Annotated in this window: 53 protein-coding genes; 30 read left to right on the forward strand and 23 right to left on the reverse strand. The window is 60.5% G+C overall.

From position 1 onward, the window contains the following. Positions 1-215: 215 nt before the first annotated feature. From BMY67_RS15940 to BMY67_RS15955, 4 genes are all read right to left on the reverse strand, one after another. Entirely contained in the window at positions 216-809 is a 594-nt protein-coding gene (locus BMY67_RS15940; protein ID WP_092773477.1) for a PH domain-containing protein, read from the reverse strand. 9 nt (positions 810-818) lie between these two features. Continuing rightward, complete coding sequence (selD, locus tag BMY67_RS15945; protein ID WP_092773479.1) at positions 819-1,865, reverse strand: selenide, water dikinase SelD; 1,047 nt, start codon at positions 1,863-1,865, stop codon at positions 819-821. 77 nt (positions 1,866-1,942) lie between these two features. Next, positions 1,943-2,980 carry a tRNA 2-selenouridine(34) synthase MnmH gene (gene mnmH, locus BMY67_RS15950; protein WP_092773481.1) on the reverse strand — a complete coding sequence of 346 codons (1,038 nt, stop codon included), beginning with the start codon at positions 2,978-2,980 and terminating at the stop codon, positions 1,943-1,945. A 242-nt stretch (positions 2,981-3,222) separates the two neighbouring features. Then, positions 3,223-3,945, reverse strand: coding sequence for a pyridoxine 5'-phosphate synthase (locus BMY67_RS15955; protein WP_092773483.1), 723 nt, complete (start codon positions 3,943-3,945; stop codon positions 3,223-3,225). A 145-nt stretch (positions 3,946-4,090) separates the two neighbouring features. Here BMY67_RS15955 and BMY67_RS15960 point away from each other — a divergent pair, with 145 nt between their 5' ends. The 14 genes from BMY67_RS15960 (at position 4,091) to BMY67_RS16025 (ending at position 17,857) form a co-directional block, all read left to right on the forward strand. Further along, on the forward strand, positions 4,091-4,555 hold the full coding sequence (locus tag BMY67_RS15960; RefSeq protein WP_092773485.1) for a GatB/YqeY domain-containing protein: 465 nt from the start codon (positions 4,091-4,093) through the stop codon (positions 4,553-4,555). A gap of 35 nt (positions 4,556-4,590) precedes the next feature. After that, complete coding sequence (locus BMY67_RS15965) at positions 4,591-5,112, forward strand: CvpA family protein (protein ID WP_092773487.1); 522 nt, start codon at positions 4,591-4,593, stop codon at positions 5,110-5,112. Positions 5,113-5,271: 159 nt separating this feature from the next. Continuing rightward, a complete protein-coding gene (locus BMY67_RS15970) occupies positions 5,272-5,886 on the forward strand; it encodes an anthranilate synthase component II (RefSeq protein ID WP_092773607.1) in 615 nt (204 codons plus the stop codon). A 5-nt stretch (positions 5,887-5,891) separates the two neighbouring features. Next, positions 5,892-6,668, forward strand: coding sequence for an alpha/beta fold hydrolase (locus tag BMY67_RS15975; protein ID WP_092773489.1), 777 nt, complete (start codon positions 5,892-5,894; stop codon positions 6,666-6,668). Positions 6,669-6,826: 158 nt separating this feature from the next. Further along, entirely contained in the window at positions 6,827-7,513 is a 687-nt protein-coding gene (locus tag BMY67_RS15980) for a CBS domain-containing protein (RefSeq protein ID WP_092773491.1), read from the forward strand. Positions 7,514-7,527: 14 nt separating this feature from the next. Next, positions 7,528-9,009 carry a POTRA domain-containing protein gene (locus BMY67_RS15985; RefSeq protein ID WP_177189872.1) on the forward strand — a complete coding sequence of 494 codons (1,482 nt, stop codon included), beginning with the start codon at positions 7,528-7,530 and terminating at the stop codon, positions 9,007-9,009. A 34-nt stretch (positions 9,010-9,043) separates the two neighbouring features. After that, positions 9,044-9,937: an NAD kinase gene (locus BMY67_RS15990; RefSeq protein ID WP_092773495.1), complete on the forward strand. Its 894-nt coding sequence runs from the start codon at positions 9,044-9,046 to the stop codon at positions 9,935-9,937. A 125-nt stretch (positions 9,938-10,062) separates the two neighbouring features. Beyond that, a complete protein-coding gene (locus BMY67_RS15995) occupies positions 10,063-10,953 on the forward strand; it encodes a DUF6089 family protein (protein ID WP_092773497.1) in 891 nt (296 codons plus the stop codon). Between the two features lie 44 nt (positions 10,954-10,997). Continuing rightward, the gene (gene porG / locus BMY67_RS16000; RefSeq protein ID WP_092773499.1) at positions 10,998-11,768 is read left to right on the forward strand and encodes a type IX secretion system protein PorG; all 771 of its coding nucleotides are present in this window, start codon (positions 10,998-11,000) and stop codon (positions 11,766-11,768) included. A gap of 156 nt (positions 11,769-11,924) precedes the next feature. After that, positions 11,925-12,671: an isoprenyl transferase gene (locus BMY67_RS16005; RefSeq protein WP_092773501.1), complete on the forward strand. Its 747-nt coding sequence runs from the start codon at positions 11,925-11,927 to the stop codon at positions 12,669-12,671. Between the two features lie 6 nt (positions 12,672-12,677). Then, positions 12,678-15,212, forward strand: coding sequence for an outer membrane protein assembly factor BamA (gene bamA, locus BMY67_RS16010; RefSeq protein ID WP_092773503.1), 2,535 nt, complete (start codon positions 12,678-12,680; stop codon positions 15,210-15,212). Between the two features lie 42 nt (positions 15,213-15,254). Continuing rightward, positions 15,255-15,941: an OmpH/Skp family outer membrane protein gene (locus BMY67_RS16015; RefSeq protein WP_092773505.1), complete on the forward strand. Its 687-nt coding sequence runs from the start codon at positions 15,255-15,257 to the stop codon at positions 15,939-15,941. Between the two features lie 37 nt (positions 15,942-15,978). After that, positions 15,979-16,611: an OmpH/Skp family outer membrane protein gene (locus tag BMY67_RS16020; RefSeq protein WP_092773507.1), complete on the forward strand. Its 633-nt coding sequence runs from the start codon at positions 15,979-15,981 to the stop codon at positions 16,609-16,611. A gap of 130 nt (positions 16,612-16,741) precedes the next feature. Beyond that, positions 16,742-17,857, forward strand: coding sequence for an RluA family pseudouridine synthase (locus BMY67_RS16025; RefSeq protein ID WP_092773509.1), 1,116 nt, complete (start codon positions 16,742-16,744; stop codon positions 17,855-17,857). Positions 17,858-17,954: 97 nt separating this feature from the next. Here BMY67_RS16025 and BMY67_RS16030 read toward each other — a convergent pair whose 3' ends face one another. The 9 genes from BMY67_RS16030 to mazG all read right to left on the reverse strand — a co-directional run bounded on the left by BMY67_RS16030 (position 17,955) and on the right by mazG (position 26,174). Next, positions 17,955-19,574 (reverse strand): tetratricopeptide repeat protein, encoded by a 1,620-nt coding sequence (locus BMY67_RS16030; RefSeq protein ID WP_092773511.1) that lies wholly within the window; start codon positions 19,572-19,574, stop codon positions 17,955-17,957. A gap of 34 nt (positions 19,575-19,608) precedes the next feature. Next, positions 19,609-20,565, reverse strand: coding sequence for a PstS family phosphate ABC transporter substrate-binding protein (locus BMY67_RS16035; RefSeq protein WP_092773513.1), 957 nt, complete (start codon positions 20,563-20,565; stop codon positions 19,609-19,611). Beyond that, on the reverse strand, positions 20,555-20,809 hold the full coding sequence (locus tag BMY67_RS16040; protein ID WP_092773515.1) for a hypothetical protein: 255 nt from the start codon (positions 20,807-20,809) through the stop codon (positions 20,555-20,557). The genes BMY67_RS16035 and BMY67_RS16040 overlap by 11 nt, the downstream gene beginning before the upstream one ends. A gap of 202 nt (positions 20,810-21,011) precedes the next feature. Beyond that, positions 21,012-21,848 (reverse strand): energy transducer TonB, encoded by an 837-nt coding sequence (locus BMY67_RS16045; RefSeq protein ID WP_092773517.1) that lies wholly within the window; start codon positions 21,846-21,848, stop codon positions 21,012-21,014. 248 nt (positions 21,849-22,096) lie between these two features. Then, positions 22,097-22,927: an energy transducer TonB gene (locus BMY67_RS16050; RefSeq protein WP_245745067.1), complete on the reverse strand. Its 831-nt coding sequence runs from the start codon at positions 22,925-22,927 to the stop codon at positions 22,097-22,099. Then, entirely contained in the window at positions 22,924-23,382 is a 459-nt protein-coding gene (locus tag BMY67_RS16055; RefSeq protein WP_317040352.1) for an ExbD/TolR family protein, read from the reverse strand. The genes BMY67_RS16050 and BMY67_RS16055 overlap by 4 nt, the downstream gene beginning before the upstream one ends. Before the next feature lie 77 nt (positions 23,383-23,459). After that, complete coding sequence (locus tag BMY67_RS16060; RefSeq protein ID WP_092773523.1) at positions 23,460-24,086, reverse strand: ExbD/TolR family protein; 627 nt, start codon at positions 24,084-24,086, stop codon at positions 23,460-23,462. Between the two features lie 70 nt (positions 24,087-24,156). After that, entirely contained in the window at positions 24,157-25,056 is a 900-nt protein-coding gene (locus BMY67_RS16065) for a MotA/TolQ/ExbB proton channel family protein (RefSeq protein WP_245745068.1), read from the reverse strand. A 287-nt stretch (positions 25,057-25,343) separates the two neighbouring features. Next, positions 25,344-26,174, reverse strand: a complete 831-nt coding sequence (mazG, locus tag BMY67_RS16070; protein WP_092773527.1) for a nucleoside triphosphate pyrophosphohydrolase — start codon at positions 26,172-26,174, stop codon at positions 25,344-25,346. 169 nt (positions 26,175-26,343) lie between these two features. Between mazG and glmM the strand changes: the two genes are divergently transcribed. After that, positions 26,344-27,732 (forward strand): phosphoglucosamine mutase, encoded by a 1,389-nt coding sequence (glmM, locus tag BMY67_RS16075; protein WP_092773529.1) that lies wholly within the window; start codon positions 26,344-26,346, stop codon positions 27,730-27,732. 210 nt (positions 27,733-27,942) lie between these two features. Continuing rightward, entirely contained in the window at positions 27,943-29,073 is a 1,131-nt protein-coding gene (locus tag BMY67_RS16080) for a cysteine desulfurase family protein (protein ID WP_092773531.1), read from the forward strand. A gap of 204 nt (positions 29,074-29,277) precedes the next feature. Here BMY67_RS16080 and BMY67_RS16085 read toward each other — a convergent pair whose 3' ends face one another. Both BMY67_RS16085 and BMY67_RS16090 read right to left on the reverse strand, forming a co-directional pair. Then, positions 29,278-30,498, reverse strand: coding sequence for a hypothetical protein (locus BMY67_RS16085; protein ID WP_092773533.1), 1,221 nt, complete (start codon positions 30,496-30,498; stop codon positions 29,278-29,280). Further along, on the reverse strand, positions 30,482-31,477 hold the full coding sequence (locus BMY67_RS16090) for a DUF2157 domain-containing protein (RefSeq protein ID WP_092773535.1): 996 nt from the start codon (positions 31,475-31,477) through the stop codon (positions 30,482-30,484). Before BMY67_RS16090 ends, BMY67_RS16085 begins: the two co-directional genes overlap by 17 nt. 128 nt (positions 31,478-31,605) lie before the next feature. Between BMY67_RS16090 and BMY67_RS16095 the strand changes: the two genes are divergently transcribed. Both BMY67_RS16095 and BMY67_RS16100 read left to right on the forward strand, forming a co-directional pair. Then, entirely contained in the window at positions 31,606-32,271 is a 666-nt protein-coding gene (locus BMY67_RS16095; RefSeq protein WP_092773537.1) for a hypothetical protein, read from the forward strand. 41 nt (positions 32,272-32,312) lie between these two features. Beyond that, a complete protein-coding gene (locus BMY67_RS16100) occupies positions 32,313-32,804 on the forward strand; it encodes a PRC-barrel domain-containing protein (protein WP_092773539.1) in 492 nt (163 codons plus the stop codon). A 161-nt stretch (positions 32,805-32,965) separates the two neighbouring features. On the opposite strand, the gene hemH is transcribed toward BMY67_RS16100, so the two are convergent. Continuing rightward, positions 32,966-34,003: a ferrochelatase gene (gene hemH, locus BMY67_RS16105; RefSeq protein WP_092773541.1), complete on the reverse strand. Its 1,038-nt coding sequence runs from the start codon at positions 34,001-34,003 to the stop codon at positions 32,966-32,968. Between the two features lie 213 nt (positions 34,004-34,216). Between hemH and era the strand changes: the two genes are divergently transcribed. The 4 genes from era (at position 34,217) to BMY67_RS16120 (ending at position 37,420) form a co-directional block, all read left to right on the forward strand. Further along, positions 34,217-35,116, forward strand: coding sequence for a GTPase Era (gene era / locus BMY67_RS16110; RefSeq protein WP_092773543.1), 900 nt, complete (start codon positions 34,217-34,219; stop codon positions 35,114-35,116). A gap of 59 nt (positions 35,117-35,175) precedes the next feature. Further along, a complete protein-coding gene (locus tag BMY67_RS19390) occupies positions 35,176-35,589 on the forward strand; it encodes a hypothetical protein (RefSeq protein ID WP_177189873.1) in 414 nt (137 codons plus the stop codon). 83 nt (positions 35,590-35,672) lie between these two features. Further along, on the forward strand, positions 35,673-36,995 hold the full coding sequence (gene der / locus BMY67_RS16115) for a ribosome biogenesis GTPase Der (protein ID WP_092773545.1): 1,323 nt from the start codon (positions 35,673-35,675) through the stop codon (positions 36,993-36,995). 173 nt (positions 36,996-37,168) lie between these two features. Beyond that, a complete protein-coding gene (locus tag BMY67_RS16120; protein WP_092773547.1) occupies positions 37,169-37,420 on the forward strand; it encodes a hypothetical protein in 252 nt (83 codons plus the stop codon). Positions 37,421-37,503: 83 nt separating this feature from the next. Here the strand turns inward: BMY67_RS16120 and BMY67_RS16125 are convergent, their stop codons facing one another. From BMY67_RS16125 to BMY67_RS16140, 4 genes are all read right to left on the reverse strand, one after another. Next, positions 37,504-38,070, reverse strand: coding sequence for a hypothetical protein (locus BMY67_RS16125; protein ID WP_092773549.1), 567 nt, complete (start codon positions 38,068-38,070; stop codon positions 37,504-37,506). Positions 38,071-38,331: 261 nt separating this feature from the next. Next, entirely contained in the window at positions 38,332-39,135 is an 804-nt protein-coding gene (murQ, locus tag BMY67_RS16130) for an N-acetylmuramic acid 6-phosphate etherase (protein ID WP_092773551.1), read from the reverse strand. Positions 39,136-39,281: 146 nt separating this feature from the next. Further along, complete coding sequence (locus tag BMY67_RS16135; RefSeq protein ID WP_092773553.1) at positions 39,282-39,572, reverse strand: cytochrome b5 domain-containing protein; 291 nt, start codon at positions 39,570-39,572, stop codon at positions 39,282-39,284. Positions 39,573-39,596: 24 nt separating this feature from the next. Further along, positions 39,597-40,805, reverse strand: a complete 1,209-nt coding sequence (locus BMY67_RS16140; RefSeq protein WP_092773555.1) for a formimidoylglutamase — start codon at positions 40,803-40,805, stop codon at positions 39,597-39,599. Between the two features lie 195 nt (positions 40,806-41,000). Between BMY67_RS16140 and BMY67_RS16145 the strand changes: the two genes are divergently transcribed. From BMY67_RS16145 to BMY67_RS16175, 7 genes are all read left to right on the forward strand, one after another. Then, positions 41,001-42,767 carry an AMP-dependent synthetase/ligase gene (locus tag BMY67_RS16145; RefSeq protein WP_092773557.1) on the forward strand — a complete coding sequence of 589 codons (1,767 nt, stop codon included), beginning with the start codon at positions 41,001-41,003 and terminating at the stop codon, positions 42,765-42,767. Positions 42,768-42,949: 182 nt separating this feature from the next. Continuing rightward, positions 42,950-43,432, forward strand: a complete 483-nt coding sequence (locus BMY67_RS16150; RefSeq protein WP_092773559.1) for a MarR family winged helix-turn-helix transcriptional regulator — start codon at positions 42,950-42,952, stop codon at positions 43,430-43,432. 144 nt (positions 43,433-43,576) lie between these two features. Continuing rightward, entirely contained in the window at positions 43,577-45,985 is a 2,409-nt protein-coding gene (locus BMY67_RS16155; RefSeq protein ID WP_092773561.1) for a 3-hydroxyacyl-CoA dehydrogenase/enoyl-CoA hydratase family protein, read from the forward strand. Positions 45,986-46,166: 181 nt separating this feature from the next. Then, complete coding sequence (locus tag BMY67_RS16160) at positions 46,167-47,345, forward strand: acetyl-CoA C-acyltransferase (protein WP_092773563.1); 1,179 nt, start codon at positions 46,167-46,169, stop codon at positions 47,343-47,345. A gap of 25 nt (positions 47,346-47,370) precedes the next feature. Next, positions 47,371-47,748 carry a 50S ribosome-binding protein YggL gene (locus BMY67_RS16165; protein WP_092773565.1) on the forward strand — a complete coding sequence of 126 codons (378 nt, stop codon included), beginning with the start codon at positions 47,371-47,373 and terminating at the stop codon, positions 47,746-47,748. Between the two features lie 178 nt (positions 47,749-47,926). Then, positions 47,927-49,714 carry an acyl-CoA dehydrogenase family protein gene (locus tag BMY67_RS16170; protein ID WP_092773567.1) on the forward strand — a complete coding sequence of 596 codons (1,788 nt, stop codon included), beginning with the start codon at positions 47,927-47,929 and terminating at the stop codon, positions 49,712-49,714. 210 nt (positions 49,715-49,924) lie between these two features. Further along, the gene (locus tag BMY67_RS16175; protein ID WP_092773569.1) at positions 49,925-51,349 is read left to right on the forward strand and encodes a Glu/Leu/Phe/Val family dehydrogenase; all 1,425 of its coding nucleotides are present in this window, start codon (positions 49,925-49,927) and stop codon (positions 51,347-51,349) included. Between the two features lie 155 nt (positions 51,350-51,504). On the opposite strand, the gene BMY67_RS16180 is transcribed toward BMY67_RS16175, so the two are convergent. Then, a complete protein-coding gene (locus BMY67_RS16180; RefSeq protein WP_177189874.1) occupies positions 51,505-52,953 on the reverse strand; it encodes a hypothetical protein in 1,449 nt (482 codons plus the stop codon). A 357-nt stretch (positions 52,954-53,310) separates the two neighbouring features. Here BMY67_RS16180 and BMY67_RS19070 point away from each other — a divergent pair, with 357 nt between their 5' ends. Further along, positions 53,311-53,541, forward strand: a complete 231-nt coding sequence (locus BMY67_RS19070; protein ID WP_143069865.1) for a hypothetical protein — start codon at positions 53,311-53,313, stop codon at positions 53,539-53,541. Between the two features lie 68 nt (positions 53,542-53,609). Here the strand turns inward: BMY67_RS19070 and recG are convergent, their stop codons facing one another. Both recG and gldD read right to left on the reverse strand, forming a co-directional pair. Continuing rightward, positions 53,610-55,706: an ATP-dependent DNA helicase RecG gene (recG, locus tag BMY67_RS16185; protein WP_092773573.1), complete on the reverse strand. Its 2,097-nt coding sequence runs from the start codon at positions 55,704-55,706 to the stop codon at positions 53,610-53,612. Between the two features lie 118 nt (positions 55,707-55,824). Then, a complete protein-coding gene (gene gldD, locus BMY67_RS16190) occupies positions 55,825-56,418 on the reverse strand; it encodes a gliding motility lipoprotein GldD (RefSeq protein WP_092773575.1) in 594 nt (197 codons plus the stop codon). Between the last annotated feature and the right edge of the window lie 78 nt (positions 56,419-56,496).

Raw genomic sequence — 56,496 nt, forward strand, 5'->3', positions numbered from 1 at the left:
GTATTGCTTACACTGGCGCAGTCCGGCCCGATTTCGGCCCCGATGGTTAAATGTACTCTTTTGCGGCTGCCAATCAACGCGCAGGCCGCCTGCTTACTTCTTTGCCGCTGCTAACGTAACAACCTGATGCCGGGTTAGCTGCCGGGCTGGCTAAGGCTGGCAAGGGTGCGCTTCAAGTGCCGGCTCCGCTGCGGCCGGCGCCGGTGGGGCCGGGTTCAGAGCCAGCAAATCCACACCTGGCGCCGCTCCAGCGGGGTGCTGCGCAGAAACTCGGTCAGTGGTTGCAGGTCTGTCAGCACCGAAGTGAGGGTGATAACCTGCCCGTCGCGCAGATGCAGCCGCAGGTAGTCGTAGGCGCTCCAGAAGGGGCGGCGTGAGCGGCAGGTAACCCGCTCGACGCGCAGCAGGTCGCGCTTCTCAAACGGAATCGGAGTGGCGCCCTCGTACACTTCCAGCTGGTTTTGCTTGGGCTCGAAAACCAGCGTGGTGTGCAGGTTGCGGGCCGCGTACTGCAGGTGCAGCAGCAGCGCCGGCCCCGCAAAACCCAGCACCACAGCCGCCATCACCAGCAGCAGCGCCCACTCGTGCGGGGCCAGGGCATCGGCGTAAAAGAAGGCCCCCAAAAACGGCAGCCCCACGCCCAGGCACAGCAGCGGCCAGAACAGCAGCCGCAGCTGCCGCCCGTAGTTGAGCCGGTACACGTAGCTTTTGCGGCTGAAAAGGCCCGTAACCAGCCGCAGCCCCAGCATCACGGCCGCCACCAAAGCAGCCGCCTCCAGCAGCGGCCGCAAAAAGGCGAGGAGTTTCATTAAGGAAATCTAGCGCACCAGAATCCAGGGCTCGTCGGCCCGGTGGGCCCGGAGCGTGCCGAAGGGCTCCAGTGCCAGCCCATGCTGCCCGAACACGGCGCGCACCGCCTCGCGGCCGGCCGGGTCGACGCACACGAGCAGGCCGCCCGAGGTCTGGGGGTCGCAAAGCCAGGCGCGCTGCTCGTCGGTTACCGCGCCGATTTTGTGGCCGTAGGAGTCCCAGTTGCGCACCGTGCCGCCCGGAATCGACTTCTGGGCGTAGTAGGCCGCGGCTTCCGGAATCAGGGGCACCTTGCTGAACTCAATTTCGGCCGTCAGGTTGCTGCCCTCGCATACTTCCGAAAGGTGGCCCAGCAGCCCGAAGCCCGTTACGTCGGTCATGGCCCGCACGGCTTCCAGCGGCCCCAGCTCGGCGCCAATCTTGTTGAGCTGCATCATGCTCTGGGGGGCCAGCTGCTCATCCTCGGGCCTGAGAATGCCTTTTTTCTGGGCTGTCGTCAGCATGCCTACGCCCAGCGGCTTGGTCAGGTACAGCTCGCAGCCGGCAGTGGCCGTGTCGTTTTGCTTGAGGTGCTGGATGTCGAGCAGGCCCGTAACGGCCAGCCCGAAAATAGGCTCCGGCGAGTCGATGCTGTGGCCGCCGGCCAGCGGAATGCCCGCCTCGGCGCAGATGCTGCGGCTGCCCTCAATTACGCGGCGGGCCACTTCGGGCGGGAGCTTGTCAATGGGCCAGCCCAGCACGGCAATGGCCATAATGGGCCGCCCGCCCATGGCGTACACGTCGGAAATGGCGTTGGCTGAGGCAATGCGCCCGAAATCGTAGGCATCATCCACAATCGGCATAAAGAAGTCGGTGGTGCTGATAACGGCCTGCCCGCCGCCGATGTCGTACACGGCCGCATCGTCGCGCGAGGCGTTGCCCACCAACAGCTTGTCGTGGGCGGGCTGGGGCAGGCTGGTGTGCAGAATCTGGTCGAGCACCTTGGGCGCGATTTTGCAGCCGCAGCCGGCGCCGTGGCTGTACTGGGTCAGGCGGATTTTATCGGTTTCAGTCATGTTGTATCGTTCAAATTAGGGTTCCCGCAGAGGTTCGCGGAGGTTTCCGCAGAGGCGCGCAGAGGTTGTTCTCTGCGTTAGGCCCGATGCTGCTCTGTAGAAAACGCAGCCTGCGCGGCCTCCAGCACCAGCCCGGCGTTTATCACCGGGTCGCAGGTGTCGGAGGGCACGCGCACGAAGGGGCGGCCGTCGAGGCCGTGCGAGTAGGTTTTATCGTAGTAATCCAGCACGAGGCTGACCATTTTCGCCATGTCGTTTTCGCCGATAGCCGACAGCGCTTCCTTGGTGGCCAGCCCGCCCAGGCGCTTGCGGATGCGCAGCACCGAGGCGGCCAGCGCGGCTGGGTCCTGGCGGCCGTACTCGTCGGCCAGCTTGGCTACCCGCACCTCGCGCGGAATCTCCAGCACCACCAGCGGGGCCGTGCGCAGCTGCTCGAACAGCCCGCCGGGCACCGCCACCCGCCCGATGCCGCGGCTTTCATCTTCGACCCAAAACGGGGCCTCGGTGGGCAGCGCGGCCAGCCGGGCCGTCAGCTCGTTCTCAAACTGCTCCTGGGTGGGCTGCTCGGGCTGGCCGATGCTGCCAAACGCCGAGCCTTTGTGGGCGGCCAGGCCTTCGAGGTCGAGCATGGGCTGGTTTTGGGCCGCCAGCGCGTGCAGCACGTCGGTTTTGCCCGAGCCCGTGAGGCCGCCCAGCACCCACATGGCGCGGGGTCGCTCGAACTCGGCCAGCGCCCAGCGGCGGTAGTCCTTGTAGCCCTTATCGAGCAGCTGCACCTGAAAGCCGGCCAGCTCCAGCAGCCACTGCACGGCGCCCGAGCGCATGCCGCCCCGCCAGCAATGCACGCGCACCTGCTTGTTGGGGGCCAGTTTGCCGGCCAGCTTCACCATCTGGCTCATGCGGGGGCCAAATAAATCGAGGCCCAGCAGCACGGCCTTGTCCTGGCTCTGCTGCTTATAGGTGGTGCCGATGCGGGCGCGCTCCTCATCGGTAAACAGCGGAAAGCTCACGGCCCCCGGAATGTGCCCCTGCGCGTACTCAACCGGCGCCCGTACATCCAGCACGGGCCCATTGGCATCGGTTTGCAGAAAATCGGACAGGGCAAGACGAGGCATTCTTTGGAGTTAAAAATTAAAAGTGAAAAAGTGAAAATGGAGCTGTTTCTAAAAGCGTCAATGATTGCGAAAACGTCATGCTGAGCTTGCCGAAGCATCTCTACCGCTTTGTTAAACGGCTACTACGAAGCAGTCGAGATGCTTCGGCAAGCTCAGCATGACGTTCTTATGACTTTGTAAACGGCTTCAATGGCTGTTCCAAAAAATCGACTGGCGTAGCGGCAGGAAACCAAGTCCCCTTTTTAATTTCTCACTTTTAATTGACGCAGATACAGTTGCACGGTGTTTTCGAGGCCCAGATACAGCGCGTCGCATACCAGCGCGTGGCCGATGCTTACTTCGGCCAGGCCGGGCAGGTTTTGGGCCATATAGGCCAGGTTGTCGAGGTCAAGGTCGTGGCCGGCGTTGAGGCCCAGGCCCAGCTGCTGGGCCAGCGCGGCCGCTTCGCGGTAGGGCAGGAGAGCGGCGGCGCGGTCGGCGTGGTAGAGGCGGGCGTAGTCTTCGGTGTAGAGCTCAATCCGGTCGGTGCCGGTCGTGGCAGCGGCGCGCACCAGTTCGGCTACGGGGTCGAGGAAGATGCTCACGCGGCAGCCCAGGCCTTTCAATTCGGCCACGATGCCGCGCAGGTAATCCTGGTGTTTCACGGTGTCCCAGCCGGCGTTGGAAGTAATGGCGTCGGGCGCGTCGGGCACCAGCGTTACCTGCTCGGGCCGCACCTCACGCACCAAGTCCAGGAAATCGGGCGTGGGGTTGCCCTCCACGTTCAGCTCGGTTTTCACCACGGCCTTCAGGTTGCGCACGTCTTGGTAGCGGATGTGGCGCTCGTCGGGACGCGGGTGCACCGTAATGCCTTCGGCCCCGAACCGCTCGATGTCGCGGGCGGCCTGCAGCAAATCGGGGCGGTTGTGGCCGCGGGCATTCCGCAGGGTGGCTATTTTATTTATGTTTACGCTGAGCTTCGTCATACCGGGGGCGGGCAGAGAATAAAAAGTACGGGCCGTAAAGATACGTAGCCCCAACAGCCCGACCGTGTTTTGGTTGAAACCGGGCCCCGCCGCGCTGCGTCCGGGATTAAGCCGTAATTTTACTTCTTCCTATTTCCCCTGAACTATGTCTCTGAAAGAAACCATCGACGCCGACATCAAAAAGGCCATGCTGGCCAAAGACAAGCTGCGCCTGACCACGCTGCGCAGCATCAAGTCGCAGATTATGCTGGCCGAAACGGCCGAGGGCCAGCACGGCGCCGCCCTCACCTCCGATGCCGAGATGAAGCTGCTCACCAAGCAGGCCAAGCAGCGCCGCGAAGCTGCCCAGACCTACAACGAGCAGTTCCGCTCCGACCTCGAAGAAGTGGAGCTCAACGAGCTGGCCATCATCGAGGAGTACCTGCCCAAGCAGCTCTCCGAAGCCGAGCTGACCGAAAAGCTCGTCCACATCATCCAGCGCGTGGGCGCCACCGGCCCCTCCGACCTGGGCAAGGTGATGGGCGTAGCCGCCCGCGAGCTGGCCGGTCTGGCCGACGGCCGGGCCATTTCCCAAACTGTCAGCCACCTGCTCAACAACACGAATTTCTAGCGACAGCCGGTTTCCAGTCAACCCAAACTCACCGAATGTCCACTTTCGACATCTTCCTGCTGATTCCGCTGGGGATTGGGGCCGTGCAGGGCTACCGGCGCGGGCTGGTGCTGGAAGTGGCCACGCTGCTGGCCCTGGTGCTGGGGGTGGTGGGCGGGCTGGCGTTGCTCAACGATGCCATTCCGCTGGTGCGGCATTACGTGGGCGAGGCATTTGGGCTGCTGCCGCTGGTGTCGTTCGTGCTGGTGTTTGCCGCCATCGGCTGGGGGGTGCATCTGCTTAGCGGCCTGCTCAAAACGGCCGTGCACCTCACCCCGCTGGGCTTCCTCGACAACCTGGGCGGGGCCATCGGCGGCATGCTCAAGTGGGTGCTGGGCCTGAGTCTGCTGCTCTACGGGGTGGAGGCGGCCGGTGTGCCGCTGATTTCGCCCGCGCTGGCCGCCGACTCGCAGGTACTGCCTTTCGTGCGCCAGGCCACGCCGGCGGCCCTGCAAATTGTGGGTTTCGTCATGCCCTTCGCCAGCACCCTGCTCACCCGCCTGCGGGAAGTGTTTTAGGGGTAGAGCGTAGAAGTTAGAAATCAGAAAGAACGTCATTCTGAGCAGGGCGAAGAATCTCGCGTGCAATACTGACCTCGCCTACAGAAGCTAGTTTGGCCCGCGAGATTCTTCGCGCTGCTCAGAATGACGTTCTTTCAGTGGCTACCAACCAAAAAAATGCGCCTGCTGCTGCTCGACAACTTCGATTCTTTCACCTATAACCTGCTCGATTACCTGCGGCAGTTGGGGTGCGAGGTGCTGGTGCGCCGCAACAACGTGCCGCTGGCCGAGCTGCGGGCTCTGGCCCCCGAGGCCGTGGTATTGTCGCCGGGGCCGGGCACGCCGGCCGCCGCGGGCAACCTGCTGGCCGTTATCGAAGAGTTTCACCGGCAGCTCCCGATGCTGGGCGTATGCCTGGGCCACCAGGCGCTGGGCCAGTTTTTTGGGGCCGAGGTGCTCCGTGGGGCCCGGCCCATGCACGGCAAGGTATCGGACATCACCTGGACGGTGCCCGACGTGCTCTGGGACGGGCTGCCGGCCCGCATGCCGGTTACGCGCTACCACTCGCTGGCCGTGCGCAGGCTGCCGCCGGAGCTGGAGGCGCTGGCTTTTACGGCCGACGACTGCGCCGAAATCATGGCCCTACGCCACCGTACGTTACCTTTGCACGGCGTACAGTTCCATCCCGAAGCCCTGCTCACCACCTACGGGCTGGAAATGCTCGGCAATTGGGTCAGGAGTTGTATCATTGCAACCGCCGCCCCGGCCCCGCCGGTCGGTTTATTTGGATAGCGAAGATGACGTTGCGGATTCAGGAGAAAAACGAGTTTCGGTACGTAGATGAAGGCACCGGCGAGGTGCTGCTGCTGCTGCACGGCCTGTTTGGGGCGCTCAGCAACTGGCACGAAGTTATTGCCGAGTTCAGCCCCCGCTACCGCGTCGTCATTCCCCTGCTGCCCATCTACGACATGCCCCTGCTTAAGGCCGGCGTGCCGGGCCTGGTGAGCTTTGTAGAGGAGTTTCTGGGCGAAATCGGCCTGCTGGAGCCCTGCACCCTGCTGGGCAACTCGCTGGGCGGCCACATTGCGCTGGTGTACGCGCTGCAGAATCCGGCCCGCGTAAGCCGGCTGGTGCTCACCGGCAGCAGTGGCCTGTTCGAAGACGGCATGGGCGGCTCGTTTCCCAAGCGCGGCAACTACGCCTACGTGCAGGAAAAAGTGGCCTACACTTTCTACGACCCCGCCGTAGCCACCCGCGAGCTGGTCGATGAGGTGTTCAGCGTGACCAACTCCAATGCCAAGTGCCTGCGCATTATCAGCATTGCCCGCTCGGCCCAGCGCCACAACCTGGCCAAGGAGCTGAGCCGTATTAAGGCGCCCACGCTGCTCGTCTGGGGCCTCAACGACACCATCACGCCTCCTGTGGTGGCTCACGAGTTCCACCGGCTGCTGCCCAACTCGCAGCTGCGCTTCCTCGACCATTGCGGCCACGCGCCCATGATGGAGCGGCCCGCCGCGTTCAACGCGCTGCTCAACCAGTTTCTGGCCCAAACCACCGCCCAGCTGGCTTCGTAGCTTGGGGGGGCGTTGGCCGGGCAGTGCAACCACCGCGCCACTGGCCGGCTCTTTGTTTTTGATAAGAAGTGTTTTATCTAGCGTCGGCCCCGCGGCGGCGTAAACCTTCGGCCCGGCTGCGGGCTTATACGGCCAGCACCTGCTTTTCTGCTCTGCTCATGAACTCCATCCTCGCCGAAGACTTACTGAACCCGCTGGTGCCGCCGCTCAAGGTGACGGACTCCACGGAGAAGGCCGCCCGCTGGCTGGAGGAATTCCATGTGGGCCAGTTGCCGGTGCTCGACGACCGCCTCTACCGCGGCCTCGTCACCGAATCGGACCTGCTCGACCAGGACAGGGAGGGCAGCGAGGAGCGCCTGCTCGGCAGCCTGCAGCTGCAGTACGCCGATGTGCACGTGCAGCACGACCAGCATTTCTACAATATTATCGAGCTGGCCGTGCAGAACAACATCCAGCTCGTGCCCGTGCTCGACGACCAGCGCGAGTACCTGGGCGTGGTAACCATCGGCGACACGCTGGCCGCTTTCGGCAAGGTGCCGGTGGCCAGCGGGCAGCTGGGCATTTTGGTGCTTTCGATGGAGGAGCGCGACTACTCGCTCACCCAGATCAGCCGCTACGTAGAGGAAAACGATGCCAAAATCCTGAGTGCCCACGTGGCCCAGGACGAGCACGACCCCTACCGCATCCGGCTCACGCTCAAAATAAACACGCCCAACCTGGCCCGCATCATCGCCACGCTGGAGCGGTTCAACTACTCCATCACGGCCCAGTTCAGCGGGGCCGGCGAGCCCGACGAGGACGAACAGCAGCGCTACGACGCCCTGCTGCGCTACCTCAACGTCTGAGCCGGCTGACCAGGGTGCTGATTTCGCTTCTGCTGGTGCTGAGCGGCCTGTTCGGGTGGGCGGCCCCATCCGTTTCGGCCGGCCCTGCCCCGGCCGGGGCGCGGCTGCTCACGGCCCCGCTGCCCGACACGCTGAGCCGCGTAGGCCCCGACAGCCTCGTGCAGGCCCAGTGCCCCGGCTATACCCGGCTGCGGGTGGGGCGGGTGCTCTTCGTGGGCAATAAGGTAACCAAGGAAGTGGTGCTGCGGGCCGAGCTCGATTTCACTGAGGGCGACACGCTCAGCGCCGCCACCCTGGCCCGCCAGCTCGAACGCAACCGCCGGCGCCTCTTCAACCTGCAGCTGTTTCATCAGGTGTTGGTGAAGGCCGTGTGCCGCGACGGCGAGCTGACGGTCCTCTACAGCTTCCAGGAGCGCTGGTATATTTTTCCGGTGCCCATCTTCTCGCTGGCCGACCGCAACTTCCGCTCCTGGCTCGACCGGGCCGACCGCTGGCAGCGGGTCGATTACGGCCTGCACCTGGTGCGTCGCAACTTCCGGGGGCGCAACGAGCAGTTGCTGGGCAATCTGCAGCTGGGCTTCAACCGCAAATACGAGCTGTTTTATGAGGCCCCCGGCTACGGCCGCCGCCGCCGGATAGGCTTCGGAGCCGGCTACTCCTACTACCGCAGCCACGCCCTCGACTACGCCACCAGCGCCGACCGCCTGCGCAACCTGCGCCAGGACGCGGATTTTCCCATCGAGCGCCAATACGCCACCGTGGGGCTGCGCTGGCGGCGCACCGTGCAGCTGCTGGCCGCCCTCGATGCCTCCTACCACCGCGAGCAGGTTTCCGATTCGGTTCTCTATTACAACCCCCGCTACTTCCTCAACGGGCCGCGGCGCGAGTACCTCGAATTCAACCTCACCACCACGCTCAACCGCCGCAACACCTTCGCCTACCCGCTCAGCGGCCAGTATGCCCAGCTGCAGGTTGGCTACCGCTCGTTTCTGGACGGCCGTACCCCCGGCAGCCTCAGCGTGCGCGGCCGCTACGCCCGCTACCTGGCCCTGGGTGGTCCGTTCTATTACGCCGTGGGGGCCACTGCCCAGCTGCGCGTGGCCCGCGCCCTGGCCTACCCCGACAACCGCGCCCTGGGCTACGACCTGCTCGTGCGCGGCTACGACGCCTACGTGGTGGACGGCCGCCGGCTGGCCCTGTTGCAGCAGGGCCTCTCGCTCCGCCTGCTCGACCTGGGCCGGGTCCGGCTTAATGGCGTGCCCAGCAGCCGTTTCAACAACATTCCGCTGGCCTTTTATTTAAATACCTTTGCCGATGTGGGCTACGTCGGGCAACGAACGGTGCCAGCCGCCAACCAGCTGCCCAACCGCCTGCTGGCCTCGGCCGGTGTTGGCCTGCACCTGGTTACCTACTACGACTGGGTGTTTACGCTCGAATATGCCCGTACCCGCGAGCAGCAGGGCGGAGTATTCTTCCGCACCCAGTTTCCCATCTGATGCTGCTTAAAACCGCTCACGCTACCTTGTCAGTATGAAAATAGCTATTCTGGGCAAGCCGTTTGCCGAGCAGCAGGCGCCCGTGCTGCAAGCCCTGCTCGACGATTTGGTGCGCCGCCAGGCCGAGATTCGCATCGAGCACAGCTTCCACGACTACCTCAGCCAGTACCTGAGCATCCCCGAGGGCATCACCCGTTTCGGCCGCACCGATTCGCTGGCTGGCTGCCGCTTCGTGCTCAGCATCGGTGGCGACGGTACCCTGCTCGATACCGTTACTTACGTGGGGGCGCTGCAAATCCCGATTCTGGGTATCAACACCGGCCGGCTGGGCTTTCTGGCCACCATTTCGCCCGACACCATTCTGCCGGCCATCGACGCGCTGTTCAAGGGCCACTTCGTTCTCGAAGACCGCAGCCTCATCCGCGTCGATACCGACCCCGACACGTTCGGCGACATCAATTTTGGCCTCAACGAGTTCAGCATCCTCAAGCGCGACTCCTCGTCGATGATTGTTGTGCACACCTATATCGATGGGGAGTATTTGAACTCTTACTGGGCCGATGGCCTGATTGTGGCCACGCCCACCGGCTCGACGGGCTACTCGCTTAGTTGCGGCGGACCGGTAATGCTGCCCCAGACGAACAATTTTGTTATTGCTCCCGTATGCCCTCACAATCTGAACGTACGGCCGCTGATTGTGCCCGACCGGAGTGTGATTTCCTTCGAAATTGAAGGTAGGAGCAACAACTTTCTGTTGTCGCTCGACTCCCGCTCCCGCACCGTCGAAGCCGGCATTCAGGTAGCCGTTCGTCGGGAAAATTTCAACGCTCAGCTAGTTAAACTCAATCAGGTCAACTTCCTGAGTACCTTGCGCAGCAAATTGAACTGGGGCCTCGACCGGAGGAATCCTGCCGAAGTACCAGTTTGAGCCTTTTTTTGGACATTTCTTTTTTTAGTTCCCACGAAGCCTTACTTTTGTCTTCGGCTGAAACTGTGATTTTTACAGTTCTCGGCTCTCTCCCCGGAACCGCTATTTTTAAATAACGCCTGAGTATGAAGCAGTTTTTCGCCCTTACCGCCGCCCCGCTGTTAGCTCTCACGATGCTGGCATCGGAGGCTGATGCGCAGCAATTCAGCAAGCGTAAGCAGTACAACACGGTTGGTGTATCGCTGAATGCCATGAACTACTTCGGTGATATCACGCCGAAGCCCAGCATTCCCAGCTTCCGGGCCGGTGCCACCCGCCCCAACATCGGGCTGACATTCACGCGCCGCTTCCTGCCCCGGGTTTCGGCCCGCGCCTCGCTTTCCTACGGCCGCATCACGGGCTCCGACGCCAAAGCCGCTGATCAGAATGACCAGGATGCCAAGTTCCGCTACAACCGGAACATGAACTTCCGCAACGATATTCTGGAGCTGGCTGCAGTAGGTATCTTCGATCTGGTCGAAAACCGCAACAACTATATTAAGCGGCCTGACTTCGTTCCATATCTGTTCGGTGGAGTGGGCGTGATTCACCACAATCCCAAGGGTGAGAATGAAGCGGGCAATATCGTAGCCCTGCAGCCGTTGAGAACTGAGGGTCAGGCTAAGGCTTATGGACTCACGCAGATTGTAATTCCATTTGGTGCTGGTGCTCGTTACAAGCTTAACAAGAGCTTCGATGTAGGCTTGGAATTAGGCTTCCGTAAAACGTTTACCGACTATCTGGACGATGTAAGCACTAACTACGTCAGTGATGTCAGCAAGCTTAGCGGGACTGATGCTCAGTATTTTGGTTGGTATGCAACGAAGGGTACTGCCAAAGTACCGGGCACATATGACATCAGCCAGCAGGGTGGTGAAATGCGCGGCAAGAGCAACGAGAAGGACTGGTACACTACGCTGGGTATCTCGGTAAACTACATCCTCGCTCCTAAGGTCCGCAATCCTAAATTCCGGTAGCCATTCGTACTGGCTGTCGTATTACCTAACTGCCAGTCAGTCTAATGATAAAAGCAACCTCTTTTAAAACGCTCCTTATCGGCCTTGGGTCGGTGGGGAGTGTTTTTTTTGCCCAAGCGGCGCAGGCTCAAAACCCCGGAGCACAGACTACCAGTGAAATCGGGCTGGGCGTGGGCGGGCTGGTGTACAAGGGCGAACTGGCCCCACACTACCAGTTTCGCAACAACCGCCCGGCCCTGACGGCTTTCTACCGCCGCGACCTTACGGGCGCCGTTACCGTGCGGGGGGCGTTAACGGGTGGTATGTTACGGGCCGACGACCGCAATGTGAAGGGCCTCAACGGCAACCAGCCGCCACTGTCGGCCTACCGCGACTCTCACTTGAAAGGGAGCCTGCTCGAACTGTCGGGTGGTATCGAATACAATTTCTTCGACTACCACAACCGGGAGGACAAGGTCCATTTTACGCCGTACGTGTTTGTGGGAGTAGCTGGCTTCTATGCCAATACCGATGTGCAGAGCAATGCTTTTCCGTCGTTGGATAAAAAGGCCAGTGTACTGAGTCTGGCAGTGCCGGTGGGCGTGGGGTTCAAGTACGCGCTTTCCACGCACTGGAATTTAGGCCTGGAGGTGGGAGCCCGCAAGACATTCACCGATGACCTAGACCATATCGATGGTAAAACCCGCGGGCAGACCGACGAAATCGGTAACCCCCACGACCAGGACTGGTATTTCTACAACGGGCTGAGCATTTCGTACACCTTCTACAAAATCCACTGCCCCGATAAGCGCGACGATAAGGCAAAAAAGAAGTAACCCCGGGGCTTGCAGAAGCCCAACCGGCCAACCGGCCCCCGCTACGTGCCGTGGTGGGGGCTGCTGCTTTTGGCGCGTAGTGGCCGCAGTCAGTATTACGGGGTAAGTAATGCAACCATTTACGTAACTTGCGACCTCTTTACGCAAAAAGCGCCAATGGCCGTCCGGTCCGAGATTGATTCCCAAAATATTCCTGCCCACGTTGCCATTATTATGGATGGCAACGGCCGTTGGGCCAAGCAGAAAGGCGGCTTACGCATCTTCGGCCACCAGAGTGCCATTACGGCAGTTCGGGAGACGGTGGAGGGCGCGGCCGAAGCCGGTGTGCGCTACCTGACGCTCTATGCCTTCTCGACTGAAAACTGGGCTCGCCCGGCCATTGAAGTGACGGCCTTGATGCAGCTGCTGGTGCATACCATCCGCAAGGAAACCCCCACACTGCTCAAAAACAGCATCCGGCTGCAGGCCATCGGGCAGATTCACAACCTGCCGGCCTCGTGCCAGAAGGAGCTGGCCGAAGCAATGGAGCTCACCAAAGCCGGTACCCGCATGACGCTGATCCTGGCCCTGAGCTACAGCGGCCGCTGGGACCTGGCCCAGGCCAGCCGGCGCATTGCTACGGAAGTAGCGGCGGGCCGATTGCAGCCCGAACAGGTGACCGAAGCCACCGTGGCCGGCTTTCTCTCCACTGCCGGCATCCCTGACCCCGAACTGCTCATTCGCACCAGCGGCGAACAGCGCATAAGTAATTTCCTGTTGTGGCAACTGGCCTATACGGAACTGTTCATTACCGATTTGCTATGGCCCGATTTCCGACGCCAGCACCTCTACGACGCTCTGCGGGCTTACCAGCAGCGGGAGCGTCGGTTCGGTAAAACCAGTGAGCAGCTAACCGTTTCGTAATCGCAGATGAGTTCTCCCTACCATAAGATTCTTCCGGTTGCCGCCCTGGCCTTTACGCTGGGCACGGCGCCGCTCACTACGGCCCTGGCCCAGGTAGCTGCGCCAGCCGCCAGTACCAATGCCGACGAGCCCCAGCGTTATACGCTGGGCGGCATCACCATCAGCGGCGCCCGCTACCTCGACCCCAACACGCTCATCGGTCTGTCGGGCCTGAAGGTGGGCGACCCCATCACTATTCCGGGGGAGGAAATCGGCCGGGCCATCCGCAAGCTCTGGGACCAGGGTATTCTGGGCGACGTGAGCGTGAGCATTGCCCGCGTGGAAGGCACCCGGGTATTCCTCGATTTCAACCTCAAGGAGCGCCCCCGGCTGTCAAAATTCGTGTTCGAGGGCATCAGCAAGGGCCAGAGCGAGGAGCTGAAAAACAAGATCAAGCTCATCCGGGGTAAGGTGGTAACCGACGCGCTGCTGAGCAACACTCGGGCCCAGGTGCGCAAGTTCTACACCAACAAAGGCTTCCTCGACGCCAAGGTCAACATTGTGCAGCGGCCCGATTCGTCGCTGTCGAATAGCGTGGTGCTGGCCATTAACGTGGACAAAGGCCCCAAGGTAAAAATCCAGGAGATTGACTTTGTGGGCAACACGGCCTTCTCGGATGGCAAGCTGAAGGGCAAGTTCAAAAAAACCAAGGAGAAGAAGTTTCCCAAGTTCTTCAACTCGGGGAAGTATCAGGCCAAGGAATTTGCCGACGACAAGCAGAAGCTGCTCGATTTCTACAACGCCGAGGGCTACCGCGACGCCACCATCGTGTCGGATTCGCTTACGCGGGTGGGCGATGGGCTGAAGCTGACCGTGCGGGTGGATGAAGGGCCGAAGTACTACTTCCGCAACATCAGCTGGAACGGCAACTACCTCTACGACGACAAGACGCTGGCTTCGGTGCTGGGCATCAAGGAGGGCAGCGTGTACAGCAAGGAAACGCTCGACAAGCGCCTGAACTACAACCCCACCGGCCAAGACGTAACGTCGCTCTACATGAACGACGGCTACCTGTTTTTCAACATCGAGCCGGTGGAAACCCGGGTGGAGGGCGACTCCATCGATATTGAAATGCGCGTAACCGAGGGCGTGCAGGCCCGGGTGAAGGAGGTCCGCATTGCGGGCAACACCAAAACCTCCGACCACGTGGTGCGCCGCACCCTCTACACGCTGCCAGGCGACAAGTTCAGCCGCGAAAACCTGATTCGCAGTCAGCGCGAGCTGGCTACGCTGGGCTACTTCGACCCCGAGAAAATTGGCCTCAACCCGGTGCCCAACCAGGCCGACGGTACCGTGGACATCAACTACACGGTGGAGGAGAAGCCCTCCGACCAGATTACGCTTTCGGGCGGCTGGGGCGGCTATGCCGGCTTTATCGGTACGGTAGGTCTGGTGTTCAACAACTTCTCGCTGCGCAAAGCCGCTACCCTGAAGAACTGGACGCCCGTGCCGGCCGGCGACGGCCAGCGCCTGGCCCTGAACGTGCAGGCCAACGGTCCGCAGTACCAGGCCTACTCGTTCTCGTTCACCGAGCCCTGGCTGGGCGGGCGCAAGCCCAACTCGCTGTCGGTGAGCCTGACTAAAACCGTGTTCCGTAACGGCAGCAACTTCGACATCAACTCGGGTTCGCTTAAAACCAACGGCGCCAGTGTGGCCCTGGGCCGCCGCCTGCGCTGGCCCGACGACTACTTCACGCTCAGCAATGCGCTGTCGGTTACCCAGTACAAGCTGAAGAACTACGGCAGCCTGGGTACCGATTTCTTCCCGTCGGGCACCGGCAACGCTACCAACCTCACCCTCAACACCACGCTGGCGCGTAACAGCATCGACAACCCTACATTCACGCGGCGCGGCTCCTCGCTGGCGCTGAGCGTAAACCTGACGCCGCCCTACTCGCTGTTTCCGGGTTCGCACCCCAGCGTAGTGGAGTGGGTTGAGTTCCATAAGTGGATGTTCGACGCTTCGTGGTTTACCCCAGTCGTAGGCAAGCTCGTGCTCAATACCCGGGCGCACTTTGGCTTCATTGGCAGCTACAACAGCAGCCGCCCTATCGGGCCGTTTGAGCGGTTTAAGCTGGGTGGCTCGGGTCTGGGCTACGGTGGTTCCACCAACTTTATTGCGGGCACCGAGTACGTGGGCCTGCGTGGCTACGCCGACCCCAACGACCAGAATTCGCTGCCGGCCTCGCGGCAGGGCTCGGCGGGCGGCGTGGTGTACAATAAATTCGTGATGGAGATGCGTTATCCGGTCAGCCTGAACCCGGCGGCCACGGTGTACGTGCTCAGCTTCGCCGAGGCGGGCAACTCGTTCGAGAACTACAGCAACTACAGCCCCTACAAGCTCTACCGCTCGGCGGGCGTAGGTGCCCGTGTTTTCATGTCGGCATTCGGTTTGCTAGGCTTCGACTACGGCTGGGGCTTCGACCAGGTGCCGCGCGTAGCGGGCGGTTCGGGGCAGAAGAACGGTATCTTCCACTTCATCATCGGCCAGCAGATTCGGTAGCGCCAGCGGTGGGCGGGCCGCGGCCACCACTTTTTCAGCAACATGAACCACTTCGTTTTTCGCGTTTCGGCCATTTTGGCCCTGTTGTTGGTAATGCTGGGCGGTATCCCCGCGGCGCAGGCGCAGAAGTTCGGCTACGTCGACTCCGAGTTTATTCTCGGCAAGATGCCGGCTTACAGGCAGGCGCAGCAGGAGCTGAATACGCTGGCCGCCAACTGGCAGAAAGACCTGGAAAACCAGAAAGCGGAACTCGACAAGCTGCACCGGAATTATCAGGCCGAAGAAGTCGTTCTGACGGAAGCCATGAAGAAAAAGCGCCAGGATGAAATTCTGGCCAAAGAGCAGGAAATCAAGACCAACACCAACAAGATTTTCGGCTTCGAAGGACAGCTGTTCCGCAAACGGCAGGAGCTGACCAAGCCGGTGCAGGATGTGGTATTCGAGGCCATTGAGAAGGTGGCCAAGAAAAAGCAGCTGGCCATTGTGTTCGACAAGGCCGGCGACCTGACCATGCTTTACACCAACCCCGTGCACGACTACACCGAATTCGTACTCGAGGAACTGGGGCTGGCTTCGCCCGAAGCCAACCAGCCCGGCCAGAAGGGTCCGGTGAAAACCATTACGCCACCCACCACCCCGGCCGGCGAGGCACCAACGGCCGACACCGAGGAGCCGGCCCCGGGCCGGCCAGCGGCGCGGCCCGCGCGCCCGGCCAGCCGAAAGAAGTAACTTTGCGCATCTAACTCTCTGACTTTTTCCTTTTTTGATGACGACCACCATGAAGAAAATCCGCGTTGCCCTGGCCATTGCCGCCCTTACCCTCACTACGGCTACTGCGTCGCTGGCCCAGGCGCCGCTGAAAATTGGCTATACCAGCGTGGAGTACGTGCTGAGCCAGATGCCCGAAAGCAAGCAGATTGAGTCGCAGCTGAAAGACTACAGCACCCAGCTTAAAAACCAGCTCGACACCAAGTACGCCGAGTACCAGACCAAGGGCGAAGCCTTCCAGAAAGGTGCGGCCACCATGCCCGACCCGGTGCGCGCCGATAAGCAGAAGGAGTTGCAGAACCTGCAGCAGTCGATTCAGGAGTTCCAGCAGAACGCCGAAACGTCGTTGCAGCAGAAGCAGCAGACCCTGCTCAAGCCCGCCCTCGACAAGCTGCAGCAGACCATTGACGCCGTAGCTACCGAAAACGGCTACACCTACGTGCTGAACTCGGACGGTGCCAGCCCGGTGCTGCTGCACGGCCCCAAGGAAGGCGACATTTCGGATCTGGTGCTGAAGAAAATGGGTATCACGCCCGGTGCCGCTGGTGCCGCCAAGGTAACCACGCCGGCCGCTCCGGCTCCTTCGGCAGTGCCCGCCGCCACCAAAACCAAAACTAAAACCAAGAAGTAAGCGCCCCGGCGAGTTACTTCAGGGCTTTGTATGCGCAGCCGGGGCTTTTGTCCCGGCTGCTGCTGTTTGCCCCTGCGGCCTGCCATATTGCACAGCCGCGCCCATTCCCGGCCACCGACTACCCCGCTACATGGCAGAACTGGAAGACGAATTTCCCCCGCACTTCGCCCAACCCCCGGCCAACGAGGCCCGCACTGAGGAGCCGGGAGAGGAGGACGAAGACGAAAGTGAAGGCGGCGACGAGCTGTATGAGCACCACCGCATTCAGGCCAACCGCAAGCAGGAACTGCTGCGGCTGGATAAGTTTCTGCTTCAGCGCATCCCCAAAACCTCACGTACCCGCATCCAGAACGCTATTCTGGCCGGAGCCGTGCAGGTAAACGAGCGGGCGGTAAAGTCCAACTACCGCGTCAAGCCCTTCGACGTTATAACGGTAACGCTGCCCGAGCCGCCGCGCGAGTTCAAGGTAACGCCCGAGCCGATGGACCTCGACATCCGCTACGAGGACCCGGAGCTGCTGCTGGTAAACAAGCCCGCCGGCCTGGTCGTGCATCCGGCGTTCGGCCACTGGCAGGGCACGCTGGTCAACGGCCTGGCGCACCATTTGGCCAGCCTGCCCACCGGCCGCAACGGCGAGGTGCGCCCTGGCCTGGTCCACCGCATCGACAAGGACACGTCGGGACTGCTGGTGATTGGCAAGTCGGAGTACGCCATGACCTATCTGTCGAACCAGTTCTTCCATCACACCATCGAGCGCACCTACCTGGCGCTGGTGTGGGGCGTGCCCGCCGCAGCAGTGGGTACCATCAGCACCAACATCGGCCGCAGCATCAAAGACCGGAAGGTGCAGGCGGTGTTTCCATTCGAAGGTGAGTACGGCCGTACTGCCGTTACGCACTACAAGGTGCTCAAATCCTTCGGGCTGGTGGCGCTGGTGCAGTGCAACCTCGAAACCGGCCGCACCCACCAGATCCGGGTGCACATGAAGCACATCGGGCACCCGCTGTTCGGCGACGCCACGTATGGCGGCGACCGGGTGGTGTACGGCCAGCGCACCGGCGCCTACAAAGCCTTTGCCGAAAAAGCCCTGGCTTTGCTGCCCCGCCAGGCCCTGCACGCCAAGTCGTTGGGTTTCGAACACCCCATCAGCCGCGAGTTTATGCAGTTTGAAGCCGAGCTGCCCACCGATTTCGCGACCGTGCTGGAACTGTGGGAGCAGTATGCCGGAGAGCAGGCCGCCGGTTAATAACGCTACCCCGAGAGACAAAAAAAGGCCCGCTACCGAAGTAGCGGGCCTTTGCTTTTTCGGCACCCTGTAAGAGCAGACTGCCGAAGTACTTTGCTTACTTGCGACGAACCGGGGCCTTGGCGGGCTTCGTGATGGCGTCTACCGCCGTCTTAGCCTGCTCGTCGGCGGGGTTCAGCACCAGGGCCTGCTGCCAGTAGGGGAGCGAGGCAGTCTTGTCGCCCTTCTGGTAGTAGTAGTAGCCCAGGTACTTGTTGGCTTCCACCAAACCCGACTTGTAGCTCTCCGGCTTTTCGGATGCGTTGGCCATCTTGATGTACTCCTCATAGTACGGCTTGGCCAAGCCCTTCTTCGAGTCGGGGTCGAGGTTGGCGTTGGCCCGGGCGCGCATCTGGTAGCCAGGCACGTACTCGGGGCGCTCCTTCAGCAAGGCACCGTAGAGGCTGTCGGCGGGCATGTACTGCTCGTTCTGCTCATAAGCCCGGGCCAAGTACACTTTGTCGGTCAGCTCGCCACCGCCGCTCTCCTGCATCATCTGCCGGTAGGTCGAAATGGCTTTGGGGTAATCCTTGGCTGCGAGGTAGGCCTTGGCCAGCTCCTTGCGCAGTTCTGCTGCCTTCTTGGGGTCAGCCTTGATGGCGGCATCCACCAGCGCGGCACCCTCGGCCGTTTTGCCGCCCTTGATCAGCATCTTGCCGTAGTACACGTTGTCCTCCGGAATCAGCTTGTCCTGGGCCTTGGCCACGGTCATGTACTGCTGCATGGCGGCAATAGCCTCATCATTCTTGCCCATCTCGTACAGCGAGTAGGCCTTGATGCGGTTCATGGCGAGGTTATTAGGGTCGGCGGCCAGCACCTTATCAATTTCCACCATGGCCTCGGGGTACTTCTCGGTCAGGTACAGGAAGGCCGCGTTCTTAGCCGTGGTTTCGGTCGATTTCTCGGCCAGCGTGGTGTACTTCTGGAACTGCGCCAGCGCGTCGTCGTAACGACCGGCGAAGTAGTAGGTTTCGGCCAGGGAGTTGTAAGCCGGGGCGTAGTTGGGGTCGATGCTGATGGCCTTCTCAAAGTTCTCCTTGGCCGCGTTGTAGTTGCGCGAACGTAGGTTGAGCTGACCGCGACGCACGTAAGCCTGCACGTTGTTCGGCTCGCCGGTGTTGGCGCGCTCGTAACTGTTCATGGCCTCGCCGCCGCCCGTCTCAATCTTCTGATACAGGTCGCCGCGGGCAATCATGAGGCCCGCATCGTCTTTGCCGGTTTTGGCGGCGAATTTCTCGCCTTCCTTCACGTACTCCAGTGCCTTGGTAACGTCCTTGGTGCCCGACTCGGCATAGGCCTGGGCAATCATGGTGAATACGTTCAGGTCTTTGCCTTTCGAAGCCTTAACGGCTTCGTCGAACTTGGCCTGCGCCTCGGCGGCGTTGCCTTTGGCCAGCGCGGCACGGCCGGCGGCAATCATGGTCATGGGCTCCTTCTTGTCGTAGCTGACGCGGCTGAAGTAGTAAGCAGCCGAATCGGGCATTTCGCGCATCTGGTACAGGCGGCCCAACTGGAACGAGGTTTCGTTGGACTGTCCCTGCCGAAGAAGCGTAGACCGGGCTTCATTGTAGCGCTCCATTTGCAGCGCCTTATCGACGGCCGTGTTCTGGGCCAGGGCGGCAGTGCCGGAAACAGATAAAGCAGCGAGGAGGGTGAGCTTCCAGGGCTTAATGTTCATAAGAGAAAGGGTTGGTGTAGGGTAAGGAAAAAAATCAGTTCGATTTCACGTCAATGATACGAACCTGGCCGGTGGCGGGCATCAAGCCGGACTTGAGCATGATGAGCTGGCCCTTGTTGCCTGCCACGAAGGATGCAAAACCGGTGCCAAGACCGGCCCGGGCCTCGCGGCTGATAACGTACAGCTCGCGGCGCAACGGGTATGTCTTCTGGGCCAGGTACGCCTGGTAGGGCTGCACGTAGTCGTCGGGGGTGTTGTTGGCGGCTTTGGGGCTGATGCCCGCTACCCGCACGCGCTCAAGCAGCTTCTGCACGCCCTTATCGTCACGGTCCGAAATCCAGTTCACGCCAATTACGCCAATGGCATTCGGATGACTCGCAACGTAATCAAGCAGGGCCGGGTTCGACTCGGAGGCAAAAATGCCCTTGGCCAGCGCCGTACCGCGGGTGATGGAATCCTGCACGAAACGGGCGGTGCTGGAGTTGTTATTGTCGAAAACGGCCGTAATCTCGCCTTTTTTGTTGCCGGCGCTAACCTGGCTCCATTGCTTTAGCTGGCCCGTAAAAATACCGCGCAGCTGCGCCGTGGTCAGCAGCGAGTCGGGGTTGCTGGGGTGCAGAATGATGGCTACCCCATCGACGCCGATGCGGATGGCGCGGGGCTCAATCTGAAGGGTTTTGAAACTGGCCTTCTCGCTTTCCGTGAGCTGGCGCGATACAACGGCCAGCCGGACGCTGTCGTCCATGAATGCCTGCATCACGTCGCGCTCGGGCTTATACAACGCCCGAATCTGCGCCCCCGGGTACAGCTTCTGAAACGTATCGACCTCCGATTTGATAATGGGAGCAAATGTTTCATCAACGCCGATGCTGATAGCCCCGCTGGTAGGAGTATCGGTAGCGCCCGGCGACTTGCTGCCGCCGTTGCAGCCCGCCAGCCCAAAGGCCCCGAGCAAACCGGCCGTCAGGCCCGTAAGGATGCTATGCTTCATCGCGGTCTTTTTTGAAATACTGTTGATAGGTGCGGACAAATCTAACGATTCCGTAAAATACGAAGATGACGGCCAGCAGTTGGCGCGCCGTTTCGTCGAGCCGCAGCATACCGGCCGGTACCAGCCACAGGCTTACGCCCAGGGCTACGTACAGCACCGCCATAAACAGGGTGAAGTAGCGCACCAAACCGGGCGACTGACCGGGGCGCTTAAGGCGTTCGTGGGTGGGAGGCAGATCAGACATGGGGAAAGGAGGTATGCAAAGCGGAGAAGCCCCGCAAAAGGATCAAACGTAAAAATAGAAGCTTTTTGTTCGGACGCCCGCTGCCCCCGCTTGCTGGTAGGCAGAAACGTCGGCACCCAACCGGTTATTTTACCAGTTGGGTGCCAGCTACAAAAAAGGGCTGAATTGGGCGCTGCAGTGCCTGCTGCGGCGCAGGCCAGGGTTACTGGTAGGTGAAGGTGATGGGCAGGTTGTAGCGCACCGGCACGGCGCGGTTGTTCTGGTAGCCCGGCTTCCAAGCCGGCATTTGCCGGATAACCCGGCTGGCTTCCTCATCGGTGCCGTAGCCTAGGCCCTTGAGCACCTCCACATCGGTAATAGAGCCATCGGTGTTTACCGTGAAGGCAATAAATACGCGCCCGCCTACGGCTGCTTTCAGGGCCTGGGTAGGGTAGTGCAGGTTGCGCTGCAGGTACTTGGCCAGTGCTGCCTGGCCCCCGGCAAACTCGGGCATCACCTCCACCGAAACAAAGGGCTTGATAACGGCTGGTGCGGCCGTGTTGGCCGCCGTGTCGTTGCCCGGCGCGTCGGGGCCGGCCTTGTCGGCAAAGCCACCGGTACCATCACGGTTGATGTTGCCCAGCGCTACCGGACCATCAACGGCCGGCGCGGCTATAGCAGGCTGCTCGGGCTTCTGCACCTTGGTGTCCTCCACGATAGTAGGCGGCAGATCCTGGCTGAGCTCGGTGCGCAGCGTAATAGTAGCCTGCGAAACCGGGGGCTTCGTTACGGGCGGCTGCGCAATGGTAGGCGGAGGCATCACCTCGAATATTGGCCCGTCGGGCACGATGGGCGCGGCCACCACCACCGGTGGCCACCAGTAGCTCGTGGCTATCGGCACGGCAATGAGCACGGCCGTAAGGGCGACGGCCAGGGTAACGGCCCGCAGCAGGTGGCGGCCGTAAAGCTGGCGCAGCGCGTAGGCTCCGTAGGCCTTGTTGCGGCCCTCGAACACGATGTCGTCGAGCGAGGGCAGGGTAATGGGCGTGTTGACGGTCATGGCTTATAGAAGTTAAGTGAACGAAACGCGGATAAACTTCTCAAGCCATTCCTCCTGCCCTCGGCTGCTGCACTGGCTTTCAAGAACTAAACGCGCAGCCGCCACCCGGTAGTATGCACGCCGACTATATTTTTCAGATCGGATACTGGCTAACCCCGGCTACGCTCGCACAAATGCAAAAACCCCGAACCAGACGAGCGTCCGATTCGGGGTTCAGGAATTCAGTTGCCGCAAACGGCTAACCGGGGTTACTTAATGGAGAAGGTAATCGGAACGGTGAAGTAAACCGATACTGCCCGGCCATTCTGCTTGCCCGGCGTGAAGCGGGGCAGGCTTTTAACAACCCGCATAGCTTCTTCGTCGCAACCGGCACCAATGCCTTTCTGCACTTCTACGTTCGAAACGGATCCGTCGGGGCCCACTACAAACTTTACGAATACACGGCCTTCCACCTGGTTGCGCAGGGCCATGGCCGGGTACTTGGTGTTCTTACCGATGTACGCCAGCAGAGCCTCCTGTCCGCCGGGGAATACCGGCATCTGCTCTACATAGGTGTACGGCTTGGTTTCAACCACCGTCTCCACTGCCTTGGTGCCCTCGCCGGGCTCCAGCCCTTTCAGGTCGGCAGGGTTGTCGGTGTTGCCCTTTACCGTAACGGCGGCCACTACTTTTTCCTTGAGCTCCTCCTGATCCGGAATTTCTTCCTTGCGCACCTCCTCGTCCTTTTTCACGACGGGTGGGGTGAACTTAATCGTGGAGAGCTTGGGTGGTGGCGGTGGTGGCGCCTCCGGTGGTGGGGGCGGGGGGGGCGGGGGGATGTTTTTGTCCAGCGGGGGCGCTTCCATCAGCTCGTTCACCTTGAGCATCTTGTCTTCCACCACCACTTCTTCCTTCTTCAGCATCCGCGCTATCAGCGGGAAGGCAATCAGAAGGGCAACGATGGCAACGGAAATCAAAACGGCCCGGGTTACGTGCTTGCCGTACACCCGCCGGATTATGTAAGCCCCGTAGGCCTTATTGCGCCCCTCGAAGACGATGTCGTCGAGGGAGGCAGCGGCCAACTGTGTGTTGTCCATCATAATCCAGAAGATTTAATCAGGTCTTCATCAGCCTTCGAAATGTCCACCAGCGCGTATTTCTTCTGGTTGGTGATGTTCATCTCGTCGAGGATGTCGACCATGTTTTTGTAGTTGGAGTCGTCGGCCGGCTTAATCAGCACCACCAGATCGGGGTTGCTGTGACGGGAGAGCAGCTCTTTCCGGATGCCATCGGCCCCGTAGTTCGATTCCTTCAGCTCGGGCTTGGTCTCATTGTTGAGCAGGCCGTCGTAGTAGTAAATCTTGTTGTCGGCGCTAAGCAGCACGGTGAAGGCATTGGAGGCCTTAATCTCCGACTTCTCTGCCTCATCCTTGGGCTTCACCGGCATGTTGATTTCCATGACGGTGGGCTTGCTGAACGTGGTCGTCAGCATGAAGAAGGTCAGCAGCAGGAAGGCCAGGTCAACCATCGGGGTCATGTCGATTTTGGTCGACATTTTTTTCGCCCGCTTTTTCCCGCCTTTTCCGCCGCCGCCGCCTTTAGGTTGTATTTCTGCCATGATTTCTGTGCGGGTTACTTACCGGCCACCGGTTTGGTTTCGAGGTCGGTAATGAGGTTGAACCGGTTAATGTTCTTCTCCTGCATCAGTTTGATGACTTTCTTCACCGTCGGCACATCCGCCTGTCCGTCGCCTTTAATGGCAATGTAAGGAGCGGTGTTGAACTGCTTCTGGCTGAGCGAGCGGGCGGTAACCACCCATTCAATCAGCTGGTTGTTGAGCGAGTCGGCCGGAATGCCATCCTGCTTCACCAGCTTGCGCTGCTCGGGGTCGAGGCTCAGCAAAGCGGGCAGCTTTTCGATGGGGGTGCCAAAGCTGGCACCAGCCCCGCGGAAAGCCTGCGTCTGGGCGGGCGTGAAGCTTACACCATACTTGGCTCCGACCTGCTTGAGCAGCTCATCCTTAATCTCGTCGTCGCCGACGCCGAAGAAGATGCGCTTGTCCTTGTCGATGGCTACGGTGAGCACGTGCGACTCGGGCAGGCGGATTTCGGAGGTTGAAGAAGGCGTGTCCACCACCACGGCCTCTTCCGGGGCAAACTTGGTGGTGAGCATGAAGAAAGTCACCAGCAGGAAGGCCAAGTCCACCATCGGCGTCATGTCGAGCGACGGGGAGGTTCTATGAGGCTTTACTTTAGGCATTGCTGGAGGAGGTTAAACGCGTGATTCAGAAACGAACATCTCACGGTTTTAGTGCACTAAGGCGCTAAAACTAGATGGTCGTCGTGGTAACCGGGGCATTGTGCTCGGTGGCACCGTGCTGAGCCGAGAAGGTCTGAATGATGCTGAAACCAGCCTCGTCGATGCTGTAGGTCAGCTCGTCAATCTTGCTGGTGAAGAAGTTGTAGGCTACGATAGCCAGAGCCGAACCCGTAATACCGAGGGCCGTGTTGATGAGGGCTTCCGAGATACCGTTGGCCAGGCCAACTGCGTCGGGAGCACCACCCTGGGCCAGTGCCGAGAAGGCCTTGATCATACCCAGTACCGTACCAATCAGACCTACCAGCGTGGCAATAGAAGCCAGGGTGGAGATGATAACGAGGTTTTTCTCCAGCATGGGCAGCTCCAGAGCCGTCGATTCCTCGATTTCCTTCTGGATGGCCAACACTTTCTGGTCTTTCTCCAGATGACGGTCGCGCGACATTTCCTGGTACTTCACCAGACCGGCACGCACTACGTTGGCTACCGAACCTTTCTGCTGGTCGCAGGTGGCAATGGCGCCCGTGATGTCGTTCACGTTCAGCTTCTGACGAATAGTACGCACGAACGACTCGATGCTCTTCGAACCTTTGGCACGGCTCAGGGTCAGGGCCCGCTCAATCGAGAAGATAATTACCAGCAGGAACATGGTCATCAGAACCGGTACTACCGGACCGCCCTTGTACACTACGCCGAAGTAGTCGCCTGCGATGGGGTTGTTAGCGTTGTCGCCGCCCTGGAAGTGGCTACCGTTACCGAATATGAAAACGTAGACAACTACGCTTACGATGAATGCCGCGATGATGGCAATAATGGCAAATGCGGACGAACCGCTGCCCCGAGAATCGCCTTTTGGCGTAGCGGTAGCGGCGGGCCGGGCCGCGGGCTTGTTCATAGCATTCTTTTGTTCCATTGGTCCGGAGAATTAGGGGTTGTTGGTGAAAGGTTGAGGTGCTTGTTGAAAATTGAAAAATGGTAAAAAAAGAGGGTCGGCTGCCTGATGCCCGGACCAGTTATTTGCGTTACGGCCGCGGCCCGTTCAGGAAGAAACAGGAGACGATGTTGACGGCAAAATGATAGATGAAGCCAGGCTAGCCTTGGCAAACCTACTTAAAAAAGCTGACTGCTACCAAAAGAAAATCGGGTTTAAACGCGCTAAACCGACATAATCCGCAAAAAAAAGCAGTTTGTCCTAAAAAATCAGGCGCTTTGTTGTCCCGTCAGCCGCTTCGCTTCCTCCCAATACACGTCCATCTGCGCCAGTGATAAGTCGGCTAACTGATGACCTTCGCGGGCCGATTGAGTTTCAAGATACTGAAAACGCTGAATGAATTTCCGGTTGGTACGCTCCAGCGCTTCTTCGGGGTTGATGCCGGCGTGGCGGGCAAAGTTGATGAGTGAAAACAGCAGGTCGCCAAACTCGGCGGCGGCCCGCTCGCTGCGGGCGGCATCAGCGGGGGCGGCCGCGTCGGCAAACTCGTCGCCGAATTCGGCCAGTTCCTCCTGCACTTTCTGCCACACCTGCTCCGGCTGCTCCCAGTCGAAACCCGCCCCGCGGGCCTTCTCCTGGATGCGCATGGCTTTTATAAGCGCCGGCAGAGAAGCGGGTACGCCGCCGAGCACCGAAGTGTTGCCTTTCTCGCGCAACTTTAGCTGCTCCCAGTTGCGCTTTACCTGCTCCTCGGTCTCGGCCTGCACGTCGCCATAAATATGGGGGTGGCGGAAGATCAGCTTTTCGCACTGGGCGTTAAGTACGTCGGCAATATCGAAGGCGCCCTGCTCGCTGGCAATTTTAGCGTAAAATACGAGGTGCAGCATCACGTCGCCGAGCTCCTTTTTCAGGTCGGGTAAATCGTGGCGGATGATGGCGTCGCTGAGCTCATAGGTTTCCTCAATGGTGAGGTGGCGCAGGCTTTCGAGCGTTTGTTTCCGGTCCCAGGGGCACTCGGCACGCAGGCGTTCGAGCACGTCGAGCAGGCGGCCAAAAGCAGCCAACTGTTCAGTTCGGGAAGTAGGGGCGGGGTTTTCCATCAGGCCAAATATACACAGGGCCCGGAGATAGGGCTCCTCTGGTCAGGCAGTGGCCGGGCCGGCCTCGTCCGGCCGGGTTGTTAATTACGTAGGGAAAGCAGCGGCTACTGGTTACTTTTGCGGCCGCTTACGGGTCATTTTGCCCCATCTACCTTCAGCAGCACTTTCCGTGGCACTTATCAAATCTATTTCCGGCATCCGGGGTACTATTGGCGGCGCGGCCGGCGAAGGCCTGACGCCCATCGACGTTGTCAAGTACGCGGCCGCCTTTGGCACCTGGGTGCTGCAACAAACGCAGAACAATACCATTGTTATCGGCCGCGACGCCCGCCTTTCGGGCGACATGGTGAGCCGGCTGGTTTCGGCCACGTTGCAGGGCCTGGGCATCAACGTGATTGACCTGGGCCTGAGCACCACGCCCACCGTCGAAATGGCCGTGCCGGCTAAAAACGCGGGCGGCGGCATCATCCTCACGGCCTCGCACAACCCCAAGCAGTGGAACGCGCTGAAGCTGCTCAACGACAAGGGCGAGTTTATTTCCGACCAGGACGGCCAGCAGGTGCTGGCGCTGGGCGACTCGGAGGCATTCGACTTTGCGCCCGTTACCAAGCTGGGCACCTATGCCACCGACGACACGTTCCTGCAACAGCACATCGACGCCATTCTGGCCCTGCCGCTGGTGGATAAGGCCGCCATTCAGGCCAAAAACTTCCGGGTGGTGGTCGATGCGGTGAACTCCTGCGGGGGCTTTGCCGTGCCGATGCTGCTGGAGCAGCTGGGCGTCACGACCATCGAAAAGCTGTTCTGCGAGCCCACCGGCGACTTCGCCCACAACCCCGAGCCGCTGCCCGAAAACCTGCGCGACATTGCCAATCTGATGAAGAAGGGCTCCTTTGATGTGGGCATTGTGGTGGACCCCGACGTGGACCGGCTGGCGCTGGTAAACGAAGACGGCAGTATGTTCGGCGAGGAGTACACGCTGGTGGCAGTGGCCGACTACGTGCTGGGCCAGCTGGGCGGCGGCAACACCGTGAGCAATCTGAGCAGCACCCGCGCCCTGCGCGACGTAACCGAAAAGCACGGCGGCCAGTACGCGGCTTCGGCGGTGGGCGAGGTGAACGTGGTGAACAAGATGAAGGAAACCCAGGCCGTTATCGGCGGCGAGGGCAACGGGGGCATCATCTACCCCGAGTTGCACTACGGCCGCGATTCGCTGGTGGGCATTGCGCTGTTTTTGAGCCATCTGGCCAAGTTCGGCCTGCCCATGACGCACCTGCGGGCTTCGTACCCCAATTACTTCATCTCGAAGAACAAGATCGAGCTGACGCCCGAAATCGATACCGACCAAGTGCTGGCCCGGATGGAGAAGCGTTACCCCAGCCAGCCAGTGAACACTATCGACGGCGTGAAAATCGAGTTCGACAAGGAGTGGGTGCACCTGCGCAAGTCGAACACCGAGCCGATTATCCGCATCTACGCCGAGTCGGAATCCAACGCCACGGCCGACCATCTGGCCAACAAAATCATCGCCGACATCAAGGAAATCATCAGCCACTAACCTGCTGCCTAGCAGTGCGGCAAAAATAAACCGGCCGGCAGTAAGCCCTTTGGGTGGGCTGCCGGCCGGTTTTTTGTGCCCGGATGCCGGCAGCCCTGGGGCCGGCACCCGGCCGGCCCGGTTCGGTAGCCGCCGCGAATCCGCTATTTTTGTGGCTGAATTCGGCTGGCCGACTTTTCCGGCTGGTTTTACTGCCTTTCTGCCCCGTCCATGAACGTGTATTTCGATAACGCCGCCACCACTCCGCTCGACCCCGAGGTGCTGGAGGCCATGCTGCCGTTTCTGCAAACTCACTACGGTAACCCCAGCAGCATTCATGGCCCCGGCCGGCAGGTGCGCGCCGCCATCGAAAACGCCCGCAAAACGGTAGCCCACCTCATCAATGCCGCGCCGGCCGAAATCGTGTTTACCTCGGGCGGCACCGAGGCCGACAACTACGCCGCCTGCGGCACTGTGCGCACGCTGGGCCTCCGGCACGGCATCACCTCGAAGCTGGAACACCACGCGGTGCTGCACACCATGCAGGCGCTGGAAAAAAGCGGCGAGATGCAGCTCAGCTACCTGCGCCACGATGCCCAGGGCCGCCTCGACCTGGCCCATCTGGAAGAACTGCTGGCCACCAACCCGCGCACGTTCGTGAGTCTGATGCACGCCAACAACGAAATCGGCAACCTCAACGACCTGGCCGCCATCGGCGAAATCTGCGCCCGCCATCAGGCCGTTTTCCATACCGACACGGTGCAGACCATGGGCCACTACAAGCACGACGTGCAGCAGCTGCCAGTGAATTTTCTGGTCGGTTCGGCCCACAAATTCCACGGCCCGAAAGGCGTGGGCTTCCTGTACCGCCGCGCCGGCCAGACGGTAGACGCGCTGATTCAGGGCGGCTCGCAGGAGCGCAACCAGCGCGCCGGCACCGAAAACGTATACGGCATTGTGGGCCTGGCCAAAGCCCTCGAAATTGCCTACCGCGACATGGACGAGCACCAGCGCCACATTCAGGCGCTCAAAGACCGGTTCATCTCGAAGCTGCGGGCCGAAATTGCGGGCGTGGAATTCAACGGCACCTCGGCCGAAGCCGGCCAGAGCCTGTACACGGTGCTGAGCGTGAGTTTGCCGCCCTCCGCGTTCAACGAGATGCTGCTGTTCAACCTCGACATCAACCGTGTGGCCGTGTCGGGCGGCTCGGCCTGTACCAGCGGTGCCAACGCCGGCTCGCACGTGCTCAGCGCCCTGGGCTGCGACCCCGCCCGCGGCACCATCCGCTTCTCGATGAGCAAGTACAACACCGAAGCCGAGGTGGATTACGCCGTGGAGCAGCTGGCGAAAATGTATGCTTAGTTGGGAAGTGAGTATTGAGAAGTGAGATGTGAGATGTGAGACATGAGACGTGAGTACAGAGAAGTGAGAGGGGAGACTTTCGTGCTGACAGCCCAATCAATTAGGGTCGTCAGCACGGAAGTCTCCCCTCTCACTTCTCTCTACTCATGTCTCACTTCTCACTTCTCACATCTCATGTCTCACTTCTCATGTCTCATATCTCACCTAAAACTGTCCTTCAGCCCCGCCGCCGCCGCTCTGGCCGCCGCCGAACTGGAAGCCGGGCTCGGGGGCCTGGGGGGCGTGGGCAGTTTGGGCTACGATGAGGGCTTCGAGGTTGAGGCCGGGCCGCTCGGCGGAACCATCTTCGGCGTCGGCGCTGAGGCCGTGGCGGGGCGTGCGCAGGTAGCGCAGGGCCGCGGCCATCAGCCCGATAAGGACCGCGCCGAGCAGGGCGCTGGCCGTGGCCAGCGGCAGCACGGAGTAGTAGAAGCGCACCGTAAAGCCCGAAAAGGCCAGGGCCACCAGACCCGTGAGCAGCCACGTCCGGCGGTGTTGGCGCAGGCCCTGCCAGATATAGAACAGCGGCACGAGGGCCGTGAGCAGGTAGAAGACGGGCGCGAAGGGAATCTGCGTGGAAACCGGCAGCCCGCCGATGGCCGCGTTGCCCTCGCGCACGATGAGGTAGTTGCCGCCCAGGTAAAACGTGGCCAGCGCCAGCACTTCGAGCGTGGTAAAACAGCTGCGGTAATACCAGTAATCGGTGCGGGCGGCCAGATAGCGCACCAGCTGGTACAGGCCCGCGGCCACTGCCATGACGGCAAACGGCAGCACCAGCCGGCCAGACCCGAATTGCAGCAGCCCGTTGGCCAGCAGCCCCAGCACTGCCGCATAGCTCAGGGCCGCCAGCAGCGCGTCGCCGAAGCGGGCCGTAGCCCAGAGCAGCATTACCAGCATCGGCAGCAGCCACAGCGCCAGATAGGGCGAATCGAGCAGCAGAAAGTCGATAACGTTTGGCAGCGCGGCATCGACAAACGCCTGCCAGGCAATGGCGGCAAAACCCAGACTGAGGTAGAGCAGCGCCTGGTCTGAGCCGGCGCGGTAAGTGCGCGAGGACGTAATAAGGCGCTGCAATACCAACTGCCCGGCCAATGCCGCAGCCAGGGTAACAACGCCGATTTTAATCTGCCCCCTCCAGTTCAGTACGGAATCGAATAGCTCGTAAGCCGACATGGCAATTAAGCCGCTGGTGGCCAGGTACCCCAAGGTTGTGAGCAGAAACAGCAGAATTTGCAGGTAGATGTTGGGCCGGTAGAAATCGAGCGGGTAAGCTTCGCGAATGGCCTGCAACTGCGCCAGCGGCAGCAGCCCCCGGCGGTGCCAGCGTTGGGCGGCCGTGCGCAGGGCCTCGTTGCGGGCCCAGATTGGGTTATATGCCTTGTTCATGAGCAGCGGTGCCGGCCAGGCGTTTGAGGTGCGTAAGAAACCAGACGGCTGCCGCGGTGGAGGCCATGAAATAGAACAGTACCAGCTCGAAAGGGAAGCCCAGTTTAACCCACTCAATCAGCTCACCCAACCCGTAGGTAAACGCCACGTAGCCATAAGCCGCCCCGATGAGCAGAAAAATGTGCGAATGAACCCGCCGACCGTACCAGAACAGCCCGGCACTCACGGCCAGAACCAGCAGCAACAGCAATATCATCGGGCGTAGCACGTCGGCGAACATGGCGGCGGTAGCGGCTCCGAGTAGCAGGTTGCCCCCCAGCAGGATGTACGTATAAGCAAAATGAGCCTTGCGGTTTTGCGTTTCGCTAAGCCAGCCAGCCAGCAGTAGCACTGTGCCTAGGCCAATAGCGGCCCGGCTCACGGAGGCAGTCAAAAAATCGTTCTTAAATACGGCTAACGGCTGCGTATTCAGGCCCACCCAGGCGGCCAGGGCGGTAATGGCCATAGAAAGCACACCCCGGTGGTCGAAGCGGTAGGCCAGCCCGAAAAACAGCACGGCCGGTAGTGCCAGCGCCAAGCCGTAGCGGGCGCCAAACAACGCGTACTGCGCCTGCAAATAGCCTTCGAGCACCAGAAACAGCAGGCAGCCCAGCAGCAGCAGGTAGTCGGCCAGCAGGCTGTTGCCCGGCACCAGGCCCCAACTGAAGGGCTGGCGGTGCCGGGCGGCGTAGGTCAGGCAGGCGGTCATCAGCAGCGCCACCACGGCCACCACCACGCCGTGCCCAATCTGGTCGAGGTGCTCGTAGATGAGCACGCCCAGCCCGCCGCTGAGCAGCGTGATGCCCAGGTAAAGCAGCGTCCGGATTTCGTAGTGCAGCGAGAAGGGCCGGGTGCGCTCGTCGGTGGCAATGGCGGCCGACTGCCCGGGTGTCAGCAGGCCCCGGTCGCGGAGTTCGGCTAAAAAAGGATCGGTGTGCATGCGGCAAAAGCAGTTGAAAAGCTGAATATAGGGGTATGGTGCCGGCTTGCTGCGCCTGGCCGCCGCTTTGGCCGCATCATAATGCGGCCGGCGCGCGTAAGGCTAGCGCACGCTACACTTCTTTTCCTATGGCCGACATCAACATTCAACGCAAAAAGAAAGCCCCCAGCCCCTGGCTGCTACTGTTGGTAGTGCTGGCCGTGGTGGGCCTGGGCGCCTGGTTTCTGTTCAAGGCCGAAATAAACGCTACCCGCAGCACGCCGCCCCCACCCCCCCCGCCACCGGCCGAAACCCCGCTCGTGCCCGCTGATACGCTCATCGGCGCCGAAACCGGCCCCCGCCCCGAAGCCGACATGACCGGCGACATGGCCGCCACCGCCCCGGTGACGCCCGAGGTGCTGGCCGCTTTCGTGGCCGGCGACGCGGCCCGGCCCGGCTACGGCCACGAAGCCCTGCGCCTGCTCACCTCCTCGCTGGTCGGCCTCGTCGACCGCGACGACCTGCGCACGCCCGAAATCCAGACCCGGCGCGACGATTTAACCAGCGCCACGGCCCGCCTCGACGAGCCCGCCGCCCGCCTGCGGCCCGGCCTGGTAGCCGCCTCCAACCTTATGCAGGCCATCCAGCAGCAGGGCTACCCCGAGCTCCAGGACGAAGCCCAGCGCTTCAATGCCCAGGCCACCGACCTGAGCGGGCAGGCGGCCACCACCGAGGAACAGCAGGCGCTACGGAGCTACTTCGAGCGGGCCACCAAGCTGCTGCGGGCCCTCAACGCGCCGCCCGCCGGTCGCTAGGGCCGGCCGCTTTCCTCTTCCCGATTTCAACACTGCTTTCTATGGAAATTCCTTCCGACCCCATTCCTTCGGCCCAGGGCCTGCACCTGCGCCGCCTGCGCGACCTCACCGAGTTCGAGGTAGCCGACGACAACCCCGACGTGCGCGGCTGGGCCGTGCGGGGCGCCGACGGCCGCCAGTTCGGCCAGGTGTTCGAGCTGATTGTAGACGTGGACGCGCTGAAAGTGCGCTACCTCGACCTGCAACTCGACGACAGCCTGGGCCTCGATGCGCGCGACAACCATATCCTGCTGCCCATCGGCGTGGCCGCCCTCGACGAGGAAGCCGACAACGTGTTCGTGCCCTCGCTCACCTACGAATCGGTGGTCCGCTATCCGCCCTACAACGAAATCCAGATAACCCGCGAGTACGAGCAGGCCATGCTCCACGCCCTCAACCTGGGCCTGCCCGCCGCCTCCGACCCGGAAGCCGATTTCTACAACCAGCCCAGCTACGACACCGCCACCTTCTACCAGCGCCGCCGGCTGAAGTAGAACAGATAAAACCAGCACGTCATTCTGAGCGGAGCGAAGAATCTCGCGTGCCACAGTAACCCAATCGTCAGGGTTTACTGTGGCACGCGAGATTCTTCGCTCCGCTCAGAATGACGTTCTTTTTACTGGCAACCGGCAACCGGCAACTGGCAACTGGCAACTCAGTTCCGCCGGATCATGCCGGCTACCGCTTCTACCCACATGGGTTCGGAGTTGAGGCTGGGCACGAGTTGCCAATGCTTGCCGCCGGCTTCCTCGAACAGCTCCTTGAACTCCTCGCCCACTTCGATGGTGGTTTCGAGGCAGTCGGCGACGAAGGCGGGGGAGAAGGCCAGCACGTTGTGGATGCCTTTGGCGGGGTACTCCTTAATTACCTCGTCGGTGTAGGGTTGCAGCCACGGGTCGCGGAGGCGGCTTTGCAGGCGGCTCTGGAAGGTGGTGGTGTACTGCTCGGGCGTAAGGCCCAGGGCCTTGCCCAGCTGCCGCGAGGTTTCGAAGCACTGCGCCCGGTAGCAGTAGCGGTTGTTTTTGTTGTACGAGTTGCAGCAGTTGCCCAGCTTGCAGTAGCCGTTGTGGCTGCCCTTGAGCACGTGCCGCTCCGGAATGCCGTGGTAGCTGAACACGATGTGGTCGTAGTCGTGCTTGGCCATTTCGGCCTTGCCCAGCATGGCGAAGGTTTCGATGAAGCCGGGCTCATCGACGAAGTTGCTGATAAAGCTGATGCTGGGCACAATCCACCATTTGCTCACGATGTCCATCACCTTTTCCTGCACCGAGCCCGTGCTGGCCGCCGCGTACTGCGGAAACAGCGGCAGCACGATAATCCGGCTCACGGCCGCGTCGCGCAGCTCCTGCAAAGCACTCTCCACGCTCGGGTTCTGGTAGCGCATGCCGAAGGCTACCAGGTAGTCGTTGCCGAGCTGCTCCTGCACTCGCTTTTGCAGATCGAGGCCGTGGTAGAGCAGGGGCGAGCCGCGCTCAGTCCAGAGCTGCTGGTAGATTTTGGCCGACTTGGGCGCCCGCAGCGGCACCACTAGCCCCCGGAACAGCGGGTAGCGGATGGCGGCCGGCATATCCACCACGCGGGCATCGGTCAGGAATTCGTTGAGGTAGCGGCGCACGTCGGGCGTCTGGGGAGAGTCGGGCGTGCCGAGGTTGACGAGTAGCACGCCAATGCGGCCTTGGTTGGAAGCAGACATGTTCTTGAGCTGATAGCTATTAGCGGTTAGCTGTTAGCTTTTTTGATGGTGGAGCTGCCAGCAATATTGTTTGCTGAGGGCTGTTGACTGGCTATGTAACCGCAAAGGTGGCCGGTTATCCTTAATCAGCCCACAAAAAAGCTGTTGGCTGACAGGTATTAGCTAACAGCCTATAAAAGAGTTACCTTTGCACCCCAAATTTCAGCTACTGAAATGACTACCGAACCTACCCCGCACCGCGCTGGCTTTGTGAGCATTATCGGCAAACCCAACGTGGGCAAGTCTACGCTCATGAACGCCCTGATGGGTGAGCGGCTGAGCATTGTCACCAGCAAGGCCCAGACCACGCGCCACCGCATCCTGGGTATCCTCAACGGCGACGACTTCCAGCTCGTGTATTCCGATACGCCCGGCATCATTCAGCCCAAGTACGAGCTGCACAACGCCATGATGTCGTTCGTGTACTCGTCGCTGGAAGATGCCGACGTGGTGCTGTTCGTGACCGATATCTACGAAAAGCACGACGAGGAACCGGTAGTGGAGCGTCTGCGCAAGATGGTGGACACGCCCATTCTGCTGCTGGTGAACAAAATCGACCAGGCCGACCAGGAAGAGGTGGAAACGAAGGTGGACTACTGGCGCGAGCACCTGCCCAACGCGGCGCGGGTGCTGCCCATCTCGGCCCTCGAAAAGTTTGGCACCGGCGAGCTGCTCGATTTGGTGCTGGGCTACCTGCCCGTGCACCCGCCCTACTACCCCAAAGACGAGCTAACCGACAAGCCCGAGCGGTTTTTCGCCGCCGAAATGATTCGGGAGAAAATCTTCAAGCTCTACAAAAAAGAAGTACCCTACAGCTGCGAGGTAGGCATCGAGGAGTTCAAGGAAGACGAAACCATCATCCGCATCCGGGCCGTGATTTACGTGGAGCGCGCCAGCCAGAAAGGCATCATCATCGGCCAGCAGGGCGCGGCCCTCAAAAAGGTCGGCACCTGGGCCCGCGAAGAGATGGAAAAGTTCTTCCAGAAGAAAGTCTTCCTCGAAACCTACGTCAAAGTAGACGAAAACTGGCGCACCGACCCCAAAGCGTTGAACCGCTTTGGATACAGCCAGTAGTGTTGTGTGGAATTTTTAGGCGCTATGCATCTAAAAGAAACCACATAACACCTGACCCGATGATGAAAGCTCTTACTATCTGTCTTTCCCTCGCCCTTGGTTTAACTGCTCGGGCACAAACCAATAAGGCTCCGAGCGACCTCAGACTGCTGGTAGCAGCAATGCAGACGGTTGTTACGCCACCGCAAACCCCCGCTTGCTACATGGCTGTAAGGGGTGAGCTGTCAGCAGCTAAAGATTCAGTTGGTCTGCCAGCTATAAGGAAACAAACGGCCTACTTACCCCTGACACTCAATGGGCGGTTCTTCCCGGCAGATAGCCTGGATTATTACACGTTACAGAATGTAGCGTCTGTTTCGCTTAACCGGGACAAGCAACTGACGGTGCTGTATGGTACTAGGGCGTCGCAGGGAATAATTGAAATTAAGCTGAAAAACAGTAGCACTCAGCCACCGAAAAAGCGGTTGCACTGATACCATTTCCGACCACTCACACACTCACTTAACTACTCCGGGCACTGCCGAACCTGGTCGGGCCGGCGGCTGGAGTCAGACATATGAAGAACACCATTGCCATTGTCGGGCGCCCCAACGTGGGCAAATCGACCCTTTTCAACCGCCTCGTCGGTCAGCGCAAAGCCATCATGGACGACGAGAGCGGCGTGACCCGCGACCGGCACTACGGCTACGGCGACTGGACGGGCAAGTACTACACCGTCATCGATACCGGCGGCTACGTGCACAACTCCGACGACATCTTCGAGGGCGAAATCAACAAGCAGGTAAAGCTGGCTATTGACGAGGCCGACGTGGTGCTGTTTATGGTGGACACCATTGCCGGCGTGCACAGCCTCGACGAGGAATTTGCCAGCGTACTGCGCCGCTACCAGGGCAAAAAGCCCATCTACATCGTCGCCAACAAGGCCGATACCAACAACCGCATCCACTCGGCCGGCGAGTTCTACGCTTTGGGCGTAGGCGACGGCGAAATCTACCCCATCTCCTCGGCCAGCGGCTCGGGCACCGGCGATTTGCTCGATGCCGTAGTGAGCCACTTCGAGGACGAAGGCGTGGAGGAGCCCGATCTGGGCATTCCCAAAATTGCCATTGTAGGCCGGCCCAACGTGGGCAAGTCGTCGTTCGTGAACCTGCTGCTGGGCACCGACCGGAGCATCGTCACTGATATTGCCGGCACCACCCGCGACTCCATCCAGGCCCGCTACAACGCCTTCGGCAACGAGTTCATGCTGGTGGACACGGCCGGTTTGCGCCGCAAAACCAAGGTGCACGAGGATGTGGAATTCTACTCGGTGCTCCGCTCGCTGCGGGCCCTGGAAGAAGCCGACGTGTGCGTGGTGATGCTCGACGCCACCCGCGGCATCGAGTCGCAGGACGTGAACATCATCGGCCTGGCCGACAAGAACCGCAAGGGCATTGTGATTCTGGTGAACAAGTGGGACCTGATCGAGAACAAGGAAACCAACACGGCCAAGGAGTTCGAGGCGAAAATCATGGAGAAGATTGCGCCCATCGCGTATCCGCCCGTCATTTTTACCTCGGTGCTCACCAAGCAGCGCGTGCACAAGGCCATCGAAACGGCCATTGAGGTGTACAACAACAAGCGCCGCAAAATCTCCACTTCGGAGCTGAATGAGGTGATGCTCAAGGAGATTGAGAAGTATCCGCCGCCCATCCAGAAGGGCAAGATGGTGCGCATTAAGTACGCCACCCAGCTGCCTACGCACAACCCGGTGTTTGCCTTCTTCTGCAACCTGCCGCAGTACGTGAAAGAGAGCTACAGCCGCTACCTCGAAAACCGGATGCGCGAGCATTTCGACTTCACCGGGGTACCCATCGGCATCGTGTTCCGCAAGAAATAAACGACTGTTGCGGCCCGACAATCAACAAGTTAAGGCAGTGCCCGAAAAAATATTTCTTTTTTCTCGGGTCGTCGGGTTACCTGCCGGCCGTTTGAGTATAAAGACCCAAATCAGCCGGAAATATCGGGCTGGTTTGTTCAAACCGACTTTTCAAATTCCAACAACCCCCCATCATGAAAAAAGTACTGTTCCTCGCCCTGGCCGCCGCTTCGTTCTCGTTCGCTTCGTGCGACAGCAAAACCGAAGATGCTCAGGAGCAAGCTGCTGACAACGTAGAAGAGGCCGGCGAAATGAAGGCTGACGCTATGGAAGAGAAGGCTGACATGGTTCGTGACTCGGCTGATGCCAAGGCTGACGCTATGGAGAACCAGGCTGATGCCATGGATGCTCCTGCCACGGCTCCTGCTACCGTTCCTGCCCAGTAATTACGGCAGCATCCTTCACCGGATGCAAAAAGAGGCTTCCCGCGAGCGGGAAGCCTCTTTTTTTGTGCTTATAGCTGCCCCGCTTAGCCCAACCGGCGCTGTAGCAGCCCATCAACCACTTCGAACAGCTTGTGCGGTGGGTAGGTGCGCCAGGGCAGGTCGTCGAGCTGGCCGCCGAAGTTGAGGTAGGAGTCGATGTTGTACTGGCGCATTTCGCGGCTCACGTGCTCCTGAAAGTTCACGGCCGCAATCCAGCCGTCCTCCACGTCCTCAAACCACTCCTCATAGTAATCATCCTCCGAGCCGTGGAAGTTGAACACGTTTTCGCCGATGAGGATGAATTTGCGGATGCCCTCGTGCGTCATCAGGTCAATGATGTTGCGCTTGAGCTCCATCACGTCGTTTTCGATGGCGTCGTTCCATTCGCCGATGAACTCGATAATGGCCGCGCCCAGCTCGTAATCCACGAACAGAATCTTCAGAAACAGCGTGTCGGACCCCAGGCTGTCCCACTGCGGATGGATGTAATACCCGTAGATGGTGTTAACGTAGGAATCGAGACTATTTTCGGCCTCGTGCAGCGGAGAAAGCGGGTCGTCGGAGGCCGAGTACTGGTCCAGCCAGGCGTAATGGGGTTCGATGGTGTGCATGTTGTTTAAGCTATTGGCTTTCAGCTACTAGCTGTTAGCTTTTTTCTGGAGTTACATGGCCCTGCACCAACTGAAAAGTGCAAGAAGCCAGCCCGCACGATTCGAGGCGAAAGACGATTAAAAAGCGTCTTCAGCGAGGCCCACGCCTGCTGGTTCCTGCTAACTCCGAAAAAAGCCCGCTGGTTTCCTGCTGCACCCTAATCCACTCAGGCAATTAGAAAGAAAGCCAACAGCTAACGGCTGTCAGCTAACAGCTGAATTCTAATGCCCGCTATACGCCGCCAGCGCCGCCCGCACCGAGCCGTGCAGCTCCAGCAACTCGGCGGCCTTCGACTGCTCCAGGCCCAGCTCGTCCATCAGCATCTTCTCGCCGCGGTCTACCAGCTTGGCGTTGCTGAGCTGCATATCCACCATCTTGTTGCCTTTCACGCGGCCCAGCCGGATAAAGGTGGCTGTGGTGAGCATGTTGAGGGCCAGCTTCTGGGCGGTGCCGGCCTTGAGGCGGGTGCTGCCCGTCACGAACTCGGGGCCCGTTACCACTTCCACCGGAAACTCGGCCGCCGCCGCCACCGCCGAATCGGCGTTGCACACGATGCAGCCCGTGGCCAGCCCGTGCTGCCGGGCCTGCTCCAGCCCGCCGATTACGTAGGGCGTGCGGCCGGAGGCGGCAATGCCCACCACGATATCCTTAGCGGTAATGTCGTACGCCTGCAAGTCCTGCCAGGCCTGCTGGGCGTCGTCCTCGGCGTTTTCCACCGCCTTGCGGATGGCCGTGTCGCCGCCGGCAATGATGCCGACAACCACGCCGTGCGGCACGCCGAAGGTAGGCGGGCATTCCGAGGCATCCAGAATACCGAGCCGGCCGCTGGTGCCGGCCCCGATGTAGAACAGCCGCCCGCCGGCGCCCAGCCGCGCCACGGTGGCCTCTACCAGCGCCTCCAGCTGCGGCAGCGCCCGGGCCACGGCCTGCGGTACGGTCTGGTCGAGCTGGTTCATGCCGGCCAGCAGCGCGGCGGTAGGCAGCGTTTCGAGGTGGTTGAATTCGGAGGGGCTTTCGGTGGTCATGGGCGGAGGCGTGGGGTGAAGAGGGCGGCACGGACTTCAGTCCGTAGCCCGATAACGTGTGGAACAGTGAAAGGGCCGGGCAGTAGGGGAGGTCGGCCAGGTATTCGGGCAACAGACCGAAGTCCGTGCCACAGCCGAGCCCCGTGCTACGCCAGCCGGCCGATTACGGGAAACCGGTCGAAGACGTTGGCGGTATGGGGGGCATCTTTCTCTAGTTCGCGGGTCAGGTCCTGGCCGGCCCAGTGCTCGTAGTGGTTGCCGCGCTTCCAGAGCCGCGAGCGGGACACGTCGTAAATCAGCCCCCGAAATCCCACCCAGATTTCGTCGCGGTCCTGCCCGTTGCGTAGCGCCAGCTGCCCACGGGTGTAAACCGGCTGCTCGGCTACCGGCCGCCCGTCGCCCGTAATTGGCTCAAAATCGGCTTTCTGCCCCGTCATTTTTCACATTTAACGTTTAACTCCTTACCCCAACAGCGCCTGCGTAAGAATCCAGCGGTGGGGCACGTCGCCCTGGGCGGCGCGCAGATAGTCCTGGTAGCTACAGGGTACCACGCGGCGGGCGTTGCCAGTCAGGTTCACCACTTCCATCCACCAACGGTCGGTCTGGCGCGACTTGTAAAACACGATACGGTCGGGGCCGTCCTCTTCCTCCTCGTCAGTCGGGCCGCCGGGGTGCGACTGAGCGTAGCGGGCGGGGCCGTGCAGGCCGGCGGCGTAGCGGATGAAAGTGGGCCCGCGGAATTCGGTTTCGCGGCGGCGGTAGTAATAGCCCTCCACAAAATACCAGAGCATGGTAGCCTGCACCATCGCCGCCAGCCCGTGGGGGTCGTGGTCGGGGCGGTAGCCGTAGAGGCCGAACGACGTAAGCTGGTCGTTGCAGCCGGCGTACCAGGCCAGCTTGGCGGCCTCCTCGTTGGTGAGGCCGAAGGGGTTGGCCGGTTGGTAGCCCGGCGCATCCTGCCAGCGGATGGCGGCTATATCAAAGCTCACGAAATCGGCCTGACGCAGCAGCGGCTCGGCCTGCCGGATATCGTCGCGGATCTGGCCCACGCGCAGGGTTTCGAAGTGCAGCTTTTCGAGCGCCGCCAGCACGTCGGGGGCTACCAGGTACTGCTGGTGGGCCAGCTGCGAGAAGTTGAACAGGAAGCTGGGCGCGTGCAGGAGCATGCGGCGCAGGTGGCTGTCTTCGGGCGCGGCGCTGCCTCCGGGCTCGGCCATGTCCACGCGCGCATCCACGGTGGCAAAACTCACGGCCCGCTCCAGGGTTTCGTAAGCCAGAAACTGGCCGTAGTCGAGGTCGTGGGAACCGCCCAGCAGCAGCGCTACGGTACCCTGTTCGAGCAGGGCGGCAATTATTTCGCGCAGGCGCTGGTACGTGTCTTCCAGCGTGAGGCCGGGGCGCAGGTTGCCCAAATCGGCGAGGCGGCACGGGCTGCTGCCTTTCTGGAGCTGATAGAGCTGGCGGCGCACGGCGTTGGCGCCGTGGCCGGCCGGCTCGCCGGCGGCGCTGCCGCGCCACTCATCCAGGCCAATCAGGGCTAGGTCGGCGGTGCGCCAGTCGGGAAAGGTGCCGCCGGTAAAGGCCGAAACAGCCCCGGCCAGTACCGTAGCGGGAGCACCGGCGGGTACGAGCTCTTCGGGCAGCGGATCGAAAAAGATAGCCAGATTCATCGGGCGCGGAAGGGGCGTTGGGCAAAGCTACGCAAAACCCGGCCACGCGCCCCGCCGTTTTTGGGCGGTAACGGCGGAAGTTTCGGGAAAAAAGCAGTTACTTAAGCTGCCCTAAACCCTGGTCGGGGCCGATGCGCTGCCGTTTCCCGCTCGTCTTTCTCTCCTCAACTCCCATCTCCGCACAGTTCGCCGCTCATGGAAATCCGTCGCACGTTCGATATTCTGCCCCGCTTACAGAAACAGTTCAATAAGCCCAACTGCTTAGCCGCTAAAATCGACGGCCACTACCAGCCCATGAGCACCGATGAGGTGGTTCGGCAGGTAAACGAAACCAGCCTGGGCCTCCGGGCCCTCGGCATCGGCAAAGACGACAAAGTGGCCCTGATTTCGATGAACCGGCCCGAGTGGATGATTGCCGACTTCGCCATTGCCCAGCTGGGCGCTGTAAGCGTGCCGATGTATCCCACCATCACCACCGAGGACTACAAGTTTATTTTCGCGGATGCCGGGGTGAAAGCCGTGCTGGTGTCCGACCAGAAGCTGCTCGACAAGGTAACGGAGGCCATCGACGGCCTCGATGTACCGGCCGACCACGTGTTCACCTTCGATAAGCTGCTAGGGGCCCGCCACTTCAGCGAGCTGCTGAAAATGGGCCAGCAGGGCAACCCCGCCGACCTGGAGCCACTCAAAGCCGCCGTCGAGCCCGATGATTTGCTGACGCTTATTTATACCTCGGGCACTACGGGCAAGCCTAAGGGCGTCATGCTCAGCCATAACAACATCCTCAGCAACTGCCGCAATACCCAGCGGTTTGTGCCGGTAACCAAGAATGACATTGCCCTGAGCTTTCTGCCGCTCTGCCACATCTTCGAGCGTATGGTTACTCACCTCTACCTCATCAACGGTGTGAGCATTTATTACGCCGAGAGCATGGAAACCATTGCCGACAACCTGCGCGAGGTGAAGCCCCAGATCTTCACCACCGTGCCCCGCCTGCTCGAAAAGGTGTACGACAAGATTGTGGCCAAAGGGCACGAGCTGGAGGGCATCAAGAAGAACCTGTTCTTCTGGGCGCTCAACCTGGGCCTTAAGTACGACAACCAGGAAAATCACGGCTTCCTCTACAACACCCAGCTCAAGCTGGCCAACAAGCTTATCTTCAACAAGTGGCGCGAGGCGCTGGGCGGCAACCTGCGCTGCATCGTGAGCGGGGGCGGGGCGCTGCAGCCGCGCCTGGCCCGTGTGTTCTGGTCGGCCGGCATTCCCGTAATGGAGGGCTACGGCCTCACCGAAACCTCGCCCGTAATTGCCGTGGGCGGCTACGACCCCGAGGAAAACATGATTGGCACCGTGGGCCCCATTGTCGACAACACGGAGGTCAAGATTGCGGCCGATGGGGAAATTCTCACCAAGTCGGAGTCGGTGATGAAGGGCTACTATAACCAGCCCGAACTGACGGCCAAGGAGTTCGACGAAGACGGCTGGTTCCATACCGGCGACATCGGCGAGATGGTGCAGGGCAGGTTCCTCAAGATTACCGACCGCAAGAAGGAGATGTTCAAGACCTCGGGCGGCAAGTACATTGCCCCGCAGGTGCTGGAGGGCAAGATGAAGGAGTCGCCGCTCATCGAGCAGTGCATGGTGGTCGGCGACGGACAGAAGTTCGCCTCGGCCCTCGTTGTTCCTTCCTTTGATGACCTGAAGGGCTGGTGCAAGCGCAACAACGTGGCCTGCGAGGGCGGACCGGCCGAAATGGTGAAGAACGAGAAGGTGGTGAAGATGTACGAAGACCTCGTGCACAAATACAACGAGAGCTTCGCCAAGTGGGAGCAGGTAAAGAAAATTGTGCTGCTGCCCGAGCACTGGACCGTGGAATCGGGCGAGATGACGCCTACCATGAAGGTAAAGCGCAAAGCCATTACCGCCAACAACAAGGACCTGATTGACGGGTTGTACGACTAATTCAGAGTCGCTGCCACTGACAATGTAAACGCCCCGGAGCCTTGCTACAGGGCGTTTACTATTTAAGCTGCCATCAAATGGTGCTGGTTGTCAGAAGCAGGAGGTCAAAACTTTTTTCACGGTAGATAGTATGCAAGCATAACATATTTTCCGTATGTTTACCGGACTTGCGATACACTCCCATGACCCCCGAAGAAACCGTCGATTACAATATCAAGGTTGCCTGGCACGCCATTTCGCGCATGTACAATACGCAGGCGGCCAAGCATGATATTACCACCAGCATTGGTTTCGTGCTGCTGAACATCGACCAGGAAAACGGCACGCCCGCGACCAAAATCGCGCCCCTGCTGGGCCTCGAAACCCGCTCCCTGACCCGCATATTGCGCTCGATGGAAGAAAAGGGGCTGATTTACAAACAGGCCGACACCCACGACAAACGCTCGGTGCGCATCTTCCTGACCGAGGATGGCCTGCGCAACAAGGAAATCTCGCGCCAGACCGTGCGCCACTTCAACCTGAAGGTGCGCGAGGAAATTCCGCAGAGCGAGCTGGACGTCTTTTTCCGCGTCGTGAGCCAGATTACCGGCATGATTGAGGGCAAAACCATGTACGACAATTTCAAGCTCAAGCCCCTACGCTCGCCCGAATCGTCGGCTGCGTAGCGGGTTTTTTTAGTTGTCAGTTGTCAGTGCTTAGTTGTTAGTGATTTGGCTTGTGAAAGCGAAGCCAGGCATATGCAAACCATCCGAGCACCGACAACTGACAACTAAGCACTGACAACTAAAAATCAACCACTACCCACCAATATGAATCGTACCATCAAAAAAGTAGCCGTACTGGGCTCCGGGGTGATGGGCTCGCGCATTGCGTGCCACTTCGCCAACATCGGGGTGCAGGTGCTGCTGCTCGACATTGCTCCGAAAGAACTGCTGCCCGCCGAGGAGGCCAAGGGCCTCAAGCTGGACTCGCCGGCCGTGAAAAACCGCCTCGTCAACAGCGCCCTGGAGGCCACGGTGAAGGCCAACCCTTCGCCGCTCTACCGCAAGGCCGATGTGAGCCGCATCAAAACCGGCAACTTCGACGACAACCTCAAGGACATTGCCGGCTGCGACTGGACGATTGAGGTAGTGGTAGAACGGCTCGATATCAAAAAGAGCCTGTTCGAGCGCGTGGAGCAGTTCCGCAAGCCCGGCACCCTGATTACTTCGAACACCTCGGGCATCCCGATTCATCTGATGACCGAAGGCCGCTCGGACGACTTCAAAAAGCACTTCTGCGGCACCCACTTTTTCAACCCGCCGCGCTACCTGAAGCTGCTCGAAATCATCCCGACTCCGGACACGGACCAGGCGGTAGTGGATTTCCTGATGCACTACGGCGACCTGTACCTGGGCAAAACCACCGTTTTGGCCAAGGATACCCCCGCCTTCATTGCCAACCGCGTGGGCGTGTTTGCCATCATGGATGTCATTCAGGTGATGCAGCAGCTGGGCCTGTCGGTGGAGGAAGTGGATAAGCTGACGGGCCCGGTTATCGGCCACGCCAAGTCGGCTACCTTCCGGACTTCCGATGTGGTGGGCCTCGATACGCTGATGAACGTGGCCAACGGCCTCGCTCAGAACCTGCCCAACGACGAAGCTAAAGCCGTATTTGCCCTGCCCGACTATCTGAAAAAGATGGGCGAGAACAAGTGGCTGGGCGACAAAACCGGCCAGGGCTTCTACAAGAAAACCAAGGACGACAAGGGCAAAACGGCCATTCTGGCCCTCGACCTGAATACACTGGAGTACAAGGCCAGCCAGAAAATCAAGTTCGCCACGCTCGAAAGCACCAAGCCCATCGAGAAGCTGGCCGACCGGTTTAAGGTGCTGGTGGCCGGCAAAGACAAGGCCGGCGACTTCTACCGCAAGACCTTCGCGGGACTGTTTGCCTACGTAAGCAACCGGATTCCCGAAATCACCGATGCCCTCTACAAGATTGACGACGCCCTGCGCGCCGGCTTCGGCTGGGACATGGGTCCGTTTGAAACCTGGGACGCGCTGGGCGTGAAAAAGGGCCTGGAACTGGCCCAGGCCGAAGGCAAAACCGTAGCGCCTTGGGTGGAGGAGATGCTGAATGCCGGCCACGAAACCTTCTATAAGGTGAGCGAGGCGGGCGTAAAGCAGTTCTACGACCTCGACAGCAAGAGCTACCAGGCCATTCCGGGCGTCGAGAACTTCATCATTCTCGACAACCTGCGGGCCACCGGCAAGGTGCTCTGGAAAAACGCCGGCGCCTCGGTGCTCGACCTCGGCGACGGCATCCTGAACGTGGAGTTCCACAGCAAGATGAACGCGCTGGGCTCCGACGTAATCCAGGGTCTGCTAAAGGGCGTGGAGCTGGCCGAAAAGGACTTCCGCGGCCTCGTGGTGGGCAACGACGCGCCGAACTTCTCGGCCGGCGCCAACTTAGGGCTAGTGTACATGTTCGCCCTCGACCAGGAGTACGACGAGCTGAACCTGATGATTGCCCAGTTCCAGCAGGCTATGATGCGGATGCGCTACAGCTCCATTCCGGTGGTCAGCGCGCCCCACGGCCTGGCCCTGGGCGGCGGCTGCGAGCTGAACCTGCACGCCGACCGCGTAGTAGCGGCGGCCGAAACCTACATGGGCCTCGTGGAATTTGGCGTGGGCCTGATTCCGGCCGGCGGCGGCACCAAGGAAATGACCCTGCGCACCGCCCTCAAATACGAGGAGGGTGAGCCCGAGTACAACCTGCTCCGCAACACCTTCATGACCGTGAGCACCGCCAAGGTGTCGACCTCGGCCGCCGAAGCCTTCGACCTGGGCTTCCTGCGCCGCGGCGACGAAATCGTGGTGAACTCCACCCGCGTCATCGCCCAGGCCAAAGCCGCCGCCATCGAGCTGGCCGACGCCGGCTACACCCAGCCCGTGCAGAAAACCAACATCAAAGTCCACGGCAAGGGCGCGCTGGGCATGTTCCTGACGGGCGTGCACGCCATGAAGGAGGGCAACTACATCTCCGACCACGACGTGAAAATTGCCAACAAGCTGGCCTTCATCATGTGCGGCGGCGACCTGAGTGCCCCCACCGAAGTATCGGAGCAGTACCTGCTGGACCTGGAGCGCGAAGCCTTCCTGAGCCTCACCGGCGAGCGGAAAACGCTGGAGCGTATCCAAAGCATCCTCACGACCGGCAAACCGCTGCGTAACTAGAGCTAAGAACTAGTTCCCCTCCTTGGAAAGGAGGGGCTAGGGGTGGTTGATGCTGTTAGAACGATTACTGGAACTGGTTTCCGGAATTGTTCACCGATTGCCAACCACCCCCGACCCCTCCTTATCCAAGGAGGGGAGCTAGCCTAACTCTAATTCCCCACCTTCTCTAAGACTTAAAAATATGAACGCATATATCGTAGCCGGTTACCGCACGGCCGTGGGCAAAGCCACCCGCGGCGGTTTCCGCTTCACCCGCCCCGACGACCTGGCCGCCGACGTCATCAAGCACCTCGTGGCCTCGGTGCCCGCCCTCGACCCCACCCGCATTGATGATGTGATGGTGGGCAATGCCGTGCCCGAAGCCGAGCAGGGCCTGCAAATGGGCCGCCTGATTTCGCTGCTGGCTCTGCCCATGAACGTGTCGGGCCTCATCGTGAACCGCTACTGCGGCTCGGGCGTGGAAACCATTGCCATGGCCACCGGCAAAATCGCGGCCGGCATGGCCGACTGCATCGTGGCCGGCGGCACCGAGAGCATGAGCCTGGTGCCCACCGTGGGCTGGAAAACGGTGCCCAACTACAACTTGGCCCAGAAGCACCCCGACTACTACCTCGGCATGGGCCTCACCGCCGAAGCCGTAGCCCAGGACTACAACATCAGCCGCCAGGACCAGGACCAGTTCTCCTACAACTCCCACCAGAAGGCCATCAAGGCCATCGAGGAAGGCCGGTTCAAGGAGCAAATCGTGCCCATCACCGTCAACGAAACCTACCTCGACCCGGCCACCGGCAAAAAGAAAACCCGCTCCTACGTAGTCGACACCGACGAGGGGCCCCGCGCCGATACGTCGGTGGAAGTGCTGGGCAAGTTGCGCCCGGTATTCGCCGCCAACGGCTCGGTAACGGCCGGCAACTCCTCACAAACTTCCGACGGGGCGGCCTTCGTTATCGTGATGTCGGAGCGCATGGTGAAGGAGCTGAACCTGGAGCCCATTGCCCGCATGGTCACTTACGCCACCGAGGGCATCGACCCGCGCATCATGGGCATGGGTCCCATCAAGGCCGTTCCGAAGGCGCTCAAGCAGGCCGGCATGAAGCTCCAGGACATCGACCTGTTTGAGCTGAACGAGGCTTTCGCTTCCCAGAGCCTGGCCGTGATGCGCGAGCTGGACATGGACCAGAGCAAGGTGAACGTGAACGGCGGCGCCATTGCCCTCGGCCACCCGCTGGGCTGCTCCGGCGCTAAGCTCAGCATCCAACTGTTCCACGAGCTGCGCGCCCGCGGCCAGAAGTACGGCATGGTAACCGCCTGCGTGGGCGGCGGCCAGGGCGTGGCTGGCATCTACGAGCTGCTGAAGTAGCGGTTTTTACAGGTCAATAACTGATATGGATTTCACCGACGAGCAACTTCGAGGCGCTAAGATGGGACCGTATCAAGAGCTTGCTTGGAAGCTTAAATTTGAACTGAAACCGGAAATAAACGAAGCTAACCAGAAGCCGTTTTTAGAAGCGATGGCCAGCTTTGCTGATGCAAATCAGTTAGGATTGTTTGGACAGCTTGGCGATTTGACAGTGGTTTCTCTAGCGAATCGGAAGGCTGTTTCACTTGACGAGCAGCAGTTATTGAAGAGTTGGCTGTCAAATCGTCCTGAAATTGCTTTAGTTCTTGAAAAGGATGGGGATGGTTACACAGACGCTTATTTGCAGCAACTGCTCTGTTGGGGCGAATGGGAAACTGATTCATTCACCAAGTTCTTCTCCTGACCTGTAACCAGTACCGAAAACCCCGGAAGGCATTTCGGGGTTTTCTTTCCACAAACTACTCGGCAAGCATAACAAATTTTGTTATCTTGCGCTACGAGTAACGGCCCGCCGCCTAACCCCTAAGTAGTAGGCAAGCCGAACAGTTTTCTTTTGATTCCACTTCAAAATCAACCCCATCATGGAAGTAGCCAACCAGCTTGTGAAAGGCGGCGAGTTCATTATCAAGGAAACCAACGCCCAGGACGTATTTACGCCCGCCGATTTTTCGGAGGAGCAGAACATGATGCACCAGACCGCCCTCGACTTTGTCGACAAGGAGGTGTGGCCGTTGCTCGACCGCCTCGACAACCACGAGGAAGGCCTGATGCGCGGGCTGATGGAGAAATCGGGTGAGCTGGGGCTGTTCGGCGTGAGTGTTCCCGAGCAGTTCGGCGGCCTTGATATGGACTTCCCGACTTCGCTCCGCGTGACGGAGGGCGTGGGCAAGGGCCACTCGTTCCCGGTGGCCTTCGCGGCCCATACCGGCATTGCCATGCTGCCCATCCTGTATTTCGGCAACGACGAGCAGAAGCAGAAGTACCTGCCCGGCCTCACCAGCGGCGAGCTGATGGGTGCCTACTGCCTCACCGAGCCCGGCTCGGGCTCCGATGCGCTGGGGGCCAAAACCAAGGCCATGCCCACCGAGGATGGTGAGCATTACGTGCTCAACGGCCAGAAAATGTGGATTACCAACGGCGGTTTCGCTGACGTATTCATCGTGTTTGCTCAGGTTGACGGCGACAAGTTCACCGGCTTCATCGTGGAGAAAGACACCCCCGGCCTGACCCTCGGCAACGAGGAGCACAAGATGGGTATCAAGGGTTCCTCGACCCGCCAGGTGTTCCTGTCGGATGCCAAAGTGCCGAAGTCGGCCGTACTGGGCGAGATTGGCAAGGGCCACCTGATTGCCTTTAACATCCTCAATATCGGCCGCATCAAGCTGGCCGCCGCCTGCCTCGGGGCTACCAAAGGCTGCGCTACCCAGAGCGTGAAGTACGCCAACGAGCGGGTGCAGTTCAAGCTGCCCATCAGCAAGTTCGGGGCCATCAAGTTCAAGCTGGCCCAGCAGGCCGTGCGGATTTACGCCGTGGAATCGGCTATTTACCGCGCCGGTATGGACATTGCCCGCATGGAGCAGGAGCTGCTCAGCCAGGGCCAGAGCCACAACGAGGCCCTGCTGGGTGCCGCCCGCGAGTTTGCCGTGGAGTGCGCCATCCTGAAAGTGGAAGGCTCGGAAGTGCTTGACTACGTGGTGGATGAGGGCGTGCAGATTTACGGTGGCTACGGCTTCTCGGCCGACTACCCGATGGACCGCAACTACCGCGACTCGCGCATCAACCGCATCTTCGAGGGCACGAACGAAATCAACCGCATGCTGGCCGTTGATATGATTCTGAAGAAGGCCATGAAGGGCGAGCTGGACCTGATGGGCCCCGCCCAGGCCGTGCAGCAGGAGCTGATGGCCATTCCGGACATGAACCTGGAAGAGGAAACCGGCCTGTTCGCCGCCGAGAAAAAGACCGTGGCCAAGCTCAAAAAGGCCATTCTGATGGTGGCCGGTACGGCCGTACAGAAGTACATGAACTCGCTGGCCAAAGAGCAGGAGGTGCTGATGAACATTGCCGATATGGCCATCAAAGTGTACACCGCCGAAAGCGTGCTGTTGCGCGTGGAGAAAGAGGCGGCCGCCAAGGGCGAAGAGGCCCTGTCGGCCCAGATCGACATTGCTCGCGTGTACCTCTACGACACCGTCGACCAGGTAAACAAGGCCGGTAAGGACGCTATCGGCACCATGACCGAGGGCGACGAGCAGCGCCTGCTGGCCATGGGCCTCAAGCGCTTCACCAAGGCCGACCTGTTCAACGCCAAGGAAGCCCGCCGCCGCATCGCCGACGTGCTGATTGCCGCCAACGAGTACGCCTTCTAGGATCACGGATTAGCAAGGATTTTAGCGGATTGCACGGATTTTGTAGACGAATCAGCGTCTCGTTGTCTGTTGGGTAAGAAGACGTAGCGAAACAGCCGCTCCCGGATTGGGGGCGGCTGTTTCTTTTTGCTAGCTTACGGGCCTCGCACAACGCGGCGGCCGCTTTGGCCGTTTGCGGAGGTTACTATCCCACCCAATTTTCCCCTAACTATGGCCAACGAGCAAATGAAGGGCAAGGCGTTCTACGACAGCGTCCTGCAGTTCTACGACCACGCGGCCAGCTTTTCGAAGCTGGACCCCGGTATCATCGCCCAGATCCGGACCTGCAACAGCATCTACAAGGTTAACTTCCCGGTGGAGGTTGACGGGCATGTGCAGGTGTTCGAGGGCATCCGGGTGCAGCACAGCCACCACAAGCTGCCCAGCAAAGGCGGTATTCGCTACAGCATGGCCGTTGATGAGGACGAGGTGATGGCTTTGGCCACGCTGATGACCTTTAAGTGCGCCCTCGTGGACGTGCCGTTCGGCGGGGCCAAGGGGGGCGTCAAAATCAACCCGCGCACCACTTCCGTGCAGACGCTGGAGCGCGTGACGCGCCGCTATGCCAGTGAGCTGATTAAGAAGAACCTGATTGGTCCTGGCATGGACGTGCCCGCGCCCGACTACGGCACCAGCGGCCGCGAAATGGCCTGGATTGCCGATACCTACATGACCTTCAAGTACGGCGACACCAACGCCCTGGGCTGCGTAACGGGCAAACCTGTGGGCCAGGGCGGCATCCGGGGCCGGACTGAGGCCACCGGCCTGGGCGTGTTCTTCGGCCTGCGCGAAATGCTGATGGATGAGGCAATGACCACCAAAGCGGGTCTGCTGCCGGGCATCGAGGGCAAGAAGATTATCGTGCAGGGCCTGGGCAACGTGGGCTACCACGCCGCTAACTTCTGCCACAAAGCCGGCGCCCTCATCGTAGGCATTGCCGAGCGCGAAGGCGGCATCTACGACGAGAAAGGCCTCGACGTAGCCGCCGTGTTCAAGCACCGCCAGGACACGGGCTCCATCCTGGGCTTCGAAGGAGCCAAGGATATTGCCGACTCGCTCGAACTGCTCGAATATGAGTGCGATGTGCTGCTGCCCGCCGCGCTGGAAAACCAGATTCACGAGGGCAACGCGGCCAAAATCAAGGCCAAAATCGTGGCCGAGGGCGCCAACGGCCCCACCACCCAGCCGGCCGAGAAAATTCTGCTGGAGCGGGGCATCCTGATTCTGCCCGACCTCTACCTCAACGCCGGCGGCGTAACCGTATCGTACTTCGAGTGGCTGAAAAACCTGTCGAACGTGCGCTTCGGCCGCATGGGCAAGCGGGCCGAGGAAGGCGCCATGCGCCGCCTGGTCGCCACCATCGAGCGCACCACCGGCCGCACGGTTTCCGACGAGGAGCGCCAGTCCATCATCCACGGCGCCGACGAAATCGACCTCGTACACTCGGGCCTCGAAGACACGATGATTACCGCCTACCAGTCCATCCGCAAAGTAATGGATGAGGTGCCCGGCATTACCGACATGCGCACGGCCGCTTTCTATAGCGCCATCGAGAAAATCGGCGTCAGCTACCAGTCGCTCGGCATCTTCCCGTAAGCTTAGCTGTTAGCTGTTAGCTGTTAGCTGTTAGCGAAAAGCGCCCCTTCCCGGCAAATGCGGGAAGGGGCGCTTTCTGTTTTAAACTGGCGGGAAGCAGAGCTTCGTCTACAAAATCCGTGTAATCCGTTTAAGTCCGTGCTAATCCGTGATCCTTATTTTAGGACTATCTTATTCAGCATCAGGGCGGCCGACTTCTTGCTGGGGCGGCTGACGCCAATGATGGTTTTGGGGTCAAGCCAAGTGGTGAAGTCCTTGACGTAGGCCAGGTTCTGGTCGGCGGCCACGTTCAGGCCCAGACCTTTCGGGTCGCTTACAACGCCGGTAGCCACGTTCAGGCGGCGTAGGTAGAGGTCGGATTTGCCCTTGAGTTTTTCCCAGGTAAGCAGCTGCACCTCGGGGCCGAAGGTGGCGGCGCGGTAGCCGATACTGCTGTAGCCGTCGGCGGCGGGGGCTACCTGGTCTTTGGCTACGATGCTGCGCCAGCTGGGCGTCAGGAATTCGTTGTAGCCGAACAGGTGCAGCTCGCGGGTGTGGCCAGGCGAGCCTTCGCCGCCTTCCTCGTACTTCTTCTCGGCCAGCACTACTACCTGTTTGTCGTCGGTGAGCAGGATGTCGGTCAGGTACACATCTTCCAGGCGCTTGGCGGGCGTGCCACCCACGGCTTTGTTTACCTCGGCCAGGTAGTTAGCGGTAAGCTCCACTTCGGGGGCAAACTTCATGTCCGCTTCGCCCGCAAAGTCAAACTTCACCAGCTTGAGGCTGTGGTAGAGGCCGGTAACCCGCTCGTTGCAGATGGCGGCGGCGTAGAGCGTGTTATCGGGCCGCAGTACGAAGCGCGAATCGAAGATATTAACCACCTTGCCCCCGAACGTACCGCCCACCGACACCGACATCACCTTCACATCGGGCGAGTCGTTGCGGTAGCGGCGCACGCTGAGCTTCTTCATCTGGTCGCCGGCCAGCGTCACGAACTGGGTGCCGTCGTTGCCCACGTGCACCGTCACGGAAAAAAAGTCGCCCTGGTCGTGGAAATCGTAGCTGCGGTCCTTTAGTTTCTGGAGCTTCTCATCGTACACGCTGGCGCTGATGGCCTTGATCTGGTTGCCCTGGGTGAGGTAGCGCCAGGCCACCAGCCGGCTGCCGTCGGGCGAGAAGGCCACGCCGGGGCGCCGGTCGCGGGCGTTGGCTTCTATCAGCTTCTGAGCCGGACTCTTGCGGCCATCGGCCAGACCTACGGAGTAGGCCACGAGCCGTTGGGTGCCGGCTTCCTTCTGATACACTACTACCGTTACCTGGTCGGTGCTCTGGCTGAAACCGTCTACCACTTCGCCGGCGGCAAGTGGCAGCGTGGTGCTCCAGCGGCGTTTGAGGTCGGTATCGTAGCGCTCCACGGCGTACTGGTCGGCCGCTTGATGAGCCAAAACAACGAAGCCGCCATCCGGGAGTGCCAATGTTTTACGGCTTACACGCTGGTTGTAGCGGTCGGTGGTGGTTTCGGGCAGGTAGCTGAAGGCGGCGGATTTCACGCGTTGGGCCGAGGCCGGCTGGTGGGCCAGGGAGGCCAGCGCAAGGCCGGCAGCAAGCAGGAAAGTAAAGCGCACGGGCAGAATATACGTAATGAAATAGCAGGCAACGGCCCGCACAGTTGTACTCTTCAAAGGTACCGAACTTTTGGGAGCCAAAAGTTCGGCAGGCTATCAGTTAGGCTATGAATGCGTTAGCTGGGTTTCGGCAGGGCAAAGGACTACTTTTGCAAGCCGAAAGACAACCCCCTGCGAGGGCTTTCGTTTTAAGGGCCGCCGGGGCACCGTATCTAAAGGGTGCAGTTCCATCTCTGCTGAACCTGACTGACCCGCGCAAGCAACAGCCAGCGGCAGAGAATGCGAAAGCGCCAAATTGTGTACCCATCCCGGCGCAGTTCTTGTTGTCCAGTAAATTACGTTTAGTTTGTTTGCCTTATGAAATCTTTACTCCGCTTTGCTTTAATGATTTCCCTCGTGGTGGTTGGAAAGCTCAATACTACCTCGGTCAACTCCCAGCTAGCCCAAACCGACGAGCCGCAGTGGATAATCCCGGTTCATACCGCCGTTCATAGAACACCGGCAGATGCCACAGCCCCAGTGCCTGCTGAAACCGGCAAGTTTCGCTCGTGGCGCCTGATACACACCGTTGACGCCTCCAACGAATAGATCAACGCCAGTTCCTCTGCCAACGGCTCTTCGGGAGCCGTTTTTTATGCCCTATTAGTCCGGCAGCATCAGCTGATACGGCTCCAGTTTACGGCCGTAGCGGGCAGGCTCTCGATATGGTGGCGAATAGCCTGGTTGGCAGGCAGGGCCAGGTTGGGGTCGGCCTCCAACAGGGCCTGGGCCGCGGCCCGGCTCTCGCTCAGAATGCGACCATCTTTGGCCAGATCGGCAATCAGCAGATCGAGTACGCCGCTTTGCTGGGTGCCCATCAGGTCGCCGGGGCCACGCAGCTTCAGGTCGATGTCGGCAATTTCGAAGCCGTTGTTGGTGCGCACCATCGTTTCGATGCGGGTGCGCGAGTCCTTGCTGAGCTTGTAGCCGCTCATCAGAATGCAGTAGCTCTGGTCGGCGCCCCGGCCCACGCGGCCGCGCAGCTGGTGCAGCTGCGAAAGGCCGAACCGCTCGGTGCTTTCAATCACCATTACGGAGGCATTGGGCACGTTTACGCCTACCTCGATAACGGTGGTGGCCACCATAATCTGGGTCTGGTTCTGCACGAAGCGCTGCATTTCGGCATCCTTCTCGCCGGCCGTCATGCGGCCGTGCACGATGCTGATCTGGAACTCCGGGAAGGCCCGTGCGATGCTCTCGTAACCGTCCATGAGGTCCTTATAGTCGGCCATGGCCTCGCTTTCCTCAATCAGCGGGTACACGATGTATACCTGCCGGCCCAGCTTTATCTGGTCGCGCAGAAACTGGAACACTTTCAGCCGGTTCGAGTCGAAACGGTGCACCGTGACGATGGGCTTGCGGCCGGCCGGCAGCTCGTCAATCACCGATACGTCGAGGTCGCCGTAGAGCGTCATGGCCAGCGTGCGCGGGATGGGCGTGGCCGTCATCACGAGCACGTGGGGTATCACGTGGGGGTTTTTCTGCCAGAGCTTGGAGCGCTGGGCCACCCCGAAGCGGTGCTGTTCGTCCATGATGGTGAGGCCCAGGTTTTTGAACTGCACCACGTCTTCGAGCAGCGCGTGGGTGCCCACCAGCATGTGCATGGAGCCGTCGCGCAACTGGGCGTGCAGCACCCGGCGGGCGGCCGTGCGGGTGCTGCCAGTCAGCAGCCCGATTTTAAGGCCCAGCAGGTCGGCGAACTGCTTGAGGCCGGTGTAGTGCTGGTCGGCCAGAATTTCGGTGGGCGCCATCAGGCAGCTCTGGGCCCCGTTATCGGCGGCCATGAGCATGGCAATAAAGGCCACGATGGTTTTGCCCGAGCCCACGTCGCCCTGCAGCAGCCGGTTCATCTGCTGGCCGGCGCAGAAATCCTTGTAGATATCGTGGATAACCCGCTTCTGGGCCCCGGTCAGGTCGAAGGGCAGCACATTTTTGTAGAAATGTACCAGCGTGGGCACCTCCTTGAAAATCTGGCCCGCGAGCGTGACTTTGCGCTGGTCGCGCTGGCGCAGCAGCTTGAGCTGGATGTAGAACAGCTCCTCGAACTTGAGGCGGAAGCGAGCGGTCTGAAGCAGATCGGGCGTTTGCGGGAAGTGAATCTGCTGCAAGGCCGTGGCCTTGCCCATCAACCCGTATTGCTCAATCAGGGCCGGCGAGAGGGTTTCCTGCACGTGGGGCAGGGCCAGCTTCAGCAGATCGGCCACCATGCGGGCAATGGCCTTGCTGTCGACGCGGTGGTAGTTCTTGAGCTTCTCCGACGTGTTGTACACCGGCTGCAAAAAGCTCTGGCCGGGCTTCTGCTCGGTTACCTCTTCCATTTCGGGGTGGGCCATCTGGGGCCGCCCATTGAACATCGTGGGCTTGCCGAACACGATGTACTCCTGGTGGTTTTTAATGATTTTCTCCAGGTAGTTCACGCCCTTGAACCACACCAGCTCCAGCTCGCCGCTGGCATCGGCCACCTTGGCCACCATGCGCTTCTTATGGCCCTCGCCAATCACCTCCCGGCCCCGCAAAATGCCCTTTACCTGCACGTAGGGCAGGTCGTCGTGCAAATCCACGATGTTGTAGAACTGGGTGCGGTCGAGGTAGCGGAAGGGGTAGCGCTGAATCAGGTCGCCGTAGGTGAACAGGCCCAGCTCCTTTTGCAGCAGCTGCGCCCGTTGCAGACCCACCCCCTTCAGGTATTCAATTTTGGTCTGAAAAAAACTCATTTTTTGAGCTTGAAGCTGCCAGCCTCAGGCCGCAAGCTTTAAAACGGAAACTGGGTTAACAGGTAACGCACTCACTAAAAGAACAAAAGCTTGCGGCCTGAAGCTGGCAGCTTCAAGCTCACTTATACTGCAACGTGTTCAGCAGATGCACCATATCCTGCTTCACGTACTCGATAACCGGGGCCAGCGAATCGTTGGCGGTAGCGGTGCGGAAGTACAGGGCCCCGCGCAGGAAGTGGCGGGTGCTGTCGGTGGTGTAGAACTGGAACTGGCTGGGTACCTCGCCCTGCAGCTCGAACACTGTGGCGCGCATGCCACCGGGCATTTGGTACACCCGCTCATCAATGCCCGAGGCTTTGATTTCGTGCTTGCCGGTGAGCTTGCGGGCGTCTTCGAGCAGCCGGTTGAAACCCTGGCGGTCGGCGCGCACGTCGGCGTAGGTGAGCTGCACGTTGGCCTTGAGCTGCGGGTAATACACGTTTATCCAGTGCGGCTTGGCCAGGTACGAAGAGTCGCGCAGGATTTTGGCCGCCCGCGAGTACTCGAACGTGTAGGGGTGGCCCGGTGCCAGCCGCTGGTAGCTGTGGGGCGGTAAATCGATGCGGTTGTAGCCCTTGGGTTTGGGCGTGAAATCGGGCGTCGAAGTGCAGCCGCCCAGCAGCAGGCTGGCGGCGGCCACGCACCAAAAACCAGGAAAGCGGAAAAAAGCCATGCAGCGGAAACGCGACGAGTGAACGGTAAAGGTAACTACGAAATGCCGCGCAACGTGCCCGCCCGCACGCAAAAAGCC

Origin of the sequence: Hymenobacter actinosclerus (genome assembly GCF_900111515.1) — a bacterium.
Classification (GTDB): domain Bacteria; phylum Bacteroidota; class Bacteroidia; order Cytophagales; family Hymenobacteraceae; genus Hymenobacter; species Hymenobacter actinosclerus.

Bases quoted from the DNA above. Each gene is read 5' to 3' on its own strand.
- BMY67_RS19390 (WP_177189873.1), top strand. From the start codon at position 35,176: ATGATGAAAGCTCTTACTATCTGTCTTTCCCTCGCCCTTGGTTTAACT.
- BMY67_RS16080 (WP_092773531.1), top strand. From the start codon at position 27,943: ATGAACGTGTATTTCGATAACGCCGCCACCACTCCGCTCGACCCCGAG.
- BMY67_RS15955 (WP_092773483.1), bottom strand. From the start codon at position 3,945: ATGACGAAGCTCAGCGTAAACATAAATAAAATAGCCACCCTGCGGAAT.
- BMY67_RS16055 (WP_317040352.1), bottom strand. From the start codon at position 23,382: ATGTCGACCAAAATCGACATGACCCCGATGGTTGACCTGGCCTTCCTG.
- der (WP_092773545.1), top strand. From the start codon at position 35,673: ATGAAGAACACCATTGCCATTGTCGGGCGCCCCAACGTGGGCAAATCG.
- BMY67_RS16020 (WP_092773507.1), top strand. From the start codon at position 15,979: ATGACGACCACCATGAAGAAAATCCGCGTTGCCCTGGCCATTGCCGCC.
- BMY67_RS16060 (WP_092773523.1), bottom strand. From the start codon at position 24,086: ATGCCTAAAGTAAAGCCTCATAGAACCTCCCCGTCGCTCGACATGACG.
- BMY67_RS16145 (WP_092773557.1), top strand. From the start codon at position 41,001: ATGGAAATCCGTCGCACGTTCGATATTCTGCCCCGCTTACAGAAACAG.
- recG (WP_092773573.1), bottom strand. From the start codon at position 55,706: ATGAGTTTTTTTCAGACCAAAATTGAATACCTGAAGGGGGTGGGTCTG.
- BMY67_RS15995 (WP_092773497.1), top strand. From the start codon at position 10,063: ATGAAGCAGTTTTTCGCCCTTACCGCCGCCCCGCTGTTAGCTCTCACG.
- BMY67_RS16050 (WP_245745067.1), bottom strand. From the start codon at position 22,927: ATGATGGACAACACACAGTTGGCCGCTGCCTCCCTCGACGACATCGTC.
- BMY67_RS16120 (WP_092773547.1), top strand. From the start codon at position 37,169: ATGAAAAAAGTACTGTTCCTCGCCCTGGCCGCCGCTTCGTTCTCGTTC.
- BMY67_RS16140 (WP_092773555.1), bottom strand. From the start codon at position 40,805: ATGAATCTGGCTATCTTTTTCGATCCGCTGCCCGAAGAGCTCGTACCC.
- BMY67_RS16025 (WP_092773509.1), top strand. From the start codon at position 16,742: ATGGCAGAACTGGAAGACGAATTTCCCCCGCACTTCGCCCAACCCCCG.
- BMY67_RS15965 (WP_092773487.1), top strand. From the start codon at position 4,591: ATGTCCACTTTCGACATCTTCCTGCTGATTCCGCTGGGGATTGGGGCC.
- BMY67_RS16085 (WP_092773533.1), bottom strand. From the start codon at position 30,498: ATGAACAAGGCATATAACCCAATCTGGGCCCGCAACGAGGCCCTGCGC.
- BMY67_RS16040 (WP_092773515.1), bottom strand. From the start codon at position 20,809: ATGTCTGATCTGCCTCCCACCCACGAACGCCTTAAGCGCCCCGGTCAG.
- BMY67_RS16095 (WP_092773537.1), top strand. From the start codon at position 31,606: ATGGCCGACATCAACATTCAACGCAAAAAGAAAGCCCCCAGCCCCTGG.
- BMY67_RS16035 (WP_092773513.1), bottom strand. From the start codon at position 20,565: ATGAAGCATAGCATCCTTACGGGCCTGACGGCCGGTTTGCTCGGGGCC.
- mazG (WP_092773527.1), bottom strand. From the start codon at position 26,174: ATGGAAAACCCCGCCCCTACTTCCCGAACTGAACAGTTGGCTGCTTTT.
- BMY67_RS16170 (WP_092773567.1), top strand. From the start codon at position 47,927: ATGGAAGTAGCCAACCAGCTTGTGAAAGGCGGCGAGTTCATTATCAAG.
- BMY67_RS16160 (WP_092773563.1), top strand. From the start codon at position 46,167: ATGAACGCATATATCGTAGCCGGTTACCGCACGGCCGTGGGCAAAGCC.
- bamA (WP_092773503.1), top strand. From the start codon at position 12,678: ATGAGTTCTCCCTACCATAAGATTCTTCCGGTTGCCGCCCTGGCCTTT.
- hemH (WP_092773541.1), bottom strand. From the start codon at position 34,003: ATGTCTGCTTCCAACCAAGGCCGCATTGGCGTGCTACTCGTCAACCTC.
- BMY67_RS16175 (WP_092773569.1), top strand. From the start codon at position 49,925: ATGGCCAACGAGCAAATGAAGGGCAAGGCGTTCTACGACAGCGTCCTG.
- BMY67_RS15980 (WP_092773491.1), top strand. From the start codon at position 6,827: ATGAACTCCATCCTCGCCGAAGACTTACTGAACCCGCTGGTGCCGCCG.
- BMY67_RS16005 (WP_092773501.1), top strand. From the start codon at position 11,925: ATGGCCGTCCGGTCCGAGATTGATTCCCAAAATATTCCTGCCCACGTT.
- BMY67_RS15960 (WP_092773485.1), top strand. From the start codon at position 4,091: ATGTCTCTGAAAGAAACCATCGACGCCGACATCAAAAAGGCCATGCTG.
- porG (WP_092773499.1), top strand. From the start codon at position 10,998: ATGATAAAAGCAACCTCTTTTAAAACGCTCCTTATCGGCCTTGGGTCG.
- BMY67_RS19070 (WP_143069865.1), top strand. From the start codon at position 53,311: ATGAAATCTTTACTCCGCTTTGCTTTAATGATTTCCCTCGTGGTGGTT.
- BMY67_RS16155 (WP_092773561.1), top strand. From the start codon at position 43,577: ATGAATCGTACCATCAAAAAAGTAGCCGTACTGGGCTCCGGGGTGATG.
- BMY67_RS16090 (WP_092773535.1), bottom strand. From the start codon at position 31,477: ATGCACACCGATCCTTTTTTAGCCGAACTCCGCGACCGGGGCCTGCTG.
- era (WP_092773543.1), top strand. From the start codon at position 34,217: ATGACTACCGAACCTACCCCGCACCGCGCTGGCTTTGTGAGCATTATC.
- BMY67_RS16150 (WP_092773559.1), top strand. From the start codon at position 42,950: ATGACCCCCGAAGAAACCGTCGATTACAATATCAAGGTTGCCTGGCAC.
- BMY67_RS16065 (WP_245745068.1), bottom strand. From the start codon at position 25,056: ATGGAACAAAAGAATGCTATGAACAAGCCCGCGGCCCGGCCCGCCGCT.
- BMY67_RS15970 (WP_092773607.1), top strand. From the start codon at position 5,272: ATGCGCCTGCTGCTGCTCGACAACTTCGATTCTTTCACCTATAACCTG.
- BMY67_RS16125 (WP_092773549.1), bottom strand. From the start codon at position 38,070: ATGCACACCATCGAACCCCATTACGCCTGGCTGGACCAGTACTCGGCC.
- mnmH (WP_092773481.1), bottom strand. From the start codon at position 2,980: ATGCCTCGTCTTGCCCTGTCCGATTTTCTGCAAACCGATGCCAATGGG.
- selD (WP_092773479.1), bottom strand. From the start codon at position 1,865: ATGACTGAAACCGATAAAATCCGCCTGACCCAGTACAGCCACGGCGCC.
- BMY67_RS16045 (WP_092773517.1), bottom strand. From the start codon at position 21,848: ATGACCGTCAACACGCCCATTACCCTGCCCTCGCTCGACGACATCGTG.
- BMY67_RS16135 (WP_092773553.1), bottom strand. From the start codon at position 39,572: ATGACGGGGCAGAAAGCCGATTTTGAGCCAATTACGGGCGACGGGCGG.
- BMY67_RS15940 (WP_092773477.1), bottom strand. From the start codon at position 809: ATGAAACTCCTCGCCTTTTTGCGGCCGCTGCTGGAGGCGGCTGCTTTG.
- BMY67_RS15975 (WP_092773489.1), top strand. From the start codon at position 5,892: ATGACGTTGCGGATTCAGGAGAAAAACGAGTTTCGGTACGTAGATGAA.
- murQ (WP_092773551.1), bottom strand. From the start codon at position 39,135: ATGACCACCGAAAGCCCCTCCGAATTCAACCACCTCGAAACGCTGCCT.
- BMY67_RS16030 (WP_092773511.1), bottom strand. From the start codon at position 19,574: ATGAACATTAAGCCCTGGAAGCTCACCCTCCTCGCTGCTTTATCTGTT.
- BMY67_RS15990 (WP_092773495.1), top strand. From the start codon at position 9,044: ATGAAAATAGCTATTCTGGGCAAGCCGTTTGCCGAGCAGCAGGCGCCC.
- gldD (WP_092773575.1), bottom strand. From the start codon at position 56,418: ATGGCTTTTTTCCGCTTTCCTGGTTTTTGGTGCGTGGCCGCCGCCAGC.
- BMY67_RS16100 (WP_092773539.1), top strand. From the start codon at position 32,313: ATGGAAATTCCTTCCGACCCCATTCCTTCGGCCCAGGGCCTGCACCTG.
- BMY67_RS16165 (WP_092773565.1), top strand. From the start codon at position 47,371: ATGGATTTCACCGACGAGCAACTTCGAGGCGCTAAGATGGGACCGTAT.
- BMY67_RS16015 (WP_092773505.1), top strand. From the start codon at position 15,255: ATGAACCACTTCGTTTTTCGCGTTTCGGCCATTTTGGCCCTGTTGTTG.